The organism is Streptomyces sp. NBC_01390 (assembly GCF_045040105.1).
In the GTDB taxonomy this organism is placed as follows: Bacteria; Actinomycetota; Actinomycetes; order Streptomycetales; family Streptomycetaceae; genus Streptomyces.
This window is the reverse complement of sequence record NZ_CP109551.1, coordinates 8257537-8312851: the sequence shown is the minus strand read 5'-3', so window position 1 is coordinate 8312851 and position 55315 is coordinate 8257537. Positions and strand designations below refer to the sequence as shown.

General features: G+C 70.6%; 60 protein-coding genes (2 of these 60 running past the window's edge). 23 read left to right on the top strand and 37 right to left on the bottom strand.

The window, feature by feature from the left end:
* The 4 genes from OG241_RS37545 to OG241_RS37530 form a co-directional block, all read right to left on the bottom strand.
* Positions 1-1631, bottom strand: the 5' portion of a protein-coding gene (locus tag OG241_RS37545; RefSeq protein WP_405821890.1) for an ABC transporter substrate-binding protein. 94 nt of this gene lie to the left of the window's left edge; the window shows 1631 of its 1725 coding nt (coding positions 1-1631); the start codon lies at positions 1629-1631; its stop codon lies beyond the left edge, outside the window.
* A gap of 213 nt (positions 1632-1844) precedes the next feature.
* Positions 1845-1937: an Ms4533A family Cys-rich leader peptide gene (locus tag OG241_RS37540; protein WP_319092113.1), complete on the bottom strand. Its 93-nt coding sequence runs from the start codon at positions 1935-1937 to the stop codon at positions 1845-1847.
* Between the two features lie 78 nt (positions 1938-2015).
* On the bottom strand, positions 2016-3419 hold the full coding sequence (locus OG241_RS37535) for a DUF3152 domain-containing protein (RefSeq protein WP_405821888.1): 1404 nt from the start codon (positions 3417-3419) through the stop codon (positions 2016-2018).
* Positions 3420-3427: 8 nt separating this feature from the next.
* The gene (locus OG241_RS37530) at positions 3428-4456 is read right to left on the bottom strand and encodes an alpha/beta fold hydrolase (protein WP_405821887.1); all 1029 of its coding nucleotides are present in this window, start codon (positions 4454-4456) and stop codon (positions 3428-3430) included.
* A 202-nt stretch (positions 4457-4658) separates the two neighbouring features.
* On the opposite strand from OG241_RS37530, the gene OG241_RS37525 reads away from it, so the two are divergent.
* The 4 genes from OG241_RS37525 to OG241_RS37510 all read left to right on the top strand — a co-directional run bounded on the left by OG241_RS37525 (position 4659) and on the right by OG241_RS37510 (position 6579).
* The gene (locus OG241_RS37525) at positions 4659-4901 is read left to right on the top strand and encodes a hypothetical protein (RefSeq protein WP_405821885.1); all 243 of its coding nucleotides are present in this window, start codon (positions 4659-4661) and stop codon (positions 4899-4901) included.
* 182 nt (positions 4902-5083) lie between these two features.
* Positions 5084-5725 (top strand): TetR/AcrR family transcriptional regulator, encoded by a 642-nt coding sequence (locus OG241_RS37520; RefSeq protein ID WP_405821884.1) that lies wholly within the window; start codon positions 5084-5086, stop codon positions 5723-5725.
* Positions 5726-5860: 135 nt separating this feature from the next.
* On the top strand, positions 5861-6088 hold the full coding sequence (locus tag OG241_RS37515; protein ID WP_164409182.1) for a DUF3107 domain-containing protein: 228 nt from the start codon (positions 5861-5863) through the stop codon (positions 6086-6088).
* 221 nt (positions 6089-6309) lie between these two features.
* Positions 6310-6579 (top strand): hypothetical protein, encoded by a 270-nt coding sequence (locus OG241_RS37510; protein ID WP_405821883.1) that lies wholly within the window; start codon positions 6310-6312, stop codon positions 6577-6579.
* Positions 6580-6643: 64 nt separating this feature from the next.
* Here the strand turns inward: OG241_RS37510 and OG241_RS37505 are convergent, their stop codons facing one another.
* Entirely contained in the window at positions 6644-7423 is a 780-nt protein-coding gene (locus tag OG241_RS37505) for a ferritin-like fold-containing protein (protein ID WP_405821881.1), read from the bottom strand.
* Positions 7424-7892: 469 nt separating this feature from the next.
* Here OG241_RS37505 and OG241_RS37500 point away from each other — a divergent pair, with 469 nt between their 5' ends.
* On the top strand, positions 7893-10616 hold the full coding sequence (locus OG241_RS37500; RefSeq protein ID WP_405821879.1) for a DEAD/DEAH box helicase: 2724 nt from the start codon (positions 7893-7895) through the stop codon (positions 10614-10616).
* A gap of 136 nt (positions 10617-10752) precedes the next feature.
* Positions 10753-11643, top strand: coding sequence for an alpha/beta fold hydrolase (locus OG241_RS37495; RefSeq protein ID WP_405821877.1), 891 nt, complete (start codon positions 10753-10755; stop codon positions 11641-11643).
* A gap of 55 nt (positions 11644-11698) precedes the next feature.
* On the opposite strand, the gene OG241_RS37490 is transcribed toward OG241_RS37495, so the two are convergent.
* Positions 11699-12598, bottom strand: coding sequence for an NYN domain-containing protein (locus OG241_RS37490; RefSeq protein ID WP_405821875.1), 900 nt, complete (start codon positions 12596-12598; stop codon positions 11699-11701).
* 221 nt (positions 12599-12819) lie between these two features.
* Between OG241_RS37490 and OG241_RS37485 the strand changes: the two genes are divergently transcribed.
* The gene (locus OG241_RS37485) at positions 12820-12972 is read left to right on the top strand and encodes a hypothetical protein (RefSeq protein WP_006374340.1); all 153 of its coding nucleotides are present in this window, start codon (positions 12820-12822) and stop codon (positions 12970-12972) included.
* Between the two features lie 121 nt (positions 12973-13093).
* Here the strand turns inward: OG241_RS37485 and OG241_RS37480 are convergent, their stop codons facing one another.
* The 3 genes from OG241_RS37480 to OG241_RS37470 all read right to left on the bottom strand — a co-directional run bounded on the left by OG241_RS37480 (position 13094) and on the right by OG241_RS37470 (position 15583).
* Positions 13094-13699 (bottom strand): MarC family protein, encoded by a 606-nt coding sequence (locus tag OG241_RS37480; RefSeq protein ID WP_164324508.1) that lies wholly within the window; start codon positions 13697-13699, stop codon positions 13094-13096.
* Positions 13700-13868: 169 nt separating this feature from the next.
* The gene (locus tag OG241_RS37475) at positions 13869-14726 is read right to left on the bottom strand and encodes a PHP domain-containing protein (RefSeq protein WP_405821873.1); all 858 of its coding nucleotides are present in this window, start codon (positions 14724-14726) and stop codon (positions 13869-13871) included.
* Positions 14727-14941: 215 nt separating this feature from the next.
* Positions 14942-15583 (bottom strand): DUF6758 family protein, encoded by a 642-nt coding sequence (locus OG241_RS37470; protein WP_405821871.1) that lies wholly within the window; start codon positions 15581-15583, stop codon positions 14942-14944.
* A 210-nt stretch (positions 15584-15793) separates the two neighbouring features.
* On the opposite strand from OG241_RS37470, the gene OG241_RS37465 reads away from it, so the two are divergent.
* Entirely contained in the window at positions 15794-17071 is a 1278-nt protein-coding gene (locus OG241_RS37465; protein ID WP_405821869.1) for an MFS transporter, read from the top strand.
* A gap of 149 nt (positions 17072-17220) precedes the next feature.
* Here OG241_RS37465 and OG241_RS37460 read toward each other — a convergent pair whose 3' ends face one another.
* Positions 17221-17826, bottom strand: coding sequence for a suppressor of fused domain protein (locus OG241_RS37460; RefSeq protein WP_405821867.1), 606 nt, complete (start codon positions 17824-17826; stop codon positions 17221-17223).
* Positions 17827-18330: 504 nt separating this feature from the next.
* On the opposite strand from OG241_RS37460, the gene OG241_RS37455 reads away from it, so the two are divergent.
* Together OG241_RS37455 and OG241_RS37450 are read left to right on the top strand one after the other, a co-directional pair.
* Positions 18331-19455: a magnesium and cobalt transport protein CorA gene (locus OG241_RS37455; RefSeq protein ID WP_405821865.1), complete on the top strand. Its 1125-nt coding sequence runs from the start codon at positions 18331-18333 to the stop codon at positions 19453-19455.
* A gap of 57 nt (positions 19456-19512) precedes the next feature.
* Positions 19513-20064 (top strand): hypothetical protein, encoded by a 552-nt coding sequence (locus tag OG241_RS37450; protein ID WP_405826659.1) that lies wholly within the window; start codon positions 19513-19515, stop codon positions 20062-20064.
* A 73-nt stretch (positions 20065-20137) separates the two neighbouring features.
* Here the strand turns inward: OG241_RS37450 and OG241_RS37445 are convergent, their stop codons facing one another.
* Positions 20138-20848 (bottom strand): hypothetical protein, encoded by a 711-nt coding sequence (locus tag OG241_RS37445; RefSeq protein ID WP_405826657.1) that lies wholly within the window; start codon positions 20846-20848, stop codon positions 20138-20140.
* Between the two features lie 265 nt (positions 20849-21113).
* On the opposite strand from OG241_RS37445, the gene OG241_RS37440 reads away from it, so the two are divergent.
* The 3 genes from OG241_RS37440 to OG241_RS37430 are packed head-to-tail and all read left to right on the top strand — an operon-like array spanning position 21114 to position 24268.
* Positions 21114-22484, top strand: a complete 1371-nt coding sequence (locus OG241_RS37440; RefSeq protein WP_405821863.1) for a magnesium transporter MgtE N-terminal domain-containing protein — start codon at positions 21114-21116, stop codon at positions 22482-22484.
* Positions 22474-23091, top strand: coding sequence for a DUF1003 domain-containing protein (locus OG241_RS37435; RefSeq protein ID WP_405821861.1), 618 nt, complete (start codon positions 22474-22476; stop codon positions 23089-23091). The genes OG241_RS37440 and OG241_RS37435 overlap by 11 nt, the downstream gene beginning before the upstream one ends.
* A gap of 43 nt (positions 23092-23134) precedes the next feature.
* Complete coding sequence (locus OG241_RS37430; protein WP_405821859.1) at positions 23135-24268, top strand: Mrp/NBP35 family ATP-binding protein; 1134 nt, start codon at positions 23135-23137, stop codon at positions 24266-24268.
* Positions 24269-24417: 149 nt separating this feature from the next.
* On the opposite strand, the gene OG241_RS37425 is transcribed toward OG241_RS37430, so the two are convergent.
* The 5 genes from OG241_RS37425 to sigE all read right to left on the bottom strand — a co-directional run bounded on the left by OG241_RS37425 (position 24418) and on the right by sigE (position 29478).
* A complete protein-coding gene (locus OG241_RS37425) occupies positions 24418-25077 on the bottom strand; it encodes a hypothetical protein (protein WP_405821857.1) in 660 nt (219 codons plus the stop codon).
* A 222-nt stretch (positions 25078-25299) separates the two neighbouring features.
* Positions 25300-25746, bottom strand: a complete 447-nt coding sequence (locus OG241_RS37420) for a sec-independent translocase (RefSeq protein ID WP_405821855.1) — start codon at positions 25744-25746, stop codon at positions 25300-25302.
* A 209-nt stretch (positions 25747-25955) separates the two neighbouring features.
* Positions 25956-27569 (bottom strand): trypsin-like peptidase domain-containing protein, encoded by a 1614-nt coding sequence (locus OG241_RS37415; RefSeq protein WP_405821853.1) that lies wholly within the window; start codon positions 27567-27569, stop codon positions 25956-25958.
* Positions 27570-27712: 143 nt separating this feature from the next.
* Complete coding sequence (locus tag OG241_RS37410) at positions 27713-28708, bottom strand: anti-sigma factor family protein (protein ID WP_405821851.1); 996 nt, start codon at positions 28706-28708, stop codon at positions 27713-27715.
* Positions 28705-29478: an RNA polymerase sigma factor SigE gene (gene sigE / locus OG241_RS37405; RefSeq protein WP_327697519.1), complete on the bottom strand. Its 774-nt coding sequence runs from the start codon at positions 29476-29478 to the stop codon at positions 28705-28707. Before sigE ends, OG241_RS37410 begins: the two co-directional genes overlap by 4 nt.
* A 200-nt stretch (positions 29479-29678) precedes the next feature.
* Between sigE and OG241_RS37400 the strand changes: the two genes are divergently transcribed.
* Entirely contained in the window at positions 29679-30377 is a 699-nt protein-coding gene (locus OG241_RS37400; protein ID WP_405826655.1) for an O-methyltransferase, read from the top strand.
* A 153-nt stretch (positions 30378-30530) separates the two neighbouring features.
* On the opposite strand, the gene OG241_RS37395 is transcribed toward OG241_RS37400, so the two are convergent.
* Positions 30531-30698, bottom strand: coding sequence for a DUF3117 domain-containing protein (locus tag OG241_RS37395; protein ID WP_003966491.1), 168 nt, complete (start codon positions 30696-30698; stop codon positions 30531-30533).
* Between the two features lie 381 nt (positions 30699-31079).
* Between OG241_RS37395 and OG241_RS37390 the strand changes: the two genes are divergently transcribed.
* On the top strand, positions 31080-31883 hold the full coding sequence (locus OG241_RS37390) for an enoyl-CoA hydratase/isomerase family protein (RefSeq protein WP_405826653.1): 804 nt from the start codon (positions 31080-31082) through the stop codon (positions 31881-31883).
* Positions 31884-31912: 29 nt separating this feature from the next.
* On the opposite strand, the gene OG241_RS37385 is transcribed toward OG241_RS37390, so the two are convergent.
* Together OG241_RS37385 and OG241_RS37380 are read right to left on the bottom strand one after the other, a co-directional pair.
* Positions 31913-32503 (bottom strand): DNA-3-methyladenine glycosylase I, encoded by a 591-nt coding sequence (locus OG241_RS37385; protein ID WP_405821849.1) that lies wholly within the window; start codon positions 32501-32503, stop codon positions 31913-31915.
* Entirely contained in the window at positions 32500-32850 is a 351-nt protein-coding gene (locus OG241_RS37380; RefSeq protein ID WP_405821847.1) for a DivIVA domain-containing protein, read from the bottom strand. Before OG241_RS37380 ends, OG241_RS37385 begins: the two co-directional genes overlap by 4 nt.
* Before the next feature lie 232 nt (positions 32851-33082).
* On the opposite strand from OG241_RS37380, the gene folP reads away from it, so the two are divergent.
* A complete protein-coding gene (gene folP, locus OG241_RS37375) occupies positions 33083-33943 on the top strand; it encodes a dihydropteroate synthase (protein WP_405821845.1) in 861 nt (286 codons plus the stop codon).
* Between the two features lie 211 nt (positions 33944-34154).
* Here the strand turns inward: folP and OG241_RS37370 are convergent, their stop codons facing one another.
* Entirely contained in the window at positions 34155-34913 is a 759-nt protein-coding gene (locus tag OG241_RS37370) for a TIGR00730 family Rossman fold protein (protein WP_405821844.1), read from the bottom strand.
* 126 nt (positions 34914-35039) lie between these two features.
* Positions 35040-36119 (bottom strand): succinyl-diaminopimelate desuccinylase, encoded by a 1080-nt coding sequence (gene dapE / locus OG241_RS37365; RefSeq protein ID WP_405821842.1) that lies wholly within the window; start codon positions 36117-36119, stop codon positions 35040-35042.
* A 151-nt stretch (positions 36120-36270) separates the two neighbouring features.
* On the opposite strand from dapE, the gene OG241_RS37360 reads away from it, so the two are divergent.
* Both OG241_RS37360 and OG241_RS37355 read left to right on the top strand, forming a co-directional pair.
* A complete protein-coding gene (locus OG241_RS37360; RefSeq protein WP_405821840.1) occupies positions 36271-37272 on the top strand; it encodes a heavy metal transporter in 1002 nt (333 codons plus the stop codon).
* Positions 37273-37591: 319 nt separating this feature from the next.
* Positions 37592-38044, top strand: a complete 453-nt coding sequence (locus tag OG241_RS37355; RefSeq protein WP_405821838.1) for an ATP-binding protein — start codon at positions 37592-37594, stop codon at positions 38042-38044.
* A 92-nt stretch (positions 38045-38136) separates the two neighbouring features.
* Here OG241_RS37355 and OG241_RS37350 read toward each other — a convergent pair whose 3' ends face one another.
* Positions 38137-39228 (bottom strand): bifunctional succinyldiaminopimelate transaminase/glutamate-prephenate aminotransferase, encoded by a 1092-nt coding sequence (locus OG241_RS37350; RefSeq protein WP_405821836.1) that lies wholly within the window; start codon positions 39226-39228, stop codon positions 38137-38139.
* Positions 39229-39353: 125 nt separating this feature from the next.
* Entirely contained in the window at positions 39354-39680 is a 327-nt protein-coding gene (fdxA, locus tag OG241_RS37345) for a ferredoxin (protein ID WP_006375731.1), read from the bottom strand.
* A 141-nt stretch (positions 39681-39821) separates the two neighbouring features.
* Between fdxA and OG241_RS37340 the strand changes: the two genes are divergently transcribed.
* Together OG241_RS37340 and OG241_RS37335 are read left to right on the top strand one after the other, a co-directional pair.
* Positions 39822-40823 (top strand): GNAT family N-acetyltransferase, encoded by a 1002-nt coding sequence (locus OG241_RS37340; RefSeq protein ID WP_405821834.1) that lies wholly within the window; start codon positions 39822-39824, stop codon positions 40821-40823.
* Between the two features lie 16 nt (positions 40824-40839).
* The gene (locus OG241_RS37335) at positions 40840-41703 is read left to right on the top strand and encodes a tetratricopeptide repeat protein (RefSeq protein ID WP_405821832.1); all 864 of its coding nucleotides are present in this window, start codon (positions 40840-40842) and stop codon (positions 41701-41703) included.
* Positions 41704-41819: 116 nt separating this feature from the next.
* Here the strand turns inward: OG241_RS37335 and OG241_RS37330 are convergent, their stop codons facing one another.
* The 13 genes from OG241_RS37330 to OG241_RS37270 form a co-directional block, all read right to left on the bottom strand.
* On the bottom strand, positions 41820-42437 hold the full coding sequence (locus OG241_RS37330; RefSeq protein WP_405821830.1) for a DNA-binding response regulator: 618 nt from the start codon (positions 42435-42437) through the stop codon (positions 41820-41822).
* On the bottom strand, positions 42434-43606 hold the full coding sequence (locus OG241_RS37325; protein WP_405821828.1) for a sensor histidine kinase: 1173 nt from the start codon (positions 43604-43606) through the stop codon (positions 42434-42436). The genes OG241_RS37330 and OG241_RS37325 overlap by 4 nt, the downstream gene beginning before the upstream one ends.
* Positions 43603-44343, bottom strand: coding sequence for an ABC transporter permease (locus OG241_RS37320; RefSeq protein ID WP_405821826.1), 741 nt, complete (start codon positions 44341-44343; stop codon positions 43603-43605). The genes OG241_RS37325 and OG241_RS37320 overlap by 4 nt, the downstream gene beginning before the upstream one ends.
* On the bottom strand, positions 44340-45278 hold the full coding sequence (locus OG241_RS37315; RefSeq protein WP_405821824.1) for an ABC transporter ATP-binding protein: 939 nt from the start codon (positions 45276-45278) through the stop codon (positions 44340-44342). Before OG241_RS37315 ends, OG241_RS37320 begins: the two co-directional genes overlap by 4 nt.
* A gap of 165 nt (positions 45279-45443) precedes the next feature.
* Entirely contained in the window at positions 45444-47957 is a 2514-nt protein-coding gene (locus OG241_RS37310) for a hypothetical protein (RefSeq protein WP_405821822.1), read from the bottom strand.
* Between the two features lie 156 nt (positions 47958-48113).
* Positions 48114-48506: a DUF6113 family protein gene (locus tag OG241_RS37305; RefSeq protein WP_405826651.1), complete on the bottom strand. Its 393-nt coding sequence runs from the start codon at positions 48504-48506 to the stop codon at positions 48114-48116.
* A 113-nt stretch (positions 48507-48619) separates the two neighbouring features.
* A complete protein-coding gene (gene mshB / locus OG241_RS37300) occupies positions 48620-49504 on the bottom strand; it encodes an N-acetyl-1-D-myo-inositol-2-amino-2-deoxy-alpha-D-glucopyranoside deacetylase (protein ID WP_405821820.1) in 885 nt (294 codons plus the stop codon).
* A gap of 149 nt (positions 49505-49653) precedes the next feature.
* Positions 49654-49959, bottom strand: a complete 306-nt coding sequence (locus tag OG241_RS37295) for a type II toxin-antitoxin system PemK/MazF family toxin (RefSeq protein WP_405821818.1) — start codon at positions 49957-49959, stop codon at positions 49654-49656.
* Entirely contained in the window at positions 49956-50159 is a 204-nt protein-coding gene (locus OG241_RS37290) for a toxin-antitoxin system HicB family antitoxin (RefSeq protein ID WP_307626395.1), read from the bottom strand. The genes OG241_RS37295 and OG241_RS37290 overlap by 4 nt, the downstream gene beginning before the upstream one ends.
* A 128-nt stretch (positions 50160-50287) precedes the next feature.
* Positions 50288-50905, bottom strand: coding sequence for a Uma2 family endonuclease (locus OG241_RS37285; RefSeq protein WP_405821816.1), 618 nt, complete (start codon positions 50903-50905; stop codon positions 50288-50290).
* Positions 50906-51000: 95 nt separating this feature from the next.
* A complete protein-coding gene (locus OG241_RS37280; RefSeq protein ID WP_405821814.1) occupies positions 51001-51348 on the bottom strand; it encodes a hypothetical protein in 348 nt (115 codons plus the stop codon).
* Between the two features lie 78 nt (positions 51349-51426).
* Entirely contained in the window at positions 51427-52425 is a 999-nt protein-coding gene (locus OG241_RS37275; protein ID WP_405821812.1) for a helix-turn-helix domain-containing protein, read from the bottom strand.
* 158 nt (positions 52426-52583) lie between these two features.
* Complete coding sequence (locus OG241_RS37270; protein ID WP_405821810.1) at positions 52584-53132, bottom strand: ATP-binding protein; 549 nt, start codon at positions 53130-53132, stop codon at positions 52584-52586.
* Between the two features lie 169 nt (positions 53133-53301).
* On the opposite strand from OG241_RS37270, the gene OG241_RS37265 reads away from it, so the two are divergent.
* Positions 53302-54177 carry a helix-turn-helix domain-containing protein gene (locus tag OG241_RS37265; protein WP_405821808.1) on the top strand — a complete coding sequence of 292 codons (876 nt, stop codon included), beginning with the start codon at positions 53302-53304 and terminating at the stop codon, positions 54175-54177.
* Complete coding sequence (locus tag OG241_RS37260; protein ID WP_405821806.1) at positions 54174-54386, top strand: DUF397 domain-containing protein; 213 nt, start codon at positions 54174-54176, stop codon at positions 54384-54386. The genes OG241_RS37265 and OG241_RS37260 overlap by 4 nt, the downstream gene beginning before the upstream one ends.
* A 128-nt stretch (positions 54387-54514) precedes the next feature.
* On the opposite strand, the gene OG241_RS37255 is transcribed toward OG241_RS37260, so the two are convergent.
* Positions 54515-54709, bottom strand: a complete 195-nt coding sequence (locus tag OG241_RS37255; RefSeq protein WP_006375723.1) for a hypothetical protein — start codon at positions 54707-54709, stop codon at positions 54515-54517.
* A 176-nt stretch (positions 54710-54885) separates the two neighbouring features.
* Between OG241_RS37255 and OG241_RS37250 the strand changes: the two genes are divergently transcribed.
* Positions 54886-55315, top strand: partial view of a prolyl oligopeptidase family serine peptidase gene (locus OG241_RS37250; RefSeq protein ID WP_405821804.1) — the 5' end (the start) only. Its footprint extends 1688 nt past the window's final position; the window shows 430 of its 2118 coding nt (coding positions 1-430); it begins with the start codon at positions 54886-54888; its stop codon lies off the right edge, out of view.

Here is a 55315-nt window from a genome sequence, read left to right as displayed (position 1 = left end):
GGGTGGAACAGCGGCACGGTGAGGGCCTGCTCGCCGATCTTCTCGTCCAGCGCACCCCACCTCTTGGCGGCGGCGTCAAGGTCGGTCAACTTGTTGATCGCGTCGATCTCGGCGTTGACCGACTTGTCATTGAGGAAGCCGGTGTTGAAGTTCGCGCCGTCCTTGACGATCTGCCGGCCGTCGAAGATCGGGGCGAGGAAGGGGCCGCCGGAGGGCCAGTCGGCGCCCCAGTGGGCGAGGAAGAACCCGGGCTCCTTGTTCACGTCGTGGATCGTGTCGGAGTAGTCGTTGTCCTCCAGCCCGTCCAGCTTCACCGTGATGCCGGCCTTCTTGAGCGCGTCCTGGACGGCGGTCGCGATCTCCGGGCTGGTCTCGAAGTCCTTGGCGTTGGAGTGGGTCAGGGTGACGGTCAGCCCGTTCGGGTAACCGGCCTCCTTCAGCACCTCCTTGGCCTTCGCCGGGTCCCCGGAGGCACCCGCCGGGAAGTGGTCGTACGGCGTGTACCCGAAGGACTTCTGGTTCGGCAGATAGGTGGTGGCGGGCTCGGCGAGCGACGAGCCGCCGGCCGCGTTGATGACGCTCGTGCGGTCGACGGCGTACGAGATCGCCTCCCGCACCTTGATGTTGTCGAACGGCTTGATCTTCGGGTTGAACGCTATGTAGTTGATGTAACCGAAGTGCCCGGTGCCGACGCGCGCGGCCAGTTCCTTGTCGCCGGAGACCTTGGCGAGCTCGGCCGGGCCCAGGTTGGTGTCCGTGGTGACGGACGCGGCGTCCGCCCCTTGGGACGCCGACAGCCGCTGGTTGATCACCGACGAGTCGAGCCCGGACCGTACGTCGATCTTGTCCGGGTACGCCTTGCGCTCCGCGTCCGTGGCCGCCGACCAGTAGGTGTTGCGCTCCAGGATCAGCCGCTCGCCGTCGCCCTCGTTGCTGACGACCTTGTACGGGCCCGAGGAGATCGGGTGCTCCTCGTACTTCGTGCCGGTGTCCTTGGCCTTCGGGACCGGCGTGAACTGCGTCTGCGTGGCCAGGTAGGGGAACTCGCCCTCGGGCTTGTTGAGGTGGAAAACGATCGTGCGGGCGTCCGGCGTCCCGATCGCGTCGAGTCCCTTGCCCTTGTCCCTGTAGGGCCCCTGGTAGTCGGCGGCGCCGATCAGCCAGTCCCTCAGGTAGGGCGCGCCGCCGGAGAGTTCGGGGGCGAAGGAGCGCTCGATGCCGTATTTGATGTCGGCGCTGGTGATCGGCGTGCCGTCCTCGTACTTGAGCCCTTCCTTCAGGGTGTACGTCCACACGGTCGCGTTCTCGCTCGGGCGCCCGGTGTCGGTGGCCAGGTCGGGGACGACCTTCGCGCCGGCCGCCCCGCTCTCGCGGTTGCGGGTGGTGAGCGTGCGGAAGACGAGCGAGGGGACGTTGCCGCCGCCGGAGGTGTACAGCCGGGCGGGGTCGAAGTCGTCCTGCGGATTGGAGTTGAGGACGGTGAGCGTGCCGCCCTTCTGCGGCTTGGAGTCGCCGCTGCCCGCGCCCTTGGCATCGTTGTCCTTCGGGCCGCACGCGGCGGCGCCCGCGGCCAGGACCAGGCTGACGGACACCGCTGCCACGCGGCGCGATCTGACGGACGGTTGGCGCATCGGAAGACGACCTCTCGGATGAATATGTCGACGGACCCGTCGACACGTCTCAATTAATGAGACGCAATGACGAGGAATGAGACGGAGAAGGACAGGCATCCGCCCGGGCGTCGACTCGTGAGAGGTGAGAGCTCATGCAACTCGCGACGCGCACGCCGGGCCACCGGGCAGCGGGAACTGCCGGTCAGGAAGCCGAAGAAGCGAAGGCGGGCGTCAGCGACAGAGAATGTCGGCCACGCAGAGAGCGGTCACGCCGATCAGCGCCAGCTCGATGGCGGCGCGCTCGACAACATGACTAGACCACATGCGCAAAAATATGAACGATGTTTCCACCGGTGTCAACGTGGCCCGGAGCGCACCACCGCGTTCCGGCCGTCCCACCCGTCAACTCCCCGGGTACGGCCAGGGATTGGCTCTGCAGTGGATCCCGTCGTGGTTGAGGAACTTGGTCTGCTGCTGCATGACCGGGGCCAGGTCGCCGTCCTTGTCACAGGTCACATGCCCGTAGCCGAGGCGATGACCGACCTCGTGGTTGATCAGCATCTGCCGGTACGGGTAGATCTTGTCGCCGTAGGTCACGGACCCCTGCGCCCACCGGTAGGCGTTGATCATCACGCGGTCGGTGGCGGCCGAGTCGCAGGACACGTTGTCCTCGGTGGTGTCGAGACCGGACTTCGCGCACCAGAAGGCGGTGGTTCCCGGGCTCGCCAGGGTGATCACGAAGTCGGGCTTGCCGGAGGAGATCCGCTCGAACGTACGGCCGCCGTTGTGGGCCCAGCTCCGCTTGTCGTTGAGCGTCTTCTGCACGGCCTGCGCGAACAGTTCCCCGTCGAGCCCGAGCCCCTGTTCGACGTCCACTCGGTACGTGTACTTCTGCCCCGTCCCCGGCGCCTTGGCGAAGCCGCGGATCGCGTCGAACTTCCCCGAGCCCTTGAGGGCCGCGCCGAGCGCGTACTTCTTGGCCATCTTCTGGTCGTACGTGAGTGCCGCCTCCACGGCCGGCGCGTCGGACGCGGCGGGGCGGCCGTCGCTACGCGCCGCGGAGTCCCCGGAGCCCTGGACGTCCTGGCCCGAGCCGATCGCGGTCTGGGTCCGCACGCCCCCGTCGTCGTCCTGGCCCTGGGTGACCTGCCCGGCCACGACGACCGCCAGCACCGTGGTGACGGCGGCAGCCGCGATCCCGGTGAACGCCCGCCCCTTGCCGCTCCTGCCCTTGTCCGCCACCTCGGCGGGCGGGGTGGGCGTGTCGGCCGGGTGCGGTGTCCGGGCGCGGGGCGCGAAGGCGTCGCCACCCGCGACGGAGCCGCCTGATGTGCCGACTTCCGCGAAGGCGTCGACGTACGCCTGCCGGGGGCCGGAACCGTTCGCGGGCGCGGGCGCCGGACGCTGACGCGGTATGGCTGGGCCGACCCCTGCCCGGGTACCGAACTCGCCCCAGCCGCCGCCGGATTCACGCTGCTCGGGATGTCCGCCCTCCCGCACCCGGGGAAAGCCGTGAGCGGGGGTTCCGTCCGAGGGACGCGGCATCCCGCGCGCGGCGGCGCCGTCGGGAAGGCGTGGAAAGCCATGAGCGGGAGTGCCGTCAGGAACAGGGAAACGGGGCATCCCATGAGCGGGCGTACCGTCGGCGAACCGCGGCGCCCCTTGCCCCGGTCGCCCCTGGCCCTGCCCCTGTTGAGGTTTCCGACCCTGCTGGTCCTGTCGACCCTGTTGACCCACGGGGGTGTTCGCCGTGTCGCCCGTACTCGCGCTGCCGCCTGTTCGCCCGCGGCGGCTGTGACGTCCCACCTCGCGTCTCAGCTCCCCGCATTCGCGGCGTCGACCCGGCTGCCGACCGTCCTCGCTGCCACAGTACCGGCATCCGCCGGCAACTCACCTGCATCACCGAGCAGTTCGCGGAACGCCGAGGCCACTGTCTCCGGATACTCCATCATCGCCACATGTCCGGCGTCCGGCAGCGAGAGCAGCCGCGAGTCACGGAACGCGCGCGCCGCGCGCTGGGCCATGCGGTAGGAGACGAGCTGGTCCCGGCCGCCGTAGATGAGAAGCGTCGGGGCGAGCACGCGCTCGGCCTGACGCCACAGCCCGTGCTGACCGCCCAGCGTGTACGCGTTCACGACCCCGCGCGCGGAACGCGTCATCGCATCCCAGAAGTACGGCAGTTGGAGCCGCCTTTCCATCTCTTCGACCGCGTTGCGGAATCCCTCGGGCGTCACCTGCCCAGGGTCCCCGTAACAGAGCGCCGTGACCCCGCGGACGCGCTGTTCGGCGCTCCACTGCTTTGTCATACGGGTGAACAGACCGGCCACACCGGGCAGGGCGAGCAGTGCTGTCGGAACCGCGGTGCGCTGCACGCGGATCTCCGGCAGCGCGGGCGAGACCAGGGTGAGCGTCCTCACGAGGTCGGGCCGCACCGCCGCGACACGGGTGGACACCGCGCCGCCCAGCGAGTTGCCGAAGAGGTGCACGGGACCACGCCCGGAAGCGTCGAGGTAGCGGATGACGGCACGCGCGTGCCCGGTGACCGAGTAGTCGCCGTCGTCCGGCGGCGGGGAGTCGCCGAAGCCCGGCAGGTCGAGCGCCTCGCTGTCGACGAGCTCGTCGTTCAGCGGCATCAGCGCCGACCAGTTCTGCGAGGAACCGCCCAGGCCGTGGACGTACAGCGCGGGCGGCAGTCCCTCGCGCGCGGGGGGCCGCGAACGCACGGTCAGGGTGATCCCCGGCAGACCGACCGAGCGCAGCCGCTCGCCCTCCGCGACCCTGACGGGCGCCACCTTCGGGAGCACATTGGTGGCCGGCACGTACGGCAGCTCGGTCGAAGACATGCGGCAATGTTACGAGACGATCACGCAGTGGCTCGTGTGTTCGGCATCACAGGGCCGGTGCGCCGGTCTCCCACGGCCCGAACACCTGACCTTCTGTCCTGACCTTCTGTCCGTCCGACCACCTGGCGTCCCGATCCCGAGTCTCCTAGGCTCGTAATTGGGCACCCGCAGGAAAACCGTATCCCCGGGAAGGGAGCCCGCCATGGCCGTCGACCCCACTGACCCCGAGACCTTCGAAAAGAAGGACCACGAGGACTACGAGGGCGAGGACAACGCCACAGAGTTCGACGTCGAAGCCCCCGCGGACGACGCCGTCGAGCAGCGCACGGACGTCACCCCGCAGCACGACGCCCCACTGACCGGCGAGAACACCGACCGCGCCAATGAGGCCGACCTCGCGGAACAGGCCCGAGTCGTGAAACTCGACGAGGACGACTACCGCTAGCCGCCACAAAACCCCGTACCTCGCACACCCCACACCGGATTTATTGCTATTTGAGCAAATAGACCGGAACATACAGTCGCTCGGTCGAGGAATTTCTGCGCTCGTACCGCGCACAGCAGGGTTACCGAAAAGTACGATGGCGGCGCGGCGCTCACCGCATGTGGACGAAATTGGGAGGCGGCGTGACAGCCATCGAGCAAACTGAGGCGGCACGCCCGCGGGGCACGCGGTTGCCGCGTCGCGCCCGACGGAACCAGCTGCTGGGCGCCGCCCAGGAAGTGTTCGTGGCGCAGGGCTACCACTCCGCCGCGATGGACGACATCGCCGAGCGGGCCGGGGTCAGCAAGCCGGTGCTCTACCAGCACTTCCCCGGCAAGCTCGACCTCTACCTCGCTCTGCTCGACCAGCACTGCGAAGCACTGATCGAGTCGGTCCGCGCGGCCCTGGCCTCGACCTCCGACAACAAGCAGCGCGTCCGGGCGACGATGGACGCGTACTTCGCGTATGTGGAGGACGACGGCGGCGCCTTCCGCCTGGTCTTCGAGTCCGACCTGACGAACGAGCCCGCGGTGCGCGAGCGGGTCGACAAGGTCACGTTCGAGTGCGCGGAGGCGATCTCCGAGGTCATCGCCGAGGACACCGGCCTCTCGCCCTCGGAATCGATGCTGCTGGCCTCCGGCCTGGGCGGACTCTCCCAGGTGGTGGCGCGGTCCTGGCTGCACAGCGACCGCAGTGTTCCGCGCGATCAGGCGGTCCAGCTGCTGGCCTCACTGGCGTGGCGCGGGATCGCGGGCTTCCCGCTGCACGGCACCGAGCACCACTGACCGCCGGTTTGTTCCCGCCTGATGTTCGCTCCTGGCGTTCCCGGGCGGAACATGTACGTCCCCTCACCGGGCTAATGTGTGCTGGGTACGGCGCGGACGCCCGCGCACTTCACTGACCGTCGGAGGGACATAGCCGTGGAGGTCAAGATCGGCGTGCAGCACGCGCCCCGCGAGATCGTTCTGGAGAGCGGTCAGAGCGCTGAGGAGGTCGAGCGTGCGGTGTCCGAGGCGCTGGCCGGCAAGTCGGCGCTTCTGAGCCTCGTGGACGACCACGGCCGGAAGGTCCTGGTACCGGCCGACCGTCTCGCGTACGTCGAGCTGGGTGAGCCGACGGTCCGCAAGGTGGGCTTCAGCGCGCTGTAGGACACAGCAGGACTCAGCAGGACACATATCGACAGGTATGCGGGTGGGGCCCGGCGGTGTCGAACCGCCGGGCCCCAGCCATGTCCGCGGCCGGTCCTACCCGTGGTCCTGATTCACAGGTTGACCACACGTCACCCCTACAAATGGGTTGCCCGGCGCAGGTCACGGGTATGACGGGCTGAGAACGTCACGCGCAGACAGGCTGTGGGAGGGACCCCGACATGTTCTTGGAAGCACTCGGCTCCGCGATCCTCGGCCTCGCCCTGGCATGGGCGGCGGCCCACCGACTGTCCGACCGCCTCCCGGCACGCCACGTGGTCCTGTCCACCGGCGTGGCCGGAGCCCTTGTCGGCGCATTCCTCATGCACAGCGCGCTGAGCGCCGGCCACTTCGTGCTGATCCTGGTGGGCGCGGCAGCCTTCTCGGCCGCCTCCGTCTCGCTCCTGCTGCGCCCCAAGGCGAGACTCCGCCGATCATCGGCAACGGCGTAGCCGTCGCCGACAGGGGCGCGGGGAACTGCGCGACCAGCCACAGCGGACCCGCAGACAAAGACGACTACGCCGCCAAGCCCAGCGCAGCCATCCGCTTCGTGTGCGCCTCGGTGATCCGGGAGAACATCCGGCCGACCTCCGCGAGGTCGAACCCGTCCGCGACGCCGCCGACGAGCATCGTGGACAGCGCGTCCCGCTCGGCCACGACGCGCTGCGACTGTGACAGCGCCTCGCCCATCAGCCGCCGTGCCCACAGCGCCAGCCGCCCGCCCACGCGCGGGTCCGCGTCGATCGCGCCGCGCACCTTCTCCACGGCGAAGCTCGCGTGCCCGGTGTCGTCGAGGACCCTGAGCACCAGTTGCCGGGTGTCCGAGTCGAGGCGGGCCGCGACCTCGCGGTAGAAGTCACTGGCGATCGAGTCACCGACGTACGCCTTGACGAGGCCTTCCAGCCAGTCGGAGGGCGCCGTCTGCTTGTGGAAGCCGTCGAGGGCGGCGACGAACGGCTGCATCGCCTGCGTCGCGTCGGCGCCGACCTCCGTGAGCCGGTTCCTGATCTGTTCGAAGTGGTGGAACTCCGCCGACGCCATCTTGGCCAGTTCCGACTTGTCGACGAGTGTCGGCGCCAGCTTGGCGTCCTCGGCGAGCCGTTCGAACGCGGCCAGTTCGCCGTACGCGAGCGCGCCGAGCAGGTCCACGACCGCGGCACGGTACTGCGGGTCGACGGCCGCCTGATCCCAGTCCTGGGCGGCGATTCCGGTGGGTGCGGGCGCTGTGTCGGCCGCGGGTTCTGCGGGGGTTTCGGGCGTACCGGAGGCGTTGCCAGGCGTCGTCATGAAGCGCACAATAGCCCGCTGGCCGCAAGGAGTAAGCCCCTGCTCAGTCAGTGTGACGACCACTACGTGACCGAATCGGCCATCGCATGTGCGCGATTCCGGGGTATGGTGGTAATGCGCCCGCTGAGTTGACAGACGTATCTCGACGGGCCGAACGAATGAGGATGCCCGGTCGGTGGCCCGATCGGCTCCGACCCGACAGCTCTCCTCGTCCGTACGGCACTATGCGTACGGAATCCGGAGAGACCCTCAGCGGTACGAGCGCTCGAGCGTCGGCAGTGGTCCTGTGCCACTCGGCCCGCCCGTAGGCGGCCGAAGTTCCCGGCACGGTCCCGACACGACCCCCGCGCTCGCCTCGCACCGCGTACACAGAAGAGGCATTGCCCTGACTACGACTTTCCGGGATCTCGGAATTCTTCCCGAGACCGCCGAGGCGCTCGAAGCCGTCGGCATCATCACCCCCTTTCCCATCCAGGAGATGACACTCCCCGTCGCCCTCACCGGCACGGACGTCATCGGCCAGGCCAAGACCGGTACCGGCAAGACGCTCGGCTTCGGCCTCCCGCTCCTTGAGCGTGTGACCGTCCCCGCCGACGTCGAGGCCGGCCGCGCCAAGCCCGAGCAGCTCACCGAGGCCCCGCAGGCCCTCGTCGTCGTCCCGACGCGCGAGCTGTGCCAGCAGGTGACGAACGACCTGCTGACGGCCGGCAAGGTCCGTAACGTGCGCGTTCTCGCCATCTACGGCGGCCGGGCGTACGAGCCTCAGGTCGAGGCCCTCAAGAAGGGCGTCGACGTCGTCGTCGGCACCCCCGGGCGCCTTCTCGACCTGGCAGGCCAGAAGAAGCTGGACCTGAGCCACGTCCGCGCGCTCGTCCTCGACGAGGCCGACGAGATGCTCGACCTGGGCTTCCTGCCCGACGTCGAGAAGATCATGAACATGCTGCCGGCCCGCCGCCAGACGATGCTGTTCTCGGCGACCATGCCGGGCGCGGTCATCGGTCTCGCGCGCCGCTACATGTCGCAGCCCACGCACATCCGCGCCGCGGCGCCGGACGACGAGGGCAAGACGGTCGCGAACACCGCGCAGTACGTCTACCGCGCGCACAACATGGACAAGCCCGAGCTGGTGGCGCGGATACTGCAGGCCGACGGCCGGGGACTGGCCATGGTCTTCTGTCGTACGAAACGTACGGCGGCCGATCTCGCCGACCAGCTCGCGCAGCGCGGCTTCGCCTCCGGCGCCGTCCACGGCGACCTCGGCCAGGGCGCCCGCGAGCAGGCGCTGCGCGCCTTCCGCAACGGCAAGGTCGACGTCCTCGTCTGCACGGACGTGGCCGCGCGCGGTATCGACGTCGAGGGCGTCACGCACGTCATCAACTACCAGTCTCCCGAAGAGGAGAAGACGTACCTGCACCGCATCGGCCGTACGGGCCGCGCGGGTGCCAAGGGCATCGCGATCACGCTGGTCGACTGGGACGACATCCCGCGCTGGCAGCTGATCAACAAGGCGCTGGAGCTGAACTTCAACGACCCGCCGGAGACGTACTCCACCTCTCCGCACCTGTTCGAGGAACTGAGCATCCCGGCCGGCACCAAGGGTGTCCTGCCGCGCTCGGAGCGCACGCGTGCGGGCCTGGGCGCCGAGGAGCTCGAAGACCTCGGTGAGACGGGCGGACGCGGCGGCCCGCGCGGTCGCGGTGGCCGCTCCGGCCACTCCTCCGGCCCGGCGGTCGCCGCCGCGCCGTCGGCGGAGCGCGAGCGCCCGGCTCGTACGCCGCGCAGTCGCCGCCGTACCCGTGGCGGTGCCGCCTCGGACGCGCCGACGACTCCGACCGCGTCGGCCGCTCCGGTCACCTCGGCAGGCGACGCGCTCGCTCCGTCCGAGCAGCCCACCGAGCGCCGTACGCCGCGCCGCCGTCGCCGTACACGCGGCGCTGCCGCGGAGTCGGTGCCGTCCCCCACGACGACGTTCGTCGAGCCGTCGGCCGAGGCCGCCGTCGCGACGGCCGAGGGCACCGCCCCGGCCACTGAGCAGCCGCGCCGTCGCCGCACCCGCAGGACGGCGGAGCTCGCGCCGACGACCCCGGTCGAGGCCACGCCCGTCGTGACCCCGGTCGTCCCCGAGGCGGAAACGCCGGAGGAGCAGCCGCGCCGTCGCCGTACCCGCAAGGCGGCGGAGCCGGTCGTCGGCGCCACCGAGGTCGAGGTCGTCACTGAGACCAAGGCGCGCCGCGCCCCTCGCAAGACCGCTGCCGCGACGGCACCGGCCGCCGAGGCAGCCGTGGACACCGCGGAAGGTGTCGAGGCAAAGCCGCGCCGGACGGCCACCCGTAAGGCGACCGCCACCGCACCGGCCGCCGTCGACACCGCCGAGACGGTCGAGACGGTCGAGGCCAAGCCCCGCCGCCGCACGGCACGCAAGACCGCCGAGCCCGTCGCGGCCGTGGTCGAGGCCACCCCGGTGACTCCGGAGCCCGAGGCCGCGAAGCCCCGCCGGACGCGCAAGGCCGTGGCAGCGACCGCACCGGCCGCCGAGGCAGCCCTCGACAGCGTGGAGGCGGCGGAGGCGAAGCCGCGTCGGCGTACGGCCCGCAAGGCCGCCGAACCGGCGGTCGTGGCGGAGACGGTCGACATCCCGGCCCAGCCCACCTCGGCCGAGACCCCCGAGCCGAAGCGTCGTACGACGCGGAAGGCGACGGCACCGGCCGCCGAGGCAGCCGTGGACACCGCCGAAGGCGTCGAGGCCAAGCCCCGTCGCCGCACGGCACGCAAGACCGCCGAGGCCCCCGCCGTCGCGGAGCCGGACGTCACGGAGCCGAAGCGCCGTACGGCCCGCAAGGCGACGACGACGGCCGCGGAGGCCGCTGTCGACACCGCCGAGGCGACCGAGGCCAAGCCGCGCCGGACGACCGCCCGCAAGGCGACCGCCCCGGCCGCCGAAGCCGCCGTCGACACCGCCGAGACGGTCGAGGCCAAGCCCCGCCGCCGCACGGCACGCAAGGCCGTCGAGGTCGTCGCGGACATCCCCGCCCAGGTGGCCGACGACGCCGGGGCCAAGCCGCGCCGCCGGGCCCGTAAGGCCGCCGAACCGGCGGTCGTGGTGGAGACGGCCCCGGAGGCCACCGAGGCGCCGAAGCCCAGGCGCCGCGCCACCCGCAAGGCCACGGTCAGCGCACCGACCACGGACACCGTGGAGGCCTGACCCCCGAGGGCCCCGGCCCTCCGCAGTACCGGCGACACCCCGACGGCCCGGCCCACCCCACCAGGTGGCCGGGCCGTCGGGGTTCTCGGCCCGAGCCGCCGCCCTCCCCCTCAGGTACGCCGGATAACCTCGGCACATGAGCAGGCCTTCGACCTTCGCCCCGCCCCCCGGCGCCCGCGCGTACGCCCTGCGTACCGCGCGTGGTGAGTTCGCCGTCGTCGATGCCTCCGTGGCGGCCGGTGTCGAGCCGAGGGGGACCGTTCTGCTGCTGCCCGGGTTCACCGGCAGCAAGGAGGACTTCATCTCGATGCACGAGCCGCTGGCCGCGCGCGGGTACCGTACCGTCGCCGTGGACGGGCGCGGCCAGTTCGAGTCACCCGGCCCCCGGGACGACGAATCGGCTTACGCCCAGGCCGAGTTGGCGCAGGACGTGCTCGCCCAGGCGGCGGCCGTGGGCACCCCCGTGCACCTGGTCGGGCACTCGCTCGGCGGGCAGATCGCCCGGGCCGCACTCCTCCTGGACCACTCCCCGTTCGTCTCGCTGACCCTCATCTCCTCGGGCCCCGCCGAGATCTCCGAGGCCCAGCAGCAGCGCGCGAAACTGCTGCGGGACGCGCTCGCCGTGATGAGCTTGGCCCAGGTCTGGGAGGCCATCCAGGCCATGGACGACGCGCAGGCCGGCGGCGGCGACCTCGACTCGGTGGACGCCCTGGACGCCGGGCTCGACGACCGCGAGGACCTGCGGCGCCGCTGGATGGGCAACAGTCCGGCCCAACTCATCGCCACGGGACGCCAGTTGTGCACCGAGCCGGACCGGGTGGCGGAACTCGCCGCCGTACCGCTGCCCTTCCACGTGCTGTCCGGCTCGGAGGACGGCACATGGGCAGTCCCGCTCTTCGACGACATGGCCGTACGACTGCGGGCGCACCGGACCGTCATCGCGGGAGCCGAACACTCCCCCAACACGGACCGCCCCCTGGAGACCGCCCGCGCCCTGGCCGACTTCTGGGACGGCGTCGAGCGGTAGACAGTGGAGCGGTAAACAGCAGTCGGTCAAACCACCGGAATGGCCGAGTACAGGCCTAGTACTGCGTCTGCAGGTGCTCCCAGAAGCCGTCCCGCAGCGCCCGTCTCAGCTCGGACTGGCCCCGCAGCGAGTACTGGAGCAGTCCCTCCGCCTCGACCAGCAGATCCTGGTCGACGGACCCGGGCAGATACGGATGCCCGGGCAGCAGCTCGACCAGTGCCTCGCGCCCCCGCGCCGCCAGCCACTTCGCCGCGATCTGCGCGCCCACGAACCGCACGTCCTCGCGCGTGGGCCGCGCTCCACCCGACCCCTCGTAGGACGCGGCGGTGCGCCGGGCGACGTACGGCTTGAAGAAGTCGAGGTCGAACGTGCGCTGACTGTCGACCTCCCACAGCAGCGGCTCGGCCTGGTTGCGGCCGTCGGGCGCCTCGATGCCCCACAGGTGGACGCGCGCCCCGTACCCCTGCGCCGCCTCGACCGCCGACACCAGGTCCTCGTCGCCGCCGATGAGCGCGGCGTCGTTGATCGCGCGGTGCCGGGCCAGGGACTCCAGGTCGGTACGGATCAGCGAGTCGACGCCCTTCTGCTGGTTGTTCGCGTTGAGGTTGCCCAGGCGAACCTTCACATCGGGGAGTTCCGCGATGGACTGCTGCTCGATGGTGTGGATGCGGCGCCGGGCGCCGTCGTACCAGTAGACCCGCAGCAGCCGGCTGTCCGCGAAGATCGTGCGAGCCTTGTCGATGAGCGCCTCGATGAGACCCTCCGCGTCCAGCTCGTAGGAGCGGCGGTCCTCGGTCCCGGCGACGAGCCGTCCCGCCGCCGCGTACAGATAGCCCGCGTCGACGAAGATCGCATGGGTCGAGGGCGTCTTCGCCACCTCGGTGAGCATGCGGTGAAGCAGCTCGTTCGTACGGTCGATGCGGGCGCTCAGCTCCGCGTGGTCGTCGTTGTTCATATACCTCCATTGTCTCGGCGGTCACGCTTCGAACACAACTGGTCCCGGTCAGTCTCCTGAAGCCGTTCAGTGCGGGGTTTTAACCTGTCGGTAGCCAGTCGGTAGTTAGACGGGCGAAAAATTTCCTTAGCGTAGGGAATGTTCGTAACACGCGGACAGTTGACTAGGTACGTAACCAAGTAGTTCTCCTCAGGAGGATGACCAGACGAAGGGAGAAGCCCATGCGCTTCGAAATCATGCGTCTCGACGACGTCGACGGAACCCCCGTGGACAGTACGGTCGTGGACGCCGCCTCCGTCAACCGGATCGTGCAGCAAGCAGCCTCGATAGGGCAGCGCCTCTGGATCCGCCCGGCCGACACCTCGGCCTCATAACGCGCGGACGACGCTCGCCCACAAAGACGAGCAGACTTCAGAACCCCCGTACGGCACCGATGCCGTGCGGGGGTTCTGCGTTGCCGTGCGGGCCCTGCGCAGGGCCCCTGAGTGACAGCCGTCAGCTCTGCTGGATCACCTGGGTGACGCCGTTGATGATCTGCTGCACGGCGATCGCCGACAGCATCATCCCCGCGAGCCGGGTCACCAGGACCACGCCCCCGTCCTTGATGACCCGGATGATCAGCAGCGAGTACCTCATGACCACCCACAGCACGACATGGACGGCCAGGATCGCCGCCCACACCGACACCTGCATGGCCACGCCGTCCGCCTTCTGCACGGCCAGGATGACCGACACGATCGCGCCGGGCCCGGCGAGCAGGGGCATGCCGAGCGGTACGAGGGCGACGTTCACGTCCTTGGTCTGCTTGGGCTCGTCCGTCTTGCCGGTGAGCAGGTCGAGGGCGATCAGCAGGAGCAGCAGTCCCCCGGCGATCATCAGGGCGGGCACGGAGACGTGCAGATAGTCCAGGATCTGGTGCCCGAGCAGCCCGAACACGGTGATCACACCGCCGGCCACACAGACGGCCTGGAAGGCCATCCGCTTCTGCACGCGGGCGGGCCGGCCGGCGGTGAGCGCGAGGAAGATCGGGGTGATCCCGGGGGGATCCATGATCACGAAGAGGGTGAGAAAGAGCGAGCCGAAGACAGCGACGTCGAACATGGGTGAGCGAGCCTTGCGTAGAGGGAGACGCGGGGAGGGGGAACAGGGGGAAGGGAGGGGTTACCGAGGGCCGAGGGCTCAGCGCCATGGGTCGAGGGCCGAGGACTCAGAGCCGAGAGCCGTGGGCCGAGGGCTCAGCGCCATGGGTCGAGGGCCGTGAGCCGAGGGCTCAGGCTCCGCCGGTTCCCGGCACCGGGAACGCCCCGGTGGCCCGCCGTGTGATCTCCCCGTACACCTCGGGATCCGTCGCGTACTCCCCGAGGACGCAGGTCTTGCGGCTGCCGTGGTAGTCGGACGAGCCGGTACCCAGCAGTCCCAGTTCCGCCGCGAGGCCGCGCAGTCGCGCCCGGGTCTCCGGTTCGTGGTCCATGTGGTCGACCTCGATGCCGTCGAGCCCGGCGGCGGCCAGCTCCGCGATCGCGGACTCCGGGACCGTCAGCCCCCGCTTGCTCGCGGCCGGGTGCGCGAACACGGCCACCCCGCCGGCCCCCTTGATCAGCCGCAGCGCCTCGAAGGGGTCGGTCTCGTGCTTCGGTACGTAGGCCCGGGCGCCGTCGGCCAGCCAGTCCCCGGTGAATGCGTCGTTCACGGTCGGTACGACGCCCAGCTCGACCAGCGCGGTCGCGACATGGGGCCGGCCCACGGATCCGTCACCGGCGATCCGCGCGACCTGCTCCCACGTGATGGGCACGCCCAGCTCACGGAGCTTGGCCACCATCCCCTGGGCCCGCGGCACCCGGTCGTCGCGCACCAGCTCACGCTCGGCGAGCAGCGCGGGCTCCTCGGGGTCGAACAGGTAGGCCAACATGTGCATGCTGACCCCGTCGAGCCTGCAGGACAGCTCGGCCCCGGTGACCAGCGTGAGCCCGGCGGGCAACGCGGCGATCGCCTCGGCGTATCCCCGGGTCGTGTCGTGATCGGTCAGCGCGACGACGTCGAGGCCGGCCGCAGCGGCGTTGCGCACCAGCTCGGCGGGCGTGTCCGTACCGTCGGAGGCGGTGGAGTGGCAGTGCAGATCGATGCGCACGGTGCGGACTCCAGGCGACGACGGGACGGACAGGAACGCGTCAAGCATAACGGCCCCGGAGACCCGCCCGTCACACCCGAACCTCGCAAGCGCCCCTTACGGAAGCGGACCCCGCCCGCCAGGGGCGCGAGGAACTGCGCGACAAGCCCGCACAGACCGACACCCGGCCACGCACCTCAGACACCCGCCACCCAACCGGCAGGACCACGGGAGGGCTAAGGCTGAAGCAACCGGGGCGACAGCGCCCCGCAAGGCACCAACTCCACCTCGGCCCCCGCATCCCGCAGATCCGTGAGCACCAGCTCGTCGTACATCAGCAGTCCGGACTGCTCGGGCCACACCACCGCCCACAGCCACAGCCCGAGCGCCTCGCCGGCGAACACCGCACGGTCGTCGGGCCCGCCCGCGACATGCCACAGCGGAGTGGGCCGCCCCGCCGCCAGCACCTTCGCCTCGGCGGGCTTCTCCACGTTCATGTACGGCCCCGGGTCGGGCCCGTCGATCCCCGCGTACCGCGCACCGAGTCCGACGCCGAGTTCCTCGGCGACCAGGATCAGCTCGCCCATGCCCCCGAGCGGGCCGGGACCCGTGCAGGCCACCGCCGTCGCACGGCCGCCGCTGCGGTCGTCACCCGCACAGCCCACGCCCGTGAAGAGCCAGCCGACCGGCAGCGGCCACGGCATCCACACGGGCACCTGCGTGCGATGCACCACGACACTGAGGGCCTCGACGCTGGGCGGGATCACGGGCTGCAGCGGATGCACCGTCCCGTGCGCATCGCACTGCCAGGAGTCGGCAAAGAGTCCGGGAGCCCTGACCCGGCCACCACACTTCGGGCAACTGGGTTCGCCCCTCATAAAGCCCCACGGTCCTCCCCGTCCCAGCTCCCGTCAAGGACGATCACCCGTCCGGAGTGCACGATTTTCCACCCCTTCCACCAGTCGTCCATCAGCCTTCCAACACGTGAAATTAGATGTAGCTTGCATTAATTAGCAACTCTAACTTACTATGTGCATACACCAACGACCCATCCGCGGGTTGGGCCCGCGAGTCGTGAAGGAGCAGGCATGTACAGCAGCGAAACGAACACCGGAGCGGGAAGCACGGGAGGCCCCGCCGAAGCGGATCCCTTCGACGCGGGAGCCGGTGGGCTCCTCCGGCAGCCGAAGGCCGTATGGGCGACCGCCGGCGCGTCCGTCGTCGCCTTCATGGGCATCGGCCTCGTCGACCCGATCCTGCCGTCCATCGCCAAGGGCCTGGACGCCACGGCGGGTCAGGTCTCCCTGCTCTTCACGTCGTACTTCCTGATCACCGCCGTGGCGATGCTGGTCACCGGCTTCGTGTCCAGCCGGATCGGCGGCAAGAAGACCCTGCTGGCCGGCCTCGCGCTGGTCGTGGTCTTCGCGGGTCTGGCCGGCACCTCCGGCTCGGTCTCCGAACTGGTCGGCTTCCGGGCCGGCTGGGGCCTCGGCAACGCGCTCTTCGTCTCGACGGCCCTCGCGGTCATCGTCGGGGCGGCGGCCGGCGGCAGCGCGGCGGCGATCCTGCTGTACGAATCCGCCCTGGGCCTCGGCATGGCGTGCGGCCCCCTGCTGGGCGCGCTGCTGGGCAACGCCAGCTGGCGCTATCCCTTCTTCGGCACCGCGTTCCTGATGGCCGTCGGCTTCCTGTGCATCACCGTGTTCCTCAAGGAACAGCCGAAGCCGGCCCAGAAGACCTCACTGCTCGACCCGATCAAGGCGCTCGGCCACGGCGGTCTGGCCTCGGCCGCGATCTCGTCCTTCTTCTACAACTACACGTTCTTCACCGTGCTGGCCTTCACCCCGTTCGTGCTCGACATGACGCCCTACCGGTCCGGGGCCGTGTTCTTCGCGTGGGGTCTGCTGCTGGCCGTGTCGTCGGTGCTCGTCGCTCCGCGTCTCCAGCGGCGGTTCGGCTCGCTGACGGTGCTCGGCGGCTCGCTCGTCCTGCTCGCCGTCGACGTACTGGTCCTCGGCTACGGCAGCCACACCGTCGCCGTCGTCTGCACGATCCTGTCCGGCGCCTTCATCGGCGTGAACAACACCGTCTACACGGAGCTGGCCCTGGGCGTCTCGGACGCGCCGCGCCCGGTGGCGAGCGCCGGCTACAACTTCGTGCGCTGGTTCGCGGCCGCTGCGGCTCCGTACTTCGCGCCGAAGATCGAGGAGTGGAGCGACATCCACATGCCGTTCGTGGTCGCGGCGGTCACCGCCGTGCTCGGCGCGGTGGTCGTGGTCGTACGGCGGAAGTCGCTCACGCACGAGGTGGAGGAGCTGGAGGTTCGGCACGCTTCCGAGGACAGCGTCAGCGTCTTCGCAAGCTGAGCGTTCCGCATGGGGGGCGTGGTGATCTGCCTGCGGGCCCGGTGGGGGCTTGTCGCGCAGTTCCCCGCGCCCCTATCGGGGCGCTGCCCAACTGGCTTCTTTCCAGCGCTGGTTGGTGACATCTGTCACTCCGGAGTCAGAGGTGCGGGTCAGTCCAGTGGGACGGATCTGCGGGACGGGTCCCGTAGGTCCGTCCCGTTCGTTAGCCAGCGTTCCTGGAGGGCCTGGGCGCCGTGGACGCGCTTCCAGGCGGCCTCGTTCGCGGTCATCGGGAGCAGCGGCAGGAAGCGCACCGGGTCCAGGGGCGCGTCGAGGTCCAGGTCCTCGACCAGGCCGCCCGGCTCCGCGACCAGGACCGAGGTGAAGGGCGCCCCCGGCCACAGCGGCTCCCCGACGTCGAGCGAGGCACCGGGGGCCACGATCACACCCTCGACCTGCGGGGACGCGGCGAGAACCGCGAGCGGGCGCAGCAGCTTGTCGGTGTCGGCGAGACCGGCCCGGACGGAGATGACCAGTTCGGCGCGCGGGCCCTTCACCGGGTCGGCGAGCAGCACGGCGGGGTCGGCCATCGGCTGCGCGGACATGCCGAGGGTGGCGTAGCGGACGATCTCCCCGGCCTCCCCGTCCCGGTCCTGGCCGGGGAAACGCAGCACCTCGACGCGGTCCGTACCGAGGAAGGTGACCGCGGCGCGCGCGTCCGGTTCGCCCAGCGTCGTACACAGCCGGGCCTCGACCAGAGGAAGAACATCAGACATGCCGCGAGCATAGAACTCGTCAGTTACGGGCAAACGCGCACCTTGACAGTTCAGTCGACTGTTACCCTAGGCCGGGTTCGGGGCAGCACGCAGAAGCGTAGCGATCGAGTCCCGACACCGCTGAAGTTCCCCCTAGGGGGCTCCCCTTGAAGGGGAATGGATCGTCCCTCACGAGGGACCGGCCGGAGGAGGTGGGGCTGCAATGGATCGAAGTCATCCGTGCAGTAGCACCCGCTCTTCCGCCCGCTGATGTAGTTGCTCCGGCTTGTCCGGCTGGCTGTCACCTCTCGCATTCGCGTCATCGCGGAAGAGCACTTGGTTTCGTTTTGCCTGATCCATGTGATCTGAGTCAGTTCTGAATCAGTAGCGAAGCTCACCACCGCGACGGTGCGGTGCTCCCCGCTTTGTGGACGTGCCAAACATCCTCAGTCAGGACGTCCCCATTCCGGGCAGTTCCAGCCGTTTCGGCGGTCTTTCGTTGCCTGTAGCGAAGGAACCTGCCACATGTCGATGATCCACAACCTGCGTGCCGCCGTCCGCCCGTCCCGTCCCTCCCTGCGCAAGGACGGCAGCAGCTACGACACCACCCGCGACCCCTCGACCCCCTCCGCCGTCGTCGACTGCGCCGTCTACCGCGACGGCGCCCGGGTCGACAACCCGAACCCCTCGAAGGCGCTCACCCCGCACGAGGCGATGCGCAAGGTGCGCCGCGACGGCGGCTTCGTGTGGATCGGTCTGCACGAGCCGACGGAGGCCGAGTTCTCCGGTATCGCCAGCGAGTTCGGGCTCCACCCGCTCGCCGTCGAGGACGCGATCCAGGCCCACCAGCGGCCCAAGCTGGAGCGGTACGACGACACGCTCTTCACCGTCTTCAAGACCATCCACTACATCGACCACACCGAACTCACCGCGAGCAGCGAGGTCGTGGAGACCGGTGAGGTGATGTGCTTCACCGGACGGGACTTCTTCATCACCGTCCGGCACGGCGGCCAGGGTTCCCTGCGCGCGCTGCGCCACCGTCTCCAGGACGACCCCGAGCTGCTCGCCAAGGGCCCCTCGGCCGTGCTGCACTCCATCGCCGACCATGTCGTCGACGGCTATGTCGCGGTCGCGGACGCCATGCAGGACGACATCGACGAGGTCGAGACGGAGGTGTTCTCGCCGGGCCGCAAGGGCACCCCGCGCGGTACGGACGCCGGCCGGATCTACCAGCTCAAGCGGGAGGTCCTGGAGTTCAAGCGGGCCGTCTCGCCGCTTCTGCGGCCCATGCAGCTGCTGAGCGAGCGCCCGATGCGGCTGATCGACCCCGACATCCAGAAGTACTTCCGCGATGTCGCCGACCACCTCGCCCGCGTCCAGGAGCAGGTGATCGGCTTCGACGAGCTGCTCAACTCGATCCTCCAGGCCAACCTCGCCCAGGCGTCCGTCGCGCAGAACGAGGACATGCGGAAGATCACGTCCTGGGCGGCGATCATCGCCGTACCGACGATGGTGTGCGGTGTGTACGGCATGAACTTCGACTACATGCCGGAGCTGCACTGGAAGTTCGGCTACCCCGTGGTCATGACGGCCATGATCGGCATGTGTGTGGGCATCCACCGCACGCTGAAGCGCAACGGCTGGCTCTGACGGCGAGCCGCACCGCCGAAGGGCATCGCTACCCTTCTGCCCATGACTGATCTGCCCCTGGCTGACACGCTGCTCGACCGGGCCCTCGTCGAGGAGGCCACCAAGAAGTCCGGGCTCATCTGGGTCAAGGGCAACGGTGTGCCCGCGCTGCACGTCGCGGGCCACGGCATCCCGGCCCGTGCGATGTGGCACGTCTGGCACGAGGGCGCGGCCGTCCTGGTCGGCGACGGGCCCGGCGAGCAACCACTGCCCGGCCTGGTCGAGGGGGCCGACGCGGAGGTCACCGTCCGCAGCAAGGACAAGGGCGGGCGGCTCGTCACCTGGCCGGCGACGGTCGAGGAGCTGGCCCCGCACTCCCCGGAGTGGGAGACCGCGGTCGCCGAGCTGAAGGGGAAGCGGCTGAACGCGCCGGACGGGGAGGCCGTGCCCGACCGGTGGGCGCGTGAATGCCGGGTGGTGCGGTTGGTTCCGCGCGCCGGGGAAACGCGCCCTCTGCCGGACGGCTCGCTGTCGGCGCCGCCGCTGCCAACGTCGGCGACCACGCGGGAGCCGATCCCTCCGGGGGTGCCGCGGCTGCTGTTCAAGAGGCGTAGGCGGTCTGCAGGGTAGGTTTTTCGCCGCGGGCCCGTGGGGGCTGGTCGCGCAGTTCCCCGCGCCCCTGAGGGGGGCTCCGCCCCCCCTCTCAGGAGGTCGGGAGTTGTTGGCCGTAGTCGACCGTCTCGTCCTTCGCGGGTTCCTTCAGGGGGAAGTCCTTGCCCCAGTCGCTCAGCAGCAGGGTGCCCGCGCCGCCCGCGCGGACGAGGCGCAGGGGGTAGGGGGAACCCTCAAGGGAGACGTCCAGGGTGCCGCCGGAGCCGTCGTCACCGGTGATGCGGATCGTGCGGACGCCCGACTGCGTGTGGTGGCCGTCCGTGGCGAGGCTGCCGTGCAGGGTGAGCAGGCCGTCCAGGAGCACCTCCTTGTCGGTGAACCCGCTGAACTTCTTGTACGACGGGTCGCCCGTCGGCACCTTCACGAAGAGGCCCCCGAGCTTCGCCGCGGCTGCCGTGCTCGAGTGGCCGGCGTCGCCCTTGCCGCCGTCCTCCTCGTGGCTCCAGAAGGCGGCGTCGGCCTTCAGGAACAGGTGCTCCCCGACCCGCAGCAGCCGGAACGTCGCCCCCTTCGCGGTGACCGAGCCGGTGCCGCCGTCGCCCTTGAGGCGCATGTCGAGGGTGTAGGTGGTCCCGCTGGTCACCACGGTCCCGGAGAGCCGTACGGCGTCGGCGGAGGCCGCCGCAGTACGCGTCTTGGTCTGGATGGTGCCGGCCGGGAGCTTGCCGACCCCGTTGGTGCCCTCGTCCGGGTCGGCGCCGCATCCCGTCAGCCCTGTCCCCGTCACGAGCAGGGCGCACATCGCGCTCACCAGTCCGGCGCTGCGGGTACGGCCACGGGGAATCGCAGACACAGGTGGGGCTGCCTCTCGTACGGGTGTCCTGAGGGGTGTGGACGGCAGCGTACCGGTGCCGTCGGCCCCCGGCGGAGCCAGTCCGTCCGGACCCCCCACCAGGGCGCGGCGGAACGGGACGGGCTAGCCTGAAGCGCACCCGAGCAGGCAATTCGGAACCCCTGGACGCAATCGACGCGCTCCCCGCAGCGCATCCCGAGGCAGGAGGCGTGGCATGGCGGCAGGCTCCCGTGTCTTCGTCTCGCACCTCGCCGGCATCCCCGTCTTCGACCCGAACGGCGACCAGGTGGGCCGGGTACGCGACCTCATCGCGATGCTGCGCGTCGGCAACCGTCCGCCCCGGCTGCTCGGCCTCGTCGTCGAACTCACCACCCGGCGCCGCGTCTTCATGCCCATGACCCGCGTCACCGGCATCGAGTCCGGCCAGGTCATCACGACGGGCGTGCTGAACGTCCGGCGCTTCGAGCAGCGCCCCACCGAACGGCTCGTCCTCGGCGAACTCCTCGACCGGCGCGTCATCCTCGGCGAGACCGGCGAGGAGGTGACAGTCCTCGATGTGGCGGTACGACAGCTGCCGGCCCGGCGCGACTGGGAGATCGAGCGGGTGTTCGTACGGAAGAAGGGCCGCGGCGGTGCCTTCCGGCGCAGCAACGGCGAGACCCTGACCGTCGACTGGTCCGCCGTCACCGGCTTCTCCCTGGAGGAGGACGGACAGGGCGCCGAGAGCCTCCTCGCCACCTTCGAGCAGCTGCGCCCCGCCGACCTCGCGAACGTCCTGCACCACCTCTCCCCCAAGCGGCGGGCGGAGGTGGCCGCCGCCCTCGACGACGACCGGCTGGCCGACGTACTCGAAGAGCTGCCCGAGGACGACCAGATCGAGATCCTCGGCAAGCTCAAGGAGGAGCGCGCCGCCGACGTCCTGGAGGCGATGGACCCGGACGACGCCGCCGACCTGCTCGGCGAGCTCCCCGAGGAGGACAAGGAGCGGCTGCTGAGCCTGATGCAGCCCTCCGACGCGGCCGACATGCGCCGGCTGATGGCCTACCGGGAGGACACGGCGGGCGGTCTGATGACGACCGAGCCGATCGTGCTGCGCCCGGACGCGACCGTCGCCGACGCGCTGGCCCGGATCCGCGAGCCCGACCTCTCCCCCGCGCTCGCCGCCCAGGTGTACGTGTGCCGTCCGCCGGACGAGACGCCGACGGGCAAGTACCTGGGCGCCGTCCACTTCCAGCGGCTGCTGCGCGACCCGCCGTACACCCTGGTCGGTTCACTCGTCGACGACGACCTCCAGCCGCTCCGCCCGGACGCCGAACTGCCGGTCGTCGCCGGTTTCTTCGCGACGTACGACATGGTGGCGGCGCCGGTGGTCGACGAGAGCGGGTCTCTGCTGGGCGCGGTGACCGTGGACGACGTCCTCGACCACATGCTGCCCGAGGACTGGCGGGAGACGGAGTTCCACCTCGACGAGACCGGGAACGAGATCGGGAACGGCAGCGAGCGTGACGGCGAGGGTGAGGGCGACCTCGACTCCGACAGGGAGAGCGACGCCGAGGCCTTGGAAGCGGGTGGCCATGACTCCTGAGCGCGAGACCGGCACCCGCGAGCGCGCCGCCACCGGTGCCACGGCGGCCTCCCGTCCCCGGGTGCGCCTCGACCAGCCGCGTGCGCCCCGGCGTCGGCTGCTGCCCGAGTACGACCCGGAGGCCTTCGGACGGCTGTCCGAACGCATCGCGCGTTTCCTCGGCACCGGACGGTTCATCGTCTGGATGACCGTCGTCATCATTCTGTGGGTGGTGTGGAACGTGAGCGCACCGGCCGACCTGCGCTTCGACCACTACCCGTTCATCTTCCTGACGCTGATGCTGTCGCTCCAGGCGTCCTACGCGGCCCCGCTGATCCTGCTCGCGCAGAACCGCCAGGACGACCGCGACAAGGTCAACCTCGAACAGGACCGCAAGCAGAACGAGCGGTCGATCGCCGACACGGAGTACCTGACCCGCGAGATCGCCTCGCTGCGCGCCGGTCTCGGCGAGGTCGCGACGCGGGACTGGATCCGTTCCGAGCTCCAGGACCTCGTCAAGGAGCTGGAGGAGCGCTACGCGGAACGGCACGAAGACGGGCACCACTCCGACAAACCCGGCCCATTCCCGGCAGAACGGCCTCGGGGGCGTGACGCAGAAGACCGGTGACGGGCTTTCCGGGGGCGGTGCGCGGCCCCGTACCATCGGGGGCATGGCTACGGAAGACGCGGTGCGTGAAGCACTGGCGACGGTGAACGACCCCGAGATCCAGCGACCCATCACCGAACTGGGGATGGTGAAGTCGGTGGAGATCGGCGCGGACGGAGCGGTCGCGGTCGCCGTGTACCTGACGGTCTCCGGCTGCCCGATGCGCGACACGATCACGAAGAACGTGACGGAGGCGGTCTCGCGGGTCGAGGGTGTCACGCGCGTCGACGTCGAGCTCGACGTCATGAGCGACAACCAGCGCAAGGAACTGGCGTCCGCCCTGCGCGGCGGTCAGGCCGAGCGCGAGGTCCCCTTCGCGAAACCGGGCTCCCTCACGCGCGTGTACGCGGTCGCGTCCGGCAAGGGCGGCGTCGGCAAGTCGTCGGTCACCGTCAACCTGGCGGCGGCGATGGCGGCCGACGGCCTCAAGGTGGGCGTGGTCGACGCCGACATCTACGGCCACAGCGTGCCGCGCATGCTCGGCGTCGAGGGCCTTCCGACCCAGGTCGAGAACATGATCATGCCGCCGTCCTCGCACGGCGTGAAGGTCATCTCCATCGGTATGTTCACCCCGGGCAACACCCCGGTCGTCTGGCGCGGCCCGATGCTCCACAGGGCCCTCCAGCAGTTCCTCTCGGACGTGTTCTGGGGCGACCTGGACGTGCTCCTCCTGGACCTCCCGCCGGGCACGGGCGACATCGCGATCTCGGTGGCCCAGCTGGTCCCGAACGCCGAGATCCTGGTCGTGACGACACCTCAGCAGGCGGCGGCCGAGGTGGCCGAGCGCGCGGGCGCCATCGCCGTGCAGACCCACCAGAAGATCGTCGGCGTGGTCGAGAACATGGCAGGCCTGCCCTGCCCGCACTGCGGCGAGATGGTCGACGTCTTCGGCACGGGAGGCGGCCAGAGCGTCGCGGACGGCCTCACCAGGACGACGGGAGCGACGGTGCCGGTCCTCGGCTCCATCCCGATCGACGTCCGCCTGCGCGAGGGCGGCGACGACGGCAGGCCGGTCGTCCTGACAGACCCCGACTCCCCGGCAGGCGCCGCCCTACGCTCCATCGCCGGCAAGCTGGGCGGCAGGGCACGGGGTCTTTCGGGCATGTCCCTGGGAATCACCCCGAGGAACAAGTTCTGACGGAGGCCAGCAGGGGCCTTTAGGGGCGCGGGGCTGTATCTGATTGCGGCTCCGCCGCGGGGCGCGACAAGCCACAACGGCGCAGCACCCGCCCCACAACCCATGCCCCCACCACGAAGGGGCGCCGCAAACAAACGGCGCCCCCACTCTCACGCGTACACGCCAATATCCTTGATCACGGCGAAGCCGAGCCCGTACGCACTCATCCCCCGCCCGTACGCCCCCACGTGCACACCCGCCTGGGTCGACCCGGCAAGAACCCAGCCGAACTCGGACTCCCGGTAGTGGAAGGGCGTCGGCACCCCGTCGACCGGCAGGGAAAGCGTGGACCAGTCGTCGCCGACGAGATCGTCCGCGAGGACCCACGCCGTCTCGGTCTGCTGGTCCAGCCAGTCGTCGCGGAGGGTGTGGTCCATCTGACCGGGCCAGGTGAAGGACAGCAGCCCCACCCCCGCCAGCCAGGCCGCCGACGAGACCGAGGTGGCCTCCAGCAGTCCCGTCCCGTCCGCACTGCGCCGTACGGGGTTGGCGGCCACGGTGACCACCACCGCGAACCGCTCCTTGTCCTCCCCCATCGCCTCGTGCCGCACGGAGGGTTCGTCGCCGTGCCCGATCGAACCGTGCTCGACGGCGCCGTCGGCCGCCGTACCCACCTGCATCAGCCAGCGCGGTCCCGTGAAGGCCTCGTCGAGGCCGTACCAAGGGAAGGGCGCCAGCAGATAGCCGTCGACCGTGCGCCGGGCGGAGGGGACCTGTTGTCCGCCCTCCGCGGCCGGCGCCTGCGCGCCCACCCGACTTGTCGTCTCCATGTACCCGGACGCCTCCTCGTTCTCGTCGGACCGGAGCGGCCCGCCCCCCTTCGGGCGGCGTTGTTCGCCCATGTACGGCCCCACAACAACTCGGCAGCATATCCACACCGGTCCGAGCAGCAGGGAAAGCGCCCGGCGCGTGGGCCGCGCAGACGTCCGTATCGGGCCGTCCGGGGCCCGGTCGGAGTATGAATCACGTCACGCGCGGGCCTGCTACGACGGTCAGGTGGCGTCCGCGTCGAAGGGCGGGCGCTCGTCCGGCTCGGGCTTCTTCGTCATGTCGACGGTGCCACCGGAGGAACCGGAGGAAGCAGAAGAACCGGCCGACGAGGTGGACGAGTCCGACTCGCGGCCGTGAACCGCGTCCGTGACCTCGGCCATCTCCTTCTTCAGGTCGAAGCCGTTGCGGATCTCCTTGAGCCCCAGCTCGTCGTTGTCCAGCTGCTTGCGGATGAACGTCTTGGGGTTCAGGTCCTCGAACTCGAAGTCCTTGAACTCGGGGCCCAGCTCCGAGCGGATGTCCTGCTTCGCACTGTCCGAGAACTCCCGGATCTTGCGGATGGTGCGCGTGACGTCCTGGATCATCTTCGGAAGCTTCTCCGGACCGAAGACGAGCACAGCGAGGAGCACGAGCGTCACCAGCTCGAGCGGTCCTATGTCATTGAACACCTGAAGCTCCTTGCGATGTCCTCGGTCCTCGGCCCTCGGTGGTCCGTGCGGTCTTCGCGGTCTTCCGTGGTCCGGGCCGGTTCCACGGTACCCGGCCATCCTGTCCCACCGGTACCGTCCGGGGGGCCAAGAGTGGGTGTACGCCACCGGTTTTCCGGGATGTTTGCCTAACGGGAGCCGGTACGGGCCCGCCACCTGTGAGGTTTCTGTCAGTTACCGCCGGAGGAGCCCAGAACGAGGGAGATCGTCCGCTCGCTGCCACCGCGCACCAGGGACAGTGTCAGCCGGTCGCCGGGGCGGTGGGCGCGGATCCTGACGATCAGTTCCTCACCGGAGTGCACACGCCGTCCGTCGACGCCGGTGATGACATCGCCGGCCGCCAGGCCCGCCCGGTCGCCGGGACCGCCGATGATGACCGCCGGCCCGTCGTCGTTGCCCTTGGTGCCCACGCGCGCACCGTCGCCGCCGTAGTCCATGTCGAGGCTGACGCCGATGACGGGGTGGGTCGCCCTGCCGGTGTTGATCAGCTCCTCGGCGACGCGCCTGCCCTGGTTGATGGGGATGGCGAACCCGAGCCCGATCGACCCGGACTGGGTTCCCTCCAGGCCCGAGGCGCCGTCGGCGGAGCGGATCGCGGAGTTGATGCCGACGACCCGGGCCCGGGCGTCCAGCAGTGGCCCGCCGGAGTTGCCCGGGTTGATGGACGCGTCGGTCTGGAGCGCGTCGACGTACGACACGTCGCTCCCGTCCCGGCCCCCGGCGGTGATGGGCCGTTCCTTGGCGCTGACGATGCCGGACGTGACGGTGTTGGCGAGGTCGAAGGGCGCCCCGATGGCGACGACGGGATCACCGACCGCCACGTTGTCGGAGTTCCCGAGGACCACGGGCCGGAGTCCGTCGACTCCGCTCACACTGACGACGGCGAGGTCGTATCCGCTGTCCCGTCCGACGATCTCGGCCTCGGCGGTCTCGCCGCCGCTGAACGTCACCGTCACCTTGCCGTTCGCGCCGGCGGCCTCGACGACGTGGTTGTTGGTGAGGATGTGTCCCCGGCCGTCGAGCACGAACCCGGTTCCGGTGCCCTCCGCTCCGGCGCCGCGCACATGGAGTGTCACCACGCTGGGCAGCGCACGCGCGGCGATCCCGGCCACGCTGTCCGGCGCCCGCCCGAGGGTTTCGTCGTTCGCGGCCTGTGACAGGTGGACCTGGTCGCCGTCCTCGCGATGGCGCTCCAGATACGACCCGACGATCCCACCGACGCCCCCGGAGAGCAGCGCGAGCACCAGGGCCCCGGTGACGAGCCCCCGCTTCCGCGCCCCCGGCCGGCCACCGGCGGGGACGGCGCCGGTCTGCTGGAGAGGGGAGTCCGCACGAGCCGCCCAGGGGTCGTAGCGCCGCCAGGGGTCCTCGGCGGGCGTCAGCGGCTCCGCTACGGCCGTACCGTGCGCCGGGGTCACCTGGGTCGCCGCCGGGTGCTGGACGGGCGGAGCGGGCGCCCAGGGGCCGGGATGGCCGTACGGAGGCGTGCTGTAGGGATCGGAGGGATCGGCGTCGTGGACGGACGGGGCGTCAGCCTCGACGGCAGGCCGGGGTTCGGGCACGCCGACGGGCAGCGGAAGCTCGAAGTCCCCGTTGCCGCCGGCGTCTCCCTCGGCCGGGCCGGGCGTCACCAGGGGCCGCTCCAACTCGAAGTCGCCCCCGGTATCAGCACCGGTGTCGGTCCCGGCGTCGGCTCCGGCCGAGTCCGACGCCTCCCGACCGGGCGCCGACTCCCCGCTGGACCGGCTCCACCAGTTGGCCTTCGCGGGCTTCCCCTCGTTCATGCTCTCCCCACACCTGGCCCGCCCGACAGCTCGTCGGCGATGTCCGCGGGGTCACTGACGCGGTGAACCACCGCTCCACCGACCGCTGTTGTGCGGACCGCCGATACGCGGCCCGCACCTCGGATTCAACCAGGTTCGTGGGGTCAGCGGACCGTGTCCGGCGTGGACGGGGACGGAGGGTAGGACGAGTCGGTCGTGGGCGCCATGAGCAGGCCCTGGAGAGCCGCCTCGGGCGCCGACGACCAGGAGGTCAGGGCGACCTGCGGGGTCTCCAGCGGGCGTATGAGCGGGGACAGCACCGCGGCGGCGGCCACCACCGGCGCGGTCACCGGATGCATGGCCACACGCTCCCGGCCCCCGGAAGGCGGTGCCGGGATGCCGGGCAGCAGCGGCGCGGACGCTTCCGTCGACGCCACCGGCGTCTGTCCGAACGTCCCCTGGCCCACTCCCTGCGAGAACAGCGGAGCGACGGAGCGGCGCCGCTGGCTGTCGGGCGCCGTCGAGGTCCCACCGCCCTGCGGTCGCATCGGCGTCACGTTGCTGCCGCCGGAGGTGCCCCGGGCGTCCGTGGTGTCGCCGGGAACGCCCGTCGACACCCCGCCCAGCGCGATCGCCGCCAGCGACACGGCACCGGCGGCGGCGAAGGCGAACCGCAGTCCGCGCGAGGACGACCGGTCGGCGTCATGGCGGCCGACGTCATGGATCCGGAAACCCCGGCCCGGGGCGGGCGGGAGCACGGAGGTGTGCGGGCGGGCCGGAACGTACCCGAAGCCCTCCCCCCTCACCCCGAAGACTCCTGAGCCGGCTCCCGGTCCCCCGGGGAACCCGGAGAGTCCGTCGGTGAATCCTCCCCCGCCCAGCGGTGAGCCGCCGGAGTCGGAATCACCTCCTCCGGGGAGGCCCTGCAGACGGGCCAGGAAGCTCTCGGAGGGCGGTGGCGGGGCCATCTCCGCGAAGACGTTCTTCAGCCGACGCTGTGCGTCGGCCTCCGACTTGCACTTCGGGCAGGTGGCCAGGTGCGCCAGGACGCGCTCACGCGTCTCATGACCGAGTTCTCCGTCCACAAGGGCGGAGAGCCGGTCTCCCAGATGCTGCTCGGCGAGACGACGCTCGGCCGAGTACGGCCGTGATCCACTCACGCGGTCGCGCCCCCTCCTCCCAGCGCGGCCACCCGTGGCACCGCGAAACGGCGCTCGGCACGGGCCTCCGGAGAGCGGTGCGCGAGGGCCTTGCGGAGCTGGGAGCGGCCTCGGTGGATACGGGAGCGGACGGTGCCGAGCTTCACGCCGAGAGTCGCGGCGATCTCCTCGTAGGACAGTCCCTCGATGTCACAGAGGACGACGGCGGCGCGGAACTCGGGCGCGAGGGTGTCCAGCGCCTGCTGGACGTCCGCGTCGAAGTGCGCGTCGTTGAAGACCTGCTGCGGGGACGGCTCGCGGCTGGGCAGTCGCTCGGCCGCGTCGTCGCCGAGGGCGTCGAAGCGGATGCGCTGCTTGCGGCGGACCATGTCCAGGAAGAGGTTGGTGGTGATGCGGTGCAGCCAGCCCTCGAAGGTGCCGGGCGTGTACGTCGACAGCGAGCGGAAGACGCGGACGAAGACTTCCTGTGTGAGGTCCTCGGCGTCGTGCTGATTGCCGGTCAGGCGGTATGCCAGGCGGTAGACGCGGCCGCTGTGCGTGCTGACGATCTCCTCCCACGAGGGCGGAGTCCACGCCTGCCCGTCCGCGTCGGTGGAGAAGGTCGCGGTCTGGGCTCGGTCAGCGGCGTGGCTGGGGTCAGCAGCAGTGTTGTTCACGGATTTCGGCCTACCCGCTGATCCGAGAAGGCGCCTCAGCGCTCCTCCCCGATCCACAGGCGCAGCCGCACCTCCCCTGTCGGCTCTGGTGGTGTCCAGTGGAGCCCCTACCATAGCCACCTCGCCCGTTAGCTCCGGATAAGCGGTTTTCCGCGGAATTGATGTGCGCCGATCCGGGTCCCACGGCCGCGTCATCACCTGCACGGCGCTGCCGCTGTTCTCGGTGTTTCCGGTGTTCTGGTCCATCCGCCGGTCCCCCATGTCTCACGCTGTCTGGCCCACCTCGTCCCGCACCCCTCTGAACGACTGGTCCCATCTGCGGGTTCCCGAGCTCAACGGATACAGTCACGCCCAGGCAACTGCGGGGACAGGAGAGGGTCATTACCGGCAACCGGCAGACGAGCTGGGCGTTCGCCGACGCCTTTGTCGCCGAGGACGAGGCACTGCGTTGGGCCCGTGACCGGGCCCGCGAGGCAGGGCTGCGCTCGGTGGCGCCCAGCACGGGCGCCGCGCTACGGCTGCTGGCCGCCTCCGTGGACGCGAAGGCGGTGGCGGAGATCGGGACCGGGACGGGCGTCTCGGGCATGTATCTCCTGCACGGCATGCGCCCGGACGGAGTCCTCACGACGGTCGACCCCGAGCCGGACCACCAGCAGTTCGCCCGCCAGGCCTTCCGCGCGTGCGGCTTCGCCAGCAACCGCGCCCGCTTCATCCCGGGCCGCGCCCTGGACGTGCTGCCCCGGCTCGCGGACGCCGGCTACGACCTCGTCTTCTGCGACGGCGACCGGCTGGAGAGCCTGGACTACCTAGCTGAATCGTTGCGTCTGCTCCGTACGGGTGGTCTGGTGGTCTTCGAGGGCGTCTTCGCCAACGGCAGGACGGTCGATTCGGGGCCGCAGCCCACCGAGGTCATACGGCTGCGGGAGCTGCTGCGGGCGGTGCGCGAGAGCCAGGAACTGGTGTCGTCCCTGCTGCCGGTGGGCGACGGTCTGCTCTGCGCGGTCAAGCGCTGAGCCCTGCCGACTTCGGCGCAGTCGGAACAGCGAAACAGCGGCACGACGGAACAGCAGCACGGTGGCATGGCGGAGACAGCGGGCAAAACAGTGCCCCGGCACCGTACGTTCACGGTGCCGGGGCAGCTGAAAGGGTTTGGACGCGTCCGCGCGTCAGCCGACGACCTTCTTGAGGGCATCGCCCAGAGCGTCGGCCTCGTCAGGGGTCAGCTCGACGACGAGTCGACCGCCGCCTTCGAGCGGAACGCGCATGACGATGCCCCGCCCCTCCTTTGTCACCTCGAGCGGGCCATCGCCCGTCCGCGGCTTCATGGCCGCCATGCTCGTTCCCCTTCCTGAAACCAGCTCATCGTCGCCGACGGCCCCTTAGGAGGGCACGCGCATCCCCTCATGGGACGAACGTCACCGGCATCGAACACATTGCTTCCCAGCCATTATCCCGCATCTCAGGACCCTATGACCAACATCAGTCGGCATCGCTTGGGCAACGCGCGCGATCAAAACCACTCAATTCGGCGATGTGGCTGCGATACTTCGCCGCCGCGCGCACTCTCGGCCGACCGTTGCCGAGCCGGAATTCTTTGACGCAGGTCACATGACCCGCCCTCTCCTCGGCGCATGATCTCCGCCATGCTGTCATGGGACGAGTGCGTACTGATCAGTACGCAGGACGACGCAGCCGCTACACCGGAGGGGACCCCCATGGCCGACACCGTGCTCTACGAGGTGCACGACGGGCTGGCGACGATCACGCTGAACCGCCCCGAGGCGATGAACGCGTTGAGCATCGCGACCAAGGTCGCCCTCCGGGAGGCGGTCCAGGCGGCGGCCACGGACGACGCCGTACGGGCGGTACTGCTGACCGCCGCCGGCGACCGGGCGTTCTGCGTGGGCCAGGACCTGAAGGAGCACATCGGGCTCCTGGCCGCCGACCAGGAGGCCGGCACGGGAGAGACCATGACGACGGTCCGCGAGCACTACAACCCCATCGTGCGGGCGCTGACGGGCATGCCCAAGCCGGTGGTGGCGGGCGTGAACGGCGTCGCGGCCGGGGCCGGTTTCGGCTTCGCGCTCGCCGCCGACTACCGGGTCGTCGCGGACACGGCGGCCTTCAACACGTCGTTCGCGGGCGTGGCGCTGACCGCCGACTCGGGCGTCTCCTGGACGCTCCCGCGCGTGGTCGGCCCCGGCCGGGCCGCCGACCTGCTGCTGTTCCCGCGCAGCATCAAGGCGCAGGAGGCGTACGAACTGGGCATCGCCAACCGGGTCGTCCCGGCGGCCGAGCTGCGGGCCGAGGCCGAGAAGACGGCACGGGCGCTGGCAGCCGGCCCGACGGTGGCGTACGCGGCCCTCAAGGAGGCCATGGCGTACGGCTTCACGCACTCCCTCACCGAGACCCTGGAGAAGGAGGACGAACTGCAGGCCCGCGCGGGCGCGTCGGAGGACCACGCGATCGCGGTGCAGGCGTTCGTCAACAAGGAGAAGCCGAAGTTCCTGGGGCGTTAGCCCGACCGGAACACGGCCTGGAGCGTCCCCTATGGGGCGCTCCTCGCCACGCACGTCTCCAAATGGTCGTCCACCAGGCCGCACGCCTGCATCAGCGCGTACGCGGTCGTGGGGCCCACGAAGCGCAGGCCGCGCTTCTTCAGCGTCTTGGACAGCGCGGTCGACTCGTCGGTGACCGCTGGTACGTCGGCAAGGGTCCGGGGAGCGGGCCGGGAGGCCGCGTCCGGGGCGTGGGACCAGATCAGCTCGTCCAGCTCCCCCGGGGCCCAATCGGCCAGCACGCGCGCGTTGGCGATCGTCGCGTCGATCTTCGCGCGGTTGCGGATGATGCCGGCGTCGGCGAGGAGCCGTTCGCGGTCGGTGTCCGTGAAGACCGCGACGGACGAGATCTTGAAGTCGGCGAAGGCGGTACGGAAGCCCGCCCGGCGGCGCAGGATCGTGATCCAGGAGAGGCCGGACTGGAAGGCCTCCAGGGAGAGCCTCTCGAAGAGGGCGTCGTCGCCGTGGACCGGGCGGCCCCACTCCTCGTCGTGGTACGCCACGTAGTCCTCCGTGGACAGCGCCCAGGGGCAGCGCAGTGCCCCGTCGGGGCCGGCCAGGGCCGCGCCTGCCTCGCTCACTGCCCGTTCCCCTCGACCGGCTTGTCCATGGTGATGCGCGGCGCGGCCTGGGCACCGGCCAGTGCGGACTCCAGGTGGGTGATACGGGCGTCCCGTTCGGCGAGTTCGGCACCCAGGCGGGCGAGGGCGTCGTCGACGTCCGACATGCGGTAGCCGCGGGCCGCGACCGGGAACCGGAGGGACTCGACGTCGTCGCGGCCGACCGGGCGGTCGAGCGGCAGGAGGTCCTGGAGCTGCTCGGGCGCGGCCTCCGGCAGGACGGCGCTTTCACCGCCGCCCACCACGGCCAGCGTCACCGCGGTCACCACGACGGCGAGCGCGACGACCAGGAACAAGAACATCAACATCGCTGGGTCCCCACGGGATTCGGACGGATCGGGTCGGTCATGTCGATCGGATGGAGCGGTTGATCGGATGGAGCGGGTCGATCTGAAGTGCGGTGCCTGATGCGGCAGGGTCCGATCGTGCCATGCGAGTCTGGCAGTTAGGGTCGCAGGCGGCCGAATACAGGGCGGATTGCCTGGCCGGGCACAGGGACGCACGGGAAACGCAGGAACGCACGAGGAGAGGTCACAGGCGATGCTCAGACTGGGAGGGCGTGAGTTCGGCGCGCACGAGCCGGTGATCATGGCGATCGTGAACCGGACCCCGGACTCCTTCTACGACCAGGGAGCCACCTTCCACGACGAGCCGGCTCTCGCGCGCGTGGAGCAGGCGGTGGCGGAGGGCGCCGCCATCATCGACATCGGCGGCGTGAAGGCGGGGCCCGGCGAAGAGGTGACGGCGGCGGAGGAGGCGCGGCGGACGGTCGGCTTCGTGGCGGAGGTACGGCGCCGCTTCCCCGAGGTGATCATCAGCGTGGACACCTGGCGGGCCGAGGTGGGCGAGGCCGTGTGCGAGGCCGGCGCGGATCTGCTGAACGACGCGTGGGGCGGCGTGGACCCGCGTCTCGCGGAGGTCGCGGGACGGTACGGGGTGGGGCTGGTGTGCACGCACGCGGGCGGTGCGGAGCCTCGGACGCGTCCGCATCGGGTGGCGTACGAGGACGTCATGGCCGACATCCTGCGGGTGACCGTCGGGCTGGCCGAGCGGGCGGTGTCGCTGGGGGTGCCGCGGGAGTCGGTGATGATCGATCCGGGGCACGACTTCGGGAAGAACACGCGGCACAGTCTGGAGGCGACGCGGCGTCTTGGGGAGATGGTGGAGACGGGGTGGCCGGTGCTGGTGTCCCTGTCCAACAAGGACTTCGTGGGCGAGACGCTGGACCGGCCGCTGAAGGAGCGGCTGGTGGGGACGCTGGCGACGACGGCGGTGTCGATGTGGCTCGGCGCGCGTGTGTACCGCGTCCACGAGGTCGCGGAGACGCGGCAGGTCCTGGACATGGTGACGTCCATCGCGGGCCACCGGCCTCCGGCGGTGGCCCGACGGGGGCTGGCGTAGGGGTTCCTCGCCCCCGCCGCCCCTACCCGTCCCATCCCTGGGGGCTGCGCCCCCAGACCCCCTTCGCGCTGAACGCGCTCGTCCTCAAACGCCGGACGGGCTGGGATGTCAGCCCCTCCGGCGATTGAGGAGCGGGGTCTGGGGCGGAGCCCCAGAAGGATGGGACGGGTAGGGGCGGCGGGGGCGAAACAACCCCCGTCCAAGCCCAGCGCTAGCGCCCCGCCTCCTTGGAGACCAGTGCCACCGCCTCGTCCACGTCGTCCGTGACGTGGAACAGCATCAGGTCCTTCTCCGACGCCTTGCCCTGGGCGATCAGCGTGTTGGTCAGCCAGTCGACCAGACCGCCCCAGTACGCGCTGCCGAACAGGACGATCGGGAAGCGCGTGACCTTCTGCGTCTGGACGAGGGTGAGCGCCTCGAAGAGTTCGTCCAGGGTGCCCAGGCCCCCGGGCAGGACCACGAAGCCCTGCGCGTACTTCACGAACATCATCTTGCGGACGAAGAAGTAGCGGAAGTTCAGGCCGATGTCGACGTAGGGGTTGAGCCCCTGTTCGAAGGGCAGCTCGATGCCCAGCCCCACCGAGATGCCCTTCGCCTCGCACGCGCCCTTGTTGGCCGCTTCCATCGCCCCCGGGCCACCGCCCGTGATCACCGCGAACCCGGCCTCCACCAGGCCCCGTCCGAGCCGCACGCCCGCCTCGTACTCCGGGGAGTCCACCTTCGTCCGTGCCGAGCCGAACACGCTGATCGCGGCCGGGAGTTCGGCCAGGGTGCCGAAGCCCTCGATGAACTCCGACTGGATGCGCAGCACCCGCCAGGGGTCCGTGTGGACCCAGTCGGAGGGGCCGCCCGCGTCGAGGAGACGCTGGTCGGTCGTGCTCGCCTGGACCTGCTCGCGCCTGCGGAGCACCGGTCCGAGCCGCTGCTCCTCCGGGGGTCGCTTCTTGCCCTCGGGGTTGCCGGTAGCCATGGCCGCTCCCTTCCTCCACCTACTGTCGTTCCACCTCAGCGTAGATCTCCGCCGGTTACGGGCGGGGGACGTGAGGATGTCCGCCGTGAAGCGCCGCTTCCCGACGGCAACGGAACCCTTGCCGGGTCATGACGTCAGCCAGGCCCGCAGCCGTTCCTCACCGGCCAGGATCTTTCCGGTTTCCACCCGTTCGTCACGCTTGTGCGCCAAGTGCGGGTTTCCCGGGCCGTAGTTGACCGCGGGGATGCCGAGCGCGCTGAAGCGCGAGACGTCCGTCCAGCCGTACTTGGGCTGCGGGGTGCCGCCCACCGCCTCGATGAAGGCCGCCGCCGCGGGGTGGGAGAGACCCGGGAGGGCCGCGCCGCTGTGGTCGTCGACGACGAACTCCGTGACCCCGCAGTCCGCGAACACCTCCCGTACGTGCGCGAGTGCCTCGGCCTCCGAACGGTCGGGCGCGTAGCGGAAGTTGACCGTCACGACGCACTCGTCGGGAATGACGTTGCCCGCCACCCCGCCCCCGATCCGGACGGCGTTCAGCCCCTCCCGGTACTCCAGGCCGTCGATCACCGGGTAACGCGGCTGGTACGAGGCCAGCTTGGCCAGGATCGGCGCCGCCGCGTGGATCGCGTTGGAGCCCATCCAGCTGCGCGCGGAGTGGGCCCGCTCCCCCGACGTCTTCAGCAGCACCCGCAGCGTGCCCTGGCAGCCGCCCTCCACCTGGCCGTCGGACGGCTCCAGCAGTACCGCGAAGTCGCCCTCCAGCCAGTCCGGGTGGGCCTCGGCCACGTGCTTGAGGCCGTTCAGCTCGGCCGCGACCTCTTCCTGGTCGTAGAAGACGAAGGTGAGGTCCCTGTTCGGTTCCGGCACCGTGGCCGCGATCCGCAGCTGCACCGCGACCCCGGACTTCATGTCGCAGGTGCCGCAGCCCCACAGCACCCCGTCGCCGTCCAGCCGCGACGGCACGTTGCCGGCGATCGGGACCGTGTCGATGTGGCCGGCCAGGATCACCCGCTGCGCGCGGCCCAGGTTCGTCCGGGCGACGACGTTGTTGCCGTACCGCTCGACCGTGAGGTGCGGGAGGGCGCGCAGGACGCTCTCGATCGCGTCCGCGAGCGGCTTCTCACTGCCGCTCTCCGACGGGAAGTCGACGAGCCACGCGGTCAGGAGAGCGGCGTCCAAGGTGAGGTCAAGCGGTGTATCGGCCATGCCGACGACCCTAACTCGCCGTCCCGACGCGCCGCCGCGCACCGCCCCAACACCGCACGGTGCCGTCCCACACCGTCTCTTCACCCTCTTCCGAACCCCACCCTCACCCGACACGCCAACTGCACTCCCTACTCTCCAGTACCTTGTACGGATGCCGGAGCCGTCCCCCACTCGCACTCGTCGTGGCCGCCTTCTCCGCCGTGGGGCGTCCTTCGTGGTCCTGCTCGCCGTCGCGGGCTATCTCGCGGTGCAGTACGTCACCGGCGGCACCGGGGATCCGGCCTGCGAGGTCGTCTCGGCGGACGGCCACGGAGCCGCGTACGAGTTCACGCCGGAGCAGGCGGTCAACGCGGCGACGATCACCGCGGTCGGCACCGCGCGCGGGCTGCCCGAACGGGCCGTCGCCATCGCGCTGGCGACCTCCCTGCAGGAGTCGGGGCTGCGCAACATCACCCATGGCGACCGGGACTCGCTCGGCCTGTTCCAGCAACGGCCCTCGCAGGGCTGGGGCACGGCGAAGGAGATCATGGACCCGACCTACGCGGCGGGCGAGTTCTACGACCATCTCGTCAAGGTCTCCGGCTATCAGCACCTCGCCCTCACCGAGGCCGCGCAGCGCGTGCAGCGCAGCGGCTATCCGGAGGCGTACGCGAAGCACGAGCAGGACGCCGTACTGCTGGCGGCGGCCCTGACCGGCCGTGCGGCGGCCACCCTGACCTGCGAGGGCCGCCCGGAGACCGCCCCGGCCGGCGGCACGGACGCCGTACGGGCGGCACTCGTACGGGACTTCGGCCGCAATGCGCTCGCGGTGGCCGTGGCCGAGGTGGGCCGCAAGACCGCCGCCACTCCCACGCCCGTTCCCTCTCCCGCCGCCTCGCCCGCCCACACCGGGACGACGGCCATCGACCAACGGACCGTGACGCTTCCGGTGCGCCCGGACACCGACCGGGCCGCCGGGACGACGGTCCGCGAGCGCGGCTGGCAGCTGGCGCACTGGGCGGTGGCCAACGCCTCCGCGCTGCACATCCAGAACGTCTCGTACGCGGGCCGCCGGTGGACGGCCGGCAACACCGACAGCGAGTGGCGGCCGGTCGGGACGGCGAAGGGCTCGGGCGGGGCCACGGACGCGGTCCGTATCGTCACCACCCAGTAGCACGCACAGGGGTACGGGGTGTCACCCGTGCGGGTTACTCCTGTCGGATCCCGGCGAGAGTCTGCGCGGGTTTGCGCCGGGTCGCTCCACCATCCGCGCACTGTGCGTCAGAACCCTTGCGAACAAAGGGCTGCAACGCGTCACAAGGATTCACCCGACTTTCGGACCGGGTGGCTTTTGCCCGTTTTTATCCGCAGCCGATAATGCGACGCATTGCCAACTCTTTACGTTGGGGCGCCGCAACCTTCAGGGGCCTTCGAGCGGTAGTCACTGCGTCCGAGTCCGGACGATCAACAGTCAACCGAAACTCAGGAGCAACATGTCCCTCCCCCTGACCCGCCGGATCGCCCGTGCAGCGCTGCTCGTCGCGGCGGGAGCGGCAGCCGGGGTCGGTGCGGCCGGCGCCGCCAGCGCGGCGCCCGCCGGGCTGCCCGCCACCCCCAACCTGGGCGGCCTGACCGCCCTGGACGGGGCGAACGTCGGCAACACCGTCGACGGCGCGGCTCAGAACGTCTCCGGGCTCGCGGGCCAAGCCGGTGGCGACGCCGTCAAGAAGTCCGTGCCGGCGGCGGGCGCGACCGGCGGCCAGGTGGCCAAGAAGGCCACGCCCGCCGCGCAGAAGGCGGCCGGAGGAGCGGCGGGCGACGCCGGTGGCCTCCTCGGCGACACCGCGGAGACGGCCACGAAGGGCGGCCTGCCCACGGACGCGCTCCCCACGAAGGGCCTGCCCGGCGCCGGCCAGCTGCCCCTGCAGGGCCTGCCGCTGGGCTGACCCGAGCAGCGGTGACCAGGTGATGGCGGAGGGGCCCGGGGATCTTCCCCGGGCCCCTCCGTCGTACCGCGCGAGAACGCGAGAAGGACGTACTACAGGCGGGCGACCGCCGCCGCCACCCGCTCGTCCGTCGCCGTCAGGGCCACGCGGACGAACGTCTCGCCCGCCGTGCCGTAGAAGTCGCCCGGTGCCACCAGGATGCCCAGGTCGGCGAGGTGGGCGACGGTGTCCCAGCAGGACTCGCCCCGGGTCGCCCACAGGTAGAGGCTGGCCTCGCTGTGCTCGATCCGGAAGCCGTGCCGCTCCAGGGCCTCGCGCAGGGCCTTACGACGGGCCACGTACCGTTCGCGCTGCTCGCGCACGTGTGTGTCGTCGCCGAGCGCGGCCACGACCGCCGCCTGGGTGGGCGCCGAGGTCATCATGCCGCCGTGCTTGCGGATCTGCAGCAGCGGGCCGAGGACCTCCGGGTCACCGGCGAGGAAGGCGGCGCGGTAGCCGGCGAGGTTGGAGCGCTTGGAGAGGGAGTGGACGGACACGATCCCCTCGTAGGAACCGCCGCACACGTCCGGGTGCAGTACGGAGACCGGGTCGGCCTCCCAGCCCAGCTCGATGTAGCACTCGTCGGAGAAGATCAGCACGCCGTGCTCGCGGGCCCAGGCGACCGTCCTGGCCAGCTCCTCCTTGCTCAGTACCCGGCCCGTGGGGTTCGAGGGCGAGTTCAGCCAGAGCAGCTTCAGGTTCGTCGGGTCCAGCTCGGTCGGGTCGTCGTAGACCTCGTACTCGGCGCGGGCCAGCCGGGCACCCACCTCGTACGTCGGGTAGGCGAGGCGCGGGTAGGCGACCTTGTCGCCGGGGCCCAGGCCCAGCTGGGTCGGGAGCCAGGCGACGAGTTCCTTGGAGCCGACGATCGGCAGGACGTGGCGGTGGGTGATGTCCCGGGCGCCGAGACGTCGCTCGACCCAGCCGGTGAGCGCGTCGCGCAGTTCGGGTGTGCCCCAGACGGTCGGGTAGCCCGGCGAGTCGGCGGCCGCGACCAGCGCCTTCTGGATCAGCTCGGGGACCGGGTCCACCGGCGTGCCGACCGACAGGTCGACGATGCCGTCCGGGTGCGCGGCGGCCGTCTTCTTGTACGGCTCCAGCTTGTCCCAGGGGAAGGTGGGGAGGCGGTCGGAGACTGCGGACACGGGATCTCGCTCACTTTCGGGTACGTAGCTGCGTACGGCAAACGCCTCGGTCCCGTACGGCGATCACATGGTGGGAGTGATCAGGCCGTACGGGACCGAGGCGGCGCAGGTTCTGCGGGCCGCTCTCAGCCGGTCTGGTTCTGCGGCGGCAGCGCGGCGATGAAGGGGTGATCGCGCTCGATCAGTCCCAGCTTGCTGGCGCCACCGGGCGAGCCGAGCTCGTCGAAGTACTCGACGTTCGCCTTGTAGTAGTCCTTCCACTCCTCCGGAGTGTCGTCCTCGTAGAAGATGGCCTCGACCGGGCAGACCGGCTCACAGGCCCCGCAGTCGACACATTCGTCCGGGTGGATGTACAAGGACCGGGAGCCCTCGTAGATGCAGTCGACCGGGCACTCTTCAATGCACGCCTTGTCCTTGACGTCGACACAAGGCTGCGCGATGACGTAGGTCACGCTGTCGTTCCTCCTCGATAGGGCGCTGGCGAGCCGTCTTCAGGCTCCGCCACCTGGCGCGCGGGAGCGCGGCGTCGTCGATGCCCGCACCTAGTATCTCCGTTCCCGGGCATGATCCATACAGGAGGGGTGAACTGACCTGTGGAAATCTCCGCGGCAGGCCGGCTCGAGGTCCGTATTACCACTGCTGACGTGGGCAAACGTGTCTCTGTTCGACGGCTGAACGAAGAAGCTCCCGGTAACGAGAAGTTCACCGACACGGTCGGTGTTCTCACATCATGGGACGAAGACGCCGGTGTGCTTCTGATCACACGGCGGAACGGGGAGCGTGTTCGGGTCGCGGAAACGTCCCTGGTGGCGGGCAAGGTCGTCCCGGCGGCCCCCGCCCGTCGCCGCGGTCCCGCCGCCTCGTACGAGGAGCTGGCGCGGGTCTCCGCGCGGGCCTGGCAGCCGGTGGAGAGCGAGCGGCTGGGCGAGTGGGAGCTGCGGGCCGCCTCCGGGTTCACCCGGCGGGCCAACTCGGTGCTGCCGGTCGGCGACCCCGGCCTGCCGCTCGACGAGGCGCTGGAGACCGTACGGCGCTGGTACGGCGAGCGCGGCCTGCCCGCCTACGTCCAGACCGCCACCGGCGCCGAGGGAACGCAGGAGCTGCTCTGCGCCGAGCTGGAGGAGCGCGGGTGGACGCGTGAGGTGACGGCCGAGCTGTGGGTCGGGGGGCTGGCGCCCGTCGCCGATCTCGGCACCGGCGCGGCGGAGGTCGTGCTGTCGCGGGAGGCCGACGAGGCATGGCTCGCGCGGTACCAGCGCAAGGGCGTGAGTGACGTGGCCCTGGCGGTGCTCGGGAGCGGGCCTTCGGTGTGGTTCGCGACCGTGCCGGGGGGTGAGGGTGAGGCTCCGGCCGCCATCGGGCGGTGTGTCGTGGACGGGCGCTGGGCCGGGTTCGCCGCCGTCGAGGTGGATCCCGGCAGGCGTCGGCAGGGGCTGGCCTCGGCTGTCATGGCCGCGCTGGCCGAGCGGGCGCTGACGGAGGGGGCGTCGGCCGCCTGGCTCCAGGTGGAGGCCGACAACGCGGGGGCGCGGGCCCTCTACGCCGGGATGGGGTTCGCGGCGCATCACTCCTACCATCACTATCGATCGGCGTGAGAGGGCAGGGACTGTCATGCGTTTCCCTCATCCACCGCCGTACCCTCCGGAGCCCGAACGGTCCGCCGAGCTGCGGCAGCTGTTCGCCGACGAGGCCAGGTCCGGGCGGCCCGACCTGACGACGCTGTGTCTGCTGATGGGCTCGGTCGCGGACCGGGCGCTCGACGAGGCCGGCGTGGACGCCGTGCACATGGAACTCGACCGGCTGGCCGGGCAGTTGCCGTTCCGGCCGGGCGGCCCGCGAGCCTGGGCGAGCGCCCTGCACGAACTGCTGGGCGAGCGCCACGGGTACCGGGGCGGCCCCGCCGACTACCAGCGGCTGGAGTCCTCGCTGCTGCACGAAGTGCTGGTGCGGCGGCGGGGGTTGCCGATTCTGCTGTCCGTGCTGTGGATGGAGGTCGCCCGGCGGGCGGGGGCTCCGGTGCACGGGGTCGCGCTGCCCGGTCACTTCGTCGTGGGGTTCGGGCCGGTCGACGAGCAGGTGCTCGCCGATCCCTTCGACGGAGGGCGGGTGCTGAGCGGGAGCGACGCGGAGTTGCTGGTGGCGGGGGCCACGGGGGAGGCGTTGGAACCGTCGATGCTGATGCCCGCGGATCCGCTGGAGGTGATGCTGCGGGTGCTGAACAACGTACGGGTGTGGGGAGCGGCGCGGCCGGAGCGGTCGGAAGTGTCCTTGTGGGCCGTGGAGTTGGCGTTGCTACTGCCTTCGCATCCGGCCCGGCTGCGGTACGAGCGGGCTCAGTTGCTGGTGCGGCGAGGGGAGTTCGTGGCGGGGGCGGCCGAGCTTGAGGGGTACGCGGAGATTGTGTCCACGTTCGATCCGCCTGCGGCGGAGCGGATGCGGGGGCAGGCCCGAGCGGCTCGGGCGCGGCTGAACTGAGGTTGTGTTTCGGGTGCGGGTGCGTTGTGGCTGGTCGCGCAGTTCCCCGCGCCCCTAAGTACGTGCCCCGCAGCCCTCGTTGGTGGGTGATCCGGCCTTCATGGCAGCGGAAAGACCTACAGCCAGCCCTTCTCTCTCGCTATCCGGACCGCTTCCGTTCTGTTTCTCGCCGTCAGTTTCTGGATGGCGGTGGAGAGGTAGTTGCGGACCGTGCCCTGGGAGAGGTGCAGGATCTTCGCCAGCTCGGCGTTCGTCGCGCCGTCCGCCGCCGCTCGCAGCACCTCGCGTTCGCGGTCCGTCAGCGGGTTGGCGCCGTCCGCCAGTGCGGCTGCCGCCAGGGTCGGGTCGATGACGCGCTCCCCGGCCAGCACCTTGCGTACCGCTGCCGCGAGTTGGGCGGCGGGGGCGTCCTTGACCAGAAAGGCGTCCGCCCCGGCCTCCATGGCGGCACGGAGGTAGCCGGGGCGCCCGAAGGTGGTGAGGACGACCAGCTTCAGGGACGGGAACTCCCGGTGGAGCTGGGCCGCCGCCTCGATGCCGGTCGCGCCCGGCATCTCGATGTCGAGGAGGGCCACGTCCAGGTCGGCGTGGGCACGGGCGGCCGACAACACCTCGTCGCCGCGCGCCACTTGGGTCACGACCTCGATGTCGGGCTCCAGGCCGAGCAGCGCGGCCAGCGCCTCGCGGACCATCGACTGGTCCTCCGCCAACAGGACCTTGATCATGCGGGTCATGAAGCGGATCCTATGTCCGCCGCGGCGGACGCGGTGCCCGTCGGCACCCTGGCCACCAGGCGGAAGCCGCGTTTCGTGCGGGACGTCTCCAGGGAGCCGTCCGCCTTCTCCAGGCGTTCCGCGAGGCCGGTGAGACCGTTGCCGGGGGTGCCGGTCGAGCCACCGCCCGAGCCGTCGTCCTCGACGGACAGTTCGAGCACCGGCCCGTCCAGGGTCTGCCGGCTCAGCACCTCCACCGTGCAGCGCCGGGCCCCGCTGTGCCGTACGACGTTCGTCACCGCCTCGCGCAGCGCCCAGGCGAGGGCGGCCTCCGCGTCCTCGTCGACGTCGGCCGGAACCGGGTCGGTGGGCAGCGCGGCCGTGATGCCCGCAGCCGTCAACGCGACCTGCGCGCCCGCCAGTTCACCGGCCAGCCGGGGGCGACGGTAGCCGCTGACCGCCTCGCGCACGTCGACCAGGGCCTGGCGGCTCACCTGCTCGATGTCGGCCACCTGCTGGGCCGCCTTCTCGGGGTGGGCGGGGAGCATCCGGCCCGCCAGTTCGCTCTTCAGCGTGATCAGGGAGAGGGAGTGGCCCAGCAGATCGTGCAGGTCCCTCGCCAGCCGGAGCCGTTCCTCGTTCGCCGCCAGCTGGGCGACCGTGACCCGGGCCTCCCTCAACTCGATCGACGTGCGCACGAGTTGCCGTACGCCCGCCATGGCGGCGCCGCCCAGCAGGGCCGGGACGATGAGGCCGGCCAGAAAGGAGTGGCCGCCGGGGACCACCAGCGCGACCGCCGTCATCAGGGCCGCGTTGGCGGCGATCGCCCAGCGGGACAGCCGGAGCGGCAGGGCGGCGCCGGACGAGGTGGACACGTACACGAACAGGACCAGCCACTCGCGGCCCAGACAGAGGGCCATGACGGTCGACTGGACCGCGAGGAGCGCCAGACACGCCACCACCAGGCGGGTCGTCTCGCCTCGGCCCGTTCGGAAGACCATGGCCGCGTACCAGGCGACGAAGGCCACCAGCCCCAGCCAGCCGAGGACTTGTGCGCCCGTGCTGTGGCCGCCGTGGAGGAGGTCGCTTGCCGGGGCGGCCAGGTAGGCCAGCCAGACCCCGATCCACAGGGACTTCATCACCCGCGTCCTACGGGTCGTCGGGCGCTGTCCGATGCCGATGCTGCTCACGCCTTCAGCGTGTCCTTCCGGTACAGCCAGGCCGCGCCGCCCGCGAAGAGGACGAACGAGACGGCCAGGATCGCCACGTCCTTCACCTGTGGGGCGTCGCCCAGCTCGATGGACCGTCCCAGGGCAGCGTACGCGTGCGTGGGCAGCCACTTCGCGATGTCCTGCAGCCAGTCGGGGAAGGTGGTCGTCGGCATCCACAGGCCGCCGAGCATGGAGAGGCCGAAGTAGACGATCATCGTGATCGGGCGGACCGCGTCCCCGCTCGCCAGATAGCCGATGGCCACCCCGAGCGCGGCGAAGACCAGGCTGCCGACCCAGATCGCCCCGGTGAGCGCCAGCCACTTCCAGGCGTCCAGGCGTACGTCCTTCACGGCCGCCGCGACGACGAAGACGATCACGATCGACGGGAGGCTGATCACGGCCGCGCTCGCCGTCTTCGCCAGCACATAGCCCCGCCCCGGCAGCGGGGTGAGCCGCAACTGCCGTACCCAGCCGCTCTCGCGCTCCTTGGCGATGCGCTCGCTGTTGCCCATCAGGACGGCCGTCAGGGCGCCGAAGGAGGCCATGGAGACCATGAAGAAGGTCGGCAGGTTGAGATCGGTGCCCGTCACCTTGGTGGTGCTGTCCGCGCTGCCCGCGATCAGCAGGAACAGCGCGGAGGGGTAGATCACCGAGAAGAACAGGAACTTGCGGTTGCGCAGGGCCCGGGTGATCTCGAGTCGGATGAGGTCGTTCATGCTGTGCGCGCCTCCTCGGCTGCGGCGGTGAGGGTGACGAACGCCTGCTCAAGGCCCAGGCCGGCCACTTCGAGGTTGCGCGGGTAGAGGCCGAGCCCGTACACGGCGTGGACGGTCGCGTCGGCGTCGGAGGACTGGATGCGGACGGTCTGCCCCGACACGTCGAGCGAGGTGAGGAAGGGCAGAGTCCGCAGTACCGCCTCGTCCACCGGGGTCTCCGGGTTCTCCGAGGCCTCCAGGTCGAAGGAGATCCGGCGCGCGCCCGCCTTCGCCTTGATCTCGGCGGCCGTGCCGTCGGCCAGCAGCCGGCCCCGGTGCAGGACGAGCACGCGGTCCGCTATCGCGTCCGCCTCCTCCAGGTAGTGGGTGGCGAACAGGACCGTACGGCCCTGGTCCGCCTGCTCGCGCATGGTCGCCCAGAAGGCCTGGCGGGCGGTGACGTCCATGCCGGTCGTGGGCTCGTCCAGGACGATCAGGGCGCTGTCCCCGGCCGTGGCGAGCGCGAACCGGACGCGCTGCTCCTGGCCGCCGGACAGCTTGTTGACCTTGCGGTCGGCGAGCTGGGTGATCCCGGCCCGGGAGAGGACCTCGCCGACCGGGAAGGGGCGCGGATGCAGGGCGCAGACCAGCGACACGAGTTCGCGGACGGTGACCTCGTCCATCAGGCCGCCGCTCTGGAGCATGGCGCCGACGTGCCCGCCGACGATGGCCTCCCTGGGGCTCCTGCCGAGGACGCGGACGGTGCCGCTGTCGGGCTGCTTGAGGCCGAGGAGCAGGTCGAGGGTGGTCGACTTGCCGGCGCCGTTGGGGCCCAGGAGGGCCACGGTCTCGCCGGGCCGGAGGGTGAGCGCGAGCCCGTCGACGGCCCGTACCTCGCCGTAGCTCTTCGTGACCTGGTCGAACTCGACCACGGTGGTGGTTTCCATGAGGTCCATCGTGGCCGCGGGCCCGGTCCGCCCGGCAGTGCCGGGGGTCCTGACTCGCGAATGACAGATGTCATGTACGAGGGGCGCGGCCCCGCGCCCGTCTAGGGGCGCGGGGAACTGCGCGACCAGCCCCCACCGGGCCGCGGCAGAAGAACCGCGTACCGGGCGGTGCTGTTACGTGGGGTTCGTCTCGATGACCCCGACCCGATTACTGCTGCTGACCAGCGCGGGGCGCATCGCGCCGATCACGTCCTCGACGGTGACCGGGGTCTTGTTGCCGTTGCCACGGGCGATGAGGACCTGGTCGAAGGTGGCGCCGTACAGCTCCTTGAGCGCGACCTTGTCGTACGCCTCGACGAGCTTGCCGTTGATCGGCTTCACCTGGAGGAACTTCCACAGGGAGTTCTTCGGGCTGAACTCCACCTCCGGCGCGCCGGTTTCCACGCGGACGGTGACGTTGGCGGACATCGCCGGGGTGGCGAACTCCTTCATCATGCGGTCGACCTCGGCGTTCGAGATCGTCGGCTCCTGCGTCTTGGTGGGAACCTGGATCGGCGTGCTCGTGCCGCTCTCCACCTGGCTGCGGTAGGCGTTCTCGACCGACTCGGCGGCCGCGGCGGCGTCGATGCCCTTGCCCGGCTTGCCGTAGACGGCGACGGCCTTGCCGGACACGAACTTGATCGTGCCGTCGCTCGCCGAGCCGGATCCGCCGGCCACCCGCTGGAGTGCGGCGGCGAGCTTCTCCTCGTCGACCGGCATGACGGGTTCCACGACCCTCTGCTGCCCGAAGAGCGACCCGACCACCGACACCGGGTTGTAGTCGCTGACGGCCGCCGCCCGGACCGTGGCCTGGGTGTCGAACTGGAGCCCCGCCTGGTCCGGCCTGAGCTCGACCGTCCTGCCGTCGACGGACAGCTTCAGCGGCTGGTTCATCCGCTTGTCGAAGGCGTCGTCGAGCTTCTTGACGGCGTCGTCACGGGTGCCGCCGCCGATGTCGACGCCGAACACGGTGGTGCCCTTGGGCACGTCGGAGTGGTTCATCAGCAGTCCGGCACCGTAGGCGCCACCGGCGACGAGGAAGACGGCGGCGAAGAGCAGCGTCAGCTTGCTGCGGCCCTTCTTCTTCGCCTTCTTCTTGCCCTTGGGAGCGGCAGCGGCGGGCACACTCGGCGACACCGGCTCGGGCAGCTTCGGCGGGGTGTGCGGAAGCGGTCCGTCGGAGTGCGTACCCGGCCCGAACGGGGAGTTCCGGGTGTCGGTCGGGACGACGGGCATGCCGCTGGTGAGGGTGGAGCTGGAGATGTTGTCGACGGAGCCGCCGTAGCCGCCCCCGCCCAGGTCGGGGGCGTGCTTCTGCGGGGTCAGGATCGCGGTGTCGTCACTGAGCCCACCGGCGAGCCGGCCCGTGCCGGAGACACTGGCGGCGGAGGGGTTGCCCACGACGGGCGGGACGACCGGACCATCCCCGGTGACAGGACCACCGGTCGGACCGGCGGGACCGCGCCGACCCGGACCACCGGGCCCACCGAAGCCGTTCTGCCCGTTCGGGCTGTTCTGGCCGTTCTGACTGTTCGGGCCGTTCTGGCTGCCGAAGTCACCGAAGTCGTTGGGCGCGGTGAAGTCGTTGGGCGCCGTGAAGTCGTTCTGGGCGGAGAAGTCGTGCTGGGGACCGAATCCACCGGCCTGCCCACCGAAACCGCCCTGCCCGTTCGGTCCGGCTTGGCCGTTGGGGCCGCCCTGACCGTTGGCACCACCCGGACCACCCTGAACGCCCGGACCACCCTGCCCGCCCTGCCCGTTGTCCGAGAAGAACGGCAGGTCGTCGCGTCGCGGTTCACCACGGCCGTCGAGCGTCCCGGCTCCGGCGCCCGGACCACCCGGGTTACGGGGGTTGCCGCCCGGCGGGTAGGAAGACGCGCCCGCGGGGCCCGCGCCGACCGCCAGCGCCCCGGTCACGTCGAAGGAACCGGTGCCGCCACTGTGCCCAGGAGCCACGGGACCGGCGCCTGTGGCACCGCCGAGTCCGGCACCCTTCGTACCGCCACCGCTGCTGGGACCGCCGGCGGCGCGGGGGCCGCCCGCGTTGCCCGCGGCGCCCATGACGCCCAGTCCGGGGCGCGAAGAGCCGGTGGAACCGCCGCTGTTGGGACTGCCGGGGCGTGAAGCGCCCGCCGGTCCCGTGCCGTTGGGGCCGCCGGGGCGGGGGCCCGCCGGTGCGGGGCCCGAAGCGCCGGGCATACCCGCCCCGTTGCTCGCGCCGCCACCCGGACCACTCGCGGGCGCGCCGGACTTGCGCGGCGCGAACCAGTCGCTGGTCTTGTCCCCGGGCTGGCCCGGGGCTTCGGCGGAGGGCTCCGCGACACCGTTGGACGGGGGCGCGTCCGGCGTTCTGCCGTCGCCTCCCGTCCGGGGCCGCGCATGGGTCCCGGTGGACTCGGAGGACTCAGTGTCCGCGACGGGCGTCCGCATGACGACAGGCGGAATCGGCCGGGATCCGGGGATGTTGATCCGGATCCGGGTCGTCAGCGTGGTCTCGGTCTTGGGCCCGTCCGGCTCCGCGGCCGAACGGCCCGCGTCCGCACCGCCGTCGGACGCCATGGGCGTGCCGTACGGCGGTGTCCCCGAGGGGTAGGCGGCACCTCCGCGCCCGTTGGGCCCGGAGGACGGACTGTCAGTTTCACGACTCAAGGCAGGTTCTCCCGGTTGGCTCCGCCGCCCGACGCGACCTCACGCGGACAGCTCGGCGGCGCGCACCACCATACTGGCCACGTCTGGCGCGTATCCCACGACCGCCGGAGAAACCATCACTGGACCCCCACGCGGTTGCGGCGGCGAAGTAGTACGTCACTTGCCAAGTCGGACGGCGGGACCGTCCGGTTGCCGCGCCCGGGCGAGCGTGGCACACATCACAGCGACAGCCATACCGCCGAGAAGGAAGAGGTACGAGCCGACTCCTGCGGCGAACAGGAAGTCCCCTTCCGGGCGGCTGGCGGTGAGCAGGACGACGGCGACCATCCAGCCGGCCGCGGGCGCGACCGCCCCGGCGCGGGTACCGACGGCACGCGCCCCGCCGAGGAACAGCCCGGCCGATCCGCCCAGCGCGAGCAGCAGCCCGCCCGGGAACCACGCGCCCTGGACGAGCGCCCCGGCGGCCCCCACAACGGCCCCGAGGACGAAGAGCCCCAGGAAGCCCACCGCACGCCCCGCAGAGGGCGCCACGAGCGGCTGGGCCAGCAGGCTCCCGCCATCTCCCCCGGCGCCCGGCCCCGCTCCCGCTCCGGCCTTTCCGCGCGCTTTGCCCGCGGGGATCTTCCCGTTAGCACTGTTCGCACTATTCGAACTGTTCGCACTCATCGCACACCGGCCTCGGTGCCCGGGTCGGACACCCCGTCGAAGAGATCCGTCTCACGAACCGAACCCTGTTCGCCTCGCTCCCCCCGCACCAGTTCGTAGTACTCGTCCACGAAGAGCGGCTGGGCCTGCTGGTTGGAGAGGGCGAACCAGGGCTCGGCCACCTCGATCTGCGTCGCGTGGGCGCGCATCGCGGCAGCCTTCGCGGCGGCGTACGCGGTGCCCTCGACGGCTGCGGTGATGCGCTCCTCGTCCACGACACCCGGTACGTCGTCGATCACCCCGGCCTTGACGAAGGGCAGCTCGGGCAGCGCCTCCCGGAGACGGGCGAAGCCCTCCTCGGCAACCGGGCGGGGCACCCGGTTCCAGTACACCTTGGCCACACTCCAGCCGGCCTCGGCGGCCAGCTCCACCGCGCGCATGGCGACGCGGTGGGCCTGGATGTGGTCGGGGTGGCCGTAGCCGCCGTCAGGGTCGTAGGTCACGACGACCTGCGGCCGGACCTCGAGAATCACCTCGACGAGGTACCCGGCCGCCTCGTCGACGTCCGCCTGCCAGAAGCAGCCGGGGTCGTCGTTGTCGGCGAGCCCCATCATCCCGGAGTCCCCGTATCGGCCCGGCCCGCCGAGGAGCCGGTGATCGGCGACACCGAGGGCACGCATCGCCGCCGCCAGCTCCCCCAGCCGGTACTCGCCGAGGGCGGCCCCGGTGAGATGCGCGAGCTCGGGCGGAATGACCTCACCAAGCTCACCGAGGGTGCAGGTGACGAGGGTCACCCGGGCCCCCTCGGCCGCGTACCGGGCCATGGTCGCGCCGTTGTTGATCGACTCGTCGTCCGGGTGCGCGTGCACCAGGAGAAGACGCCGGTCGGGCAGTTCGGTCATGGGGTCACTTTACGAGGCGCAGTGGGCGGGGCCGATGTCGCCTGCCTGGCGGCCGCTCCGAATACCCGGTCTCGGTAAGCGGCGCCGTGGAGAGCGTCGTTCGTCATACCGGGCATCGGATCGCGCGCTGTCGCATTGGGCCCAGGGCCCTACAGGTCGAGAACGGAGCGAACGGCACGCTCGATGCGCTCCAGCGTCTCGGGCGGCACCGCGCCCAACTGCTTGGCGTTCTCGAAGCGCCGGGCGGCGTACTGGGTGATGTTCACGGGAACTGCGACCGCTTGCACCGGATCGGTGATTGACACGGAGACCAGCGTGTCCGGGTAGGCGCCTGCTGGATGCAGGAGCAGACACACAGCTGCCTGGAACTTCGCATTCACCTCGTCGATGGAAAGCACCACGACCGTACGAGTAGCCTCGCCGACCGGAACTTCCCAGACAGAGCCTCGCTTCAACGGATGTCCCCCGCCGGATCGTCGTCACCGGTGTCGACCAGCAGCGCACCCTCACTGTCCACAGCGGCCAGCGCCTCCCGCAGTGTCTGCTCGCGCAGAGTGCGGACCATGTAGGCGTTCAGCGAAAGCCCCGCGTCAGCTGCGGCCTTGCGTACTTCGACGTCGAGATCATCCGGTATGCGAACCGTGAATACGCTCATGCCACCACTTTAGTCGTCGCATCGTGCACCGTGAAGGCGATTCCGGTGACGTCTGATCGGCAGTCGCGGCAGTAGACCGAGGTCCGGCCGGCCCCCGGTCTACTGCTGCGCAGCGGACATCTGTGCCTTCAGGACTCGCGCCCCGGGGATTCCTCGTCGCGGTAGCGCGGCAGGCCGGTCGTCGGGACAGTCCAGTCGGCGATGGTGACGTCCTCGCCGTAGACGAAGTCCTTGCGGGTGGCGTAGCGGGGGCCGCCGGGAGCGGGGTGGATGTCGGTGAGAACGGCGCCGGTTCCGGTGCGGGGGTCAAAGATCGCGTAGGCGGGGATGCCGATCAGGGGATAGTCGCGCGTCTTGCCGAGCCAGTCGTTGGCCGGGTTCGAGCTGGATACGACTTCGATCGCGGCGATGAGAGTACGTGGGTCGAACGCCCCCTTGCCCTCCATGCCCGCCTCGGCGATCAGCATGACGTCGGGATGGCGCATGATGCCCTCGGATTCGTCCTCCACGTCCGGGGTCCCGGTGTGGGCGACGAGCCCTTCCGGCATGACCTGCTCAAGCCGTCTCCGCAGACGCGCCACAGTCAGTTCGTGGGGGCCATTGGGCCGCAGCAGGTCGTGGACGATCCCTTCCTTGGTGACCTCGAACTTCCCGGGAAGCGTGTCGTCCATCGTCTGAACGAAGTCCCGCATGGTCCGGTACACGTGGGAAGCAGTGCGCTGTGCTCCGTCTGGGCCGGTGGTCATCGCACTCGTTCCTCATCATGTTCATCGCGCCGAGGCAATCGGCCGGGCAAGTACGAGCAGCATCCTCCGAGCCAATGGCGGACTCCCCTTCCAGCTCACTCGCGAGCTGTCTTCATGGCCTCGTCCAGGACAGAACTCAGTTCCCGCAGGGCTTCTCGAGCGGTGACCGGATCCTCGTGCTCCAGATGGTTCTTCGCCTGCGAGTAGCGGGCGGCCAGACCGGGTCGGCGCGCGATTTCGATGTTCCTCGCCCAGGTCAGGAGCCAGCTCTGCACGGGGCTCAGGGACTGCCACTCCACCGCCTTGGCGAAGGCCTCGTCCTTCTGGGCCTGTATCTCCTCCAGACGTCCCGGTGCGACGGCCGCGAGGGCCGCGCGCAGAGCGTCGGGGGTGTGCTGGGGACGGGGGATCAGCTCGGGTCCGTCGTCGGACCGGGTGCTCATCGTGTCCTCCTGGGGATGACCATGGCGAGACCCTGAAGTCTTTCGTGTGGGGAAGGCGATGACGCGCGCCGATGGGCGTCAGGCGGCCATGGGAACGGCGACTCGGCAGTCCCGGCAGCGACCCGGCCCCGGCGCACGGAAGGCACGCTCGCAGCCGTCGCAGGTCTGCAACGGGCTCCGGACGGCCGGTGCCGGGGCCACCGGTGCGCGGTACGGCGCCGGGGGTGGCAGCTGGGCGGTGAGGCGGTGGGCCAGGAAGGCGGCCGGGCGGCGCATGCCCTCGGGTGGCAGGTCACGGGTCAGCGCGTGCCGTACGGCGGTCGGGCTGACGTCGCGCTCCAGCCAGGCGGCGACGCCGGGCGCGAGGTGGGCCGTGTCGCAGACGGACAGCAGCATGTCGGGGTCGAGACGACGGAGGCCGGCGAGAAGCTCGGTGGCGGCCTGGAGGAGGCCCGGCCCCTTGTACGCGGGCTGCGGTACGGCGGGGAGAGGCTTGCGCGGCGCGCGCTTCTCCGACGGGCCGGGGGCAGCGACGGTGGGGTGCGCGGGTCGGGCGGAAGGTTCGGGGGTGGGGTCCTGGTCGGCAAGAGGTCCCGGCTCGGGATCCGGATCGGGCTGCGGCTGCGGCTGCGGCTCGGTACGGAGAACGGTGGCGCGATCGGCGTGGCTCCCGGCATGACGTCCGGGCTGGTTGCAGGAGGTCGTACGGGTGACCATCCGACCGTCCGGGACGCGTTCGCGGCATCGGCGCAGGTAGCCGTGGGTCTCCAGCTCGCGCAGGGAGGCGGCGATACGGCCCGCCCCCTCCGGGAACCTCTTCGCGAGGGTCTTGATGTCGACGGACGCACCGGCAGGCAGCGACTGGATGTGTACGGCCAGCCCGATGGCGAGCAGCGACAGCTCGGGGTGCTGGGCGAGATGGTTGCCGATCACCGTGAAGCGGGTGGTGTGGCGGGTGTTGTCGTGGACAACTCCGGAGACGCTGGAGACGTTGGAACTGGATCGCCGGTGGGGGCGGTTGTTGCCCGAGCCACGGGCTTCGGGATGCGGGGGCACGCTAAGGTTTTTGGTATCCATCGGGAAGCTTCTTCTTCCTTGGTGGTCAGGCCCTCGCATTGGGATGCCAGTCCCGGCGAGGGCCGTCGTATGTCTGCGGATGTCTGTGATGTCGGTGGTGGTGCTGCGCTGAGCGTAGGGCAGGCAACCGGGCACGAATCCAGCCGAGTTGGCGATGTTCACTCGGGAGAGTGACGGGGCCCGACAGCAGGCGGGAGGGGTTGGGTTTGGTACCAGTTCTTTCTCTCTTGTGTTCCTTGGAAAAGAGCGCCGACGCCGCCGAAGCACCCGCCGCCGGGTTCCGGTACGACGTCGACTTCCGCCCACACCGTTTTGCGCGGCCGTAGCCCCGGACCCCACCCCCAACGGTCGGCGAGCGCCTCGACCAGGAGCAGGCCCCGCCCCGACTCCGTCTCGTCGGAGGGACGTTGAGGACTCGGCGGAACGTCCCCACAGGTATCGGTCACCTCGATGCGCAGGGTGACGCCGATGACGTACATCGTGAGCCGGAAGTCACGTCCCGGGACGCGCCCGTGGGTGACGGCGTTGGCCGCCAGTTCGGCCACGACCTGTCGCGCCGGGTCCACCGGCAGCCCCCAGGAACGCAGTTGCTCGGCGGCGAGCAGCCGGGCCAGACGTGCCCCACGGGGCGTGGGAGAGAGCCGCACGCTGAAGTTGCGGAAGCTGTACCCGGGTTGAGCCTCAGAGGCGGCGGTTTCTTGATTCACGTCACTCAGAGTGGCCGAACGAACCTACCGTGAGCAGTGACTCTGCCGATGCGTACGGTGACTGTCCGGAGCTTGTCCGGTCGTGTCCGGGCTGTCGGGATGGGCCGTACGGGTAGGGCGGGGGACAGTGCGGGAGCACCACAGCGCGGTACGACGGAGGAGCGCGGGCATGAGCGTGGACAGCGACGCGGGGCAACTCAAGACCGAGGCGGACGAGCCGGGTTGGGAGGTGGACCCGGACGACGAGTGGGGCGTGGCGGTCGTGGAGACGGTCGGGCGCCAACTGAAGCTGCGCAGGGAGGCGGTGGGAATGCGAGCCGCCGACTTCGGAGCAGCCCTCGGGTACGGCGAGGACCTGGTCTACAAGATCGAGGGCGGCAAGCGGATCGCCCGCCCCGAGTACTTGGACAAGGCGGACGATGTGTTGGGGGCGGACGGCCTGATCTCCGCCATGAAGGAGGACCTGGAGAAGGTCCAGTACCCGAAGAAGGTTCGGGCCTTGGCGAACATGGAGGCGAAGGCGGTGGAGATCGGGGTGTACGTCGGGCTCAGCCTCCACGGCTTGCTGCAGACACCGGAACACGCGCGGGCCTTGTTCGAGGCGCGGCAACCGCCGTACTCGGAGGAGGAAGTGGAACGTCTCGTGGCCGCCCGCATGGCACGGAAAAAGGTCTTCGACAAGACACCCGTGGCTGCGCTGAGTTTCGTCCAGGAAGAGGCGGCGCTGCGTCGTCGCATCGGAGGCACAATGGGGCGACGCCGACAGCTCGAACACCTGCTGGGGGTGGCACATCTGCGCAACGTGACGTTCCAGGTGATGCCAACGGAGAGCGGCGCTCACCCTGGGGTTGATGGCAAGATCGAGTTGCTGAAGTTCGCAGACGGTACGGCTGTTGGTCGTTCTGACGGAGCGTTCAGCGGCCGTCCGACAACAGAGCCGAAGGAACTGCGCATCCTGGAGTTGCGCTACAGCACCATCAGGGCCGAGGCCCTCACCTCCGGGGAGTCACTCGCCTTCATCGAGCAACTACTAGGAGAAACATGATCCGCGAGCACCTCGCCGGAGCTCCCGCCGGGCTGGCGTGGTTCAAAAGCAGCTACAGCGACGGCACGGAGGGCGACTCCTGCGTAGAGATCGCCGTCGCCCTCGGTACCGTCCACGTCCGGGACTCGAAGAACGTGGAGACCGGTCCTCGCCTGCGCTTCGGCCCCGCCGCCTGGGCAGTCTTCGTGCCGCACTCGACGGAATACTGATCGCCAGGAACGGCTGATAGCCGCACGCGCGCCGACGCCGGGCTCCGGTCACGCACGCTCACGGAGCCCACCGCAGGCGACCACAGCCCGTTGGCAGCCCACCCACGGCGCTGCCCAGCGGACCCCGGTCAGAACTTCAAGTCACCGATCATGCCCGCGATACTGGTCGTCAGGTCGCTGATGGTCGGGGCGAAGGTTGATGAGGCCATGTAGAACCCCAGCAGCATGCACACCACCGCATGCCCTCCCTTGAGCCCTGACTTCTTGATCAGCAAGAAGACGATGATCGCCAGCAGCACGACCGCCGAAATCGAAAGTGCCACGGCGGCTCACCTCCAAGGGGCCCAGGGATGCAGGGGGTCTGACTATGGGGGCAGTAAGTCCATACAGTGGCCAGCAGGTTCATACCCACTCGCCGCCAGTGATCATAACTATTCGCCCGCGCGCATCGGTCGGCGCACGGCCGCACAAGGGGGCGCATGGCCAATATGGTCGAGCCATGACTACAGAGCCCGTCTCCTTCCCTCGTCGGCACGCCCGAACCCAGCGATTCACGCTCGGCGCGCCCCGCGCCTTCAGCGTGGCGCCCGACGGTTCACGGGTCGTCTACCTGCGGTCCTCGGCCGGCACCGACCGGGCGAACAAGCTCTGGGTGCTGGACCTTCCGGACGGCGGCGAGCGCGTCGTCGCCGACCCGTTCGCGCTTCTCGGCGGGGCCGGCGAGAAGCTGTCCGCCGAGGAGCGGGCGCGTCGGGAGCGCAGCCGTGAGGGCAGCGCCGGGATCGTCGGTTACGCCACCGACTCGGCCGTCGAACTGGCCGCCTTCGCCTTGTCCGGGCGGCTTTTCGTGGCCGAACTGCAGGCCGGGACAGTGCGCGAGATCCCCGCCGCGAAGCCCGTTCTCGACCCTCGTCCCTCCCCCGACGGAC

Excerpts from the sequence above, each read along its gene's own strand:
- OG241_RS37470 (WP_405821871.1), bottom strand. The coding sequence starts at position 15,583 with ATGAGGGGCGAACCCAGTTGCCCGAAGTGTGGTGGCCGGGTCAGGGCT.
- mshB (WP_405821820.1), bottom strand. The coding sequence starts at position 49,504 with ATGACCGAACTGCCCGACCGGCGTCTTCTCCTGGTGCACGCGCACCCG.
- OG241_RS37495 (WP_405821877.1), top strand. The coding sequence starts at position 10,753 with ATGAGCAGGCCTTCGACCTTCGCCCCGCCCCCCGGCGCCCGCGCGTAC.
- OG241_RS37260 (WP_405821806.1), top strand. The coding sequence starts at position 54,174 with ATGATCCGCGAGCACCTCGCCGGAGCTCCCGCCGGGCTGGCGTGGTTC.
- sigE (WP_327697519.1), bottom strand. The coding sequence starts at position 29,478 with ATGGTAGGGGCTCCACTGGACACCACCAGAGCCGACAGGGGAGGTGCG.
- OG241_RS37355 (WP_405821838.1), top strand. The coding sequence starts at position 37,592 with ATGTCCCTCCCCCTGACCCGCCGGATCGCCCGTGCAGCGCTGCTCGTC.
- OG241_RS37435 (WP_405821861.1), top strand. The coding sequence starts at position 22,474 with ATGACTCCTGAGCGCGAGACCGGCACCCGCGAGCGCGCCGCCACCGGT.
- OG241_RS37440 (WP_405821863.1), top strand. The coding sequence starts at position 21,114 with ATGGCGGCAGGCTCCCGTGTCTTCGTCTCGCACCTCGCCGGCATCCCC.
- OG241_RS37335 (WP_405821832.1), top strand. The coding sequence starts at position 40,840 with ATGCGTTTCCCTCATCCACCGCCGTACCCTCCGGAGCCCGAACGGTCC.
- OG241_RS37395 (WP_003966491.1), bottom strand. The coding sequence starts at position 30,698 with ATGGCGGCCATGAAGCCGCGGACGGGCGATGGCCCGCTCGAGGTGACA.
- OG241_RS37490 (WP_405821875.1), bottom strand. The coding sequence starts at position 12,598 with ATGAACAACGACGACCACGCGGAGCTGAGCGCCCGCATCGACCGTACG.
- OG241_RS37360 (WP_405821840.1), top strand. The coding sequence starts at position 36,271 with ATGCCGGAGCCGTCCCCCACTCGCACTCGTCGTGGCCGCCTTCTCCGC.
- OG241_RS37445 (WP_405826657.1), bottom strand. The coding sequence starts at position 20,848 with ATGTGCGCCCTGCTCGTGACGGGGACAGGGCTGACGGGATGCGGCGCC.
- OG241_RS37540 (WP_319092113.1), bottom strand. The coding sequence starts at position 1,937 with ATGTGGTCTAGTCATGTTGTCGAGCGCGCCGCCATCGAGCTGGCGCTG.
- OG241_RS37380 (WP_405821847.1), bottom strand. The coding sequence starts at position 32,850 with ATGTTGATGTTCTTGTTCCTGGTCGTCGCGCTCGCCGTCGTGGTGACC.
- OG241_RS37390 (WP_405826653.1), top strand. The coding sequence starts at position 31,080 with ATGGCCGACACCGTGCTCTACGAGGTGCACGACGGGCTGGCGACGATC.
- OG241_RS37330 (WP_405821830.1), bottom strand. The coding sequence starts at position 42,437 with ATGACCCGCATGATCAAGGTCCTGTTGGCGGAGGACCAGTCGATGGTC.
- OG241_RS37455 (WP_405821865.1), top strand. The coding sequence starts at position 18,331 with ATGTCGATGATCCACAACCTGCGTGCCGCCGTCCGCCCGTCCCGTCCC.
- OG241_RS37285 (WP_405821816.1), bottom strand. The coding sequence starts at position 50,905 with ATGACCACCGGCCCAGACGGAGCACAGCGCACTGCTTCCCACGTGTAC.
- OG241_RS37530 (WP_405821887.1), bottom strand. The coding sequence starts at position 4,456 with ATGTCTTCGACCGAGCTGCCGTACGTGCCGGCCACCAATGTGCTCCCG.
- OG241_RS37280 (WP_405821814.1), bottom strand. The coding sequence starts at position 51,348 with ATGAGCACCCGGTCCGACGACGGACCCGAGCTGATCCCCCGTCCCCAG.
- OG241_RS37275 (WP_405821812.1), bottom strand. The coding sequence starts at position 52,425 with ATGGATACCAAAAACCTTAGCGTGCCCCCGCATCCCGAAGCCCGTGGC.
- OG241_RS37510 (WP_405821883.1), top strand. The coding sequence starts at position 6,310 with ATGTTCTTGGAAGCACTCGGCTCCGCGATCCTCGGCCTCGCCCTGGCA.
- OG241_RS37480 (WP_164324508.1), bottom strand. The coding sequence starts at position 13,699 with ATGTTCGACGTCGCTGTCTTCGGCTCGCTCTTTCTCACCCTCTTCGTG.
- folP (WP_405821845.1), top strand. The coding sequence starts at position 33,083 with ATGCTCAGACTGGGAGGGCGTGAGTTCGGCGCGCACGAGCCGGTGATC.
- OG241_RS37320 (WP_405821826.1), bottom strand. The coding sequence starts at position 44,343 with ATGAACGACCTCATCCGACTCGAGATCACCCGGGCCCTGCGCAACCGC.
- OG241_RS37460 (WP_405821867.1), bottom strand. The coding sequence starts at position 17,826 with ATGTCTGATGTTCTTCCTCTGGTCGAGGCCCGGCTGTGTACGACGCTG.
- OG241_RS37290 (WP_307626395.1), bottom strand. The coding sequence starts at position 50,159 with ATGAGCGTATTCACGGTTCGCATACCGGATGATCTCGACGTCGAAGTA.
- OG241_RS37500 (WP_405821879.1), top strand. The coding sequence starts at position 7,893 with ATGACACTCCCCGTCGCCCTCACCGGCACGGACGTCATCGGCCAGGCC.
- OG241_RS37430 (WP_405821859.1), top strand. The coding sequence starts at position 23,135 with ATGGCTACGGAAGACGCGGTGCGTGAAGCACTGGCGACGGTGAACGAC.
- OG241_RS37370 (WP_405821844.1), bottom strand. The coding sequence starts at position 34,913 with ATGGCTACCGGCAACCCCGAGGGCAAGAAGCGACCCCCGGAGGAGCAG.
- OG241_RS37525 (WP_405821885.1), top strand. The coding sequence starts at position 4,659 with ATGGCCGTCGACCCCACTGACCCCGAGACCTTCGAAAAGAAGGACCAC.
- OG241_RS37485 (WP_006374340.1), top strand. The coding sequence starts at position 12,820 with ATGCGCTTCGAAATCATGCGTCTCGACGACGTCGACGGAACCCCCGTG.
- OG241_RS37265 (WP_405821808.1), top strand. The coding sequence starts at position 53,302 with ATGAGCGTGGACAGCGACGCGGGGCAACTCAAGACCGAGGCGGACGAG.
- dapE (WP_405821842.1), bottom strand. The coding sequence starts at position 36,119 with ATGGCCGATACACCGCTTGACCTCACCTTGGACGCCGCTCTCCTGACC.
- OG241_RS37315 (WP_405821824.1), bottom strand. The coding sequence starts at position 45,278 with ATGGACCTCATGGAAACCACCACCGTGGTCGAGTTCGACCAGGTCACG.
- OG241_RS37415 (WP_405821853.1), bottom strand. The coding sequence starts at position 27,569 with ATGAACGAGGGGAAGCCCGCGAAGGCCAACTGGTGGAGCCGGTCCAGC.
- OG241_RS37425 (WP_405821857.1), bottom strand. The coding sequence starts at position 25,077 with ATGGAGACGACAAGTCGGGTGGGCGCGCAGGCGCCGGCCGCGGAGGGC.
- OG241_RS37465 (WP_405821869.1), top strand. The coding sequence starts at position 15,794 with ATGTACAGCAGCGAAACGAACACCGGAGCGGGAAGCACGGGAGGCCCC.